Here is a 57,671-nt window from a genome sequence, read left to right as displayed (position 1 = left end):
AGCCGCGCTCACCCGGTGACGCACCGTCCTTGAACCAGCCGACGAGATTTCGGTCTCCCGCGGGCGGCGCATTGAGCTGGCCGGTCGGGCCGAGGGTCAGCGTGGTGAAGGGCGCGTCGACGGCGATGTCCGGAATCGACACCCGCCTCGGCGCGGAACGGGGCAGGGCCAGATCGGGGACCCGCGGGGAGGCGGCCGTACGGCTTCCCGGCGTGGCCGAGGAGGCCACGGCGGGGCGGGACAGCGGCTTGGGGTCTGCCGAGGTGTCCACGGAGTTGTAGACGAGGAGGGAACCCAGCAGAAACGTGCCCGCAGACCACAGCAGGCCGCGGCCGATGGGGCGGGACGCGGAGGCGATCCGGGGTGGACGGGAATTCGGCTGGGGCGACTGCGGGGCGGTCATGTGACGGAGCCTTTCATGAACGGGACGGCGCGAGGGCTGTGCAACGGCGGTAACGAATGCGCCGCGGCCACCGTCCACGAGGAGCGGTGGCCGCGACAGCAGAGCGGCCTCCGTAACGGAGCAGCCGGATCAGGCCACAGAGGCGCCGTTGCGACGGCGCAGCATGTAGGCGCCGGCGCCGAGACCACCCAGCATCAGCACGGAGCCGGCAGCCAGACCGCCACCGGTCGCCATGCCACCGCCACCGGTGTGGATGCCACCGTGCGGCCGCTGGTGGTCGCCACCGTCGTGGTCGCCGTAGCCACCACGGCCGTGGTCGCGGTCACGGTCGCCGTAGCCACCGCGGCCGTGGTCCCGGTCTCCGCCGCGACCATGGTCGCGGTCACGGCCGCCGTCACGGCCGCCGTCACGGCCGCCACGGCCGTGGTCGTCGCCGTAGCCGCTGCCCTGGTCCCAGTCAGCGACGATGACCTTGGCCATGGCGCCACCACCGGTGTGCACGCCACCGCTGGGCATGCGGTCACAGCGGCCGTCGTGGCCGCGGTCGCGGTCACGGTCGCCGCGGCCACGGTCCCGGTCGCGGTCACGGCCGTCGCGGCCGTCGCGGCCGTCGCGGCCGTCGCGGCCGTCGCGGCCACGGTCCCGGTCACGGTCGCCGCGGCCGTCACGGCCACGGTCCCGGTCACGGTCACCGCCACGGCCGCGGTCACGGTCGCCGCCGCGGCCGTCACGGCAGTGGTCACGGTCGCGGTCACCGCGGCCGCGGTCGCGGTCACGGTCGCCGCGGCCGCGGTCGCGGTCGCCGTTCCGGTCGTGGTCGTGGTTGCTGGAGGAAGAACCACTGTCCGCGGCAATGTCCTCCGTGATCATGGCGTTCGCAGCAGGGGCAGTGATTGCGAGCACCGCCGTAATGGCGGCTGAAGCGAACAGGGTGCGAGCAGTGCGCATGGGGACATGTTCCTTTCGGCGCAACTGCGAAGGCTGACTCTTTGTCGGCTCATCGGATCGCAGTGGCGACGTGATCACCGTCAGCCGGATTGCGGCCTCGCACCACCGGAGAACGTCGCATTCGAGGTACCCCCTGGGCTCTTCGGGTGGCGGAAGGCTGCGGATTCACCCGTTGGACGGCGCGCGTCGTCGGCGTGTCGCGTAACGAGTGGGCTAAAGGGGCTCGACGGGCCGTCAGAGCGGAGTCATTCGGTGCTGAACGAGCGTCGCGAGCGGGGTCGCCCGGGACACACCGACGCCCCTGACGGCCCTGCGATGGGTCGGGGCGGGGCGGCTCCGCACGAGGCTCCGTCAGATCCGGCGTACGCGGTGGGGCTGGCGTGCGGTGGGGAGCCGGCGGGGCTGGCGTGTCGTGGGGCCGGCAGGCCGGCCGGCGAGGGGCGCACCGCGGGCACAGCAATGACACAAAGGGCAATTCCGCAGCGTGATGGCGTAACACCCCTCCACGGGCGCGCCGTTCGGCGGACGGTCGACGACCCGATCCTCGTCATTCGGCGGGCACGCGATGAACCGCCACACGGTGCCGCGGGACTCGACACACAGGCGCGCGTCAGCAAGGCCGGCGGCCGTCTCTTCTGCCGTCCGTGCCGGGCTGATGCGGGGATGATGACCGGGCCACGAGTACACGAAAGGCCTGCCACGCTCACTCGGATGGAGGGATTCCTACACCCGAAGGGCCGCTCCGACAGGCGGTTCTGTGTTTCACATGAAACATCGGCGGACGGTCGCGCCGGCTCAGGTGGCGTTGTCCCGGAGGGCCTTTTCGACGATCGCTTCCAGCCGGGAGTGGTGCGCCCCTCGCCAGTAGACGCGCCCGCATGCCGTGCACTGGGCGAAGACGTCGTACGTCCGCTGCGTGCCGTGTTCAAGGTGCTCACGGACCGAGTCCTTGTCGGCGTCCGTGAGCGGGCCGTTGCATGCGGTGCAGCGCGTCCAGGGTGCGAGCTCGGGCGCGAACCGGCCCAGTACGTCCCGGAGTTGGTCATCGGGCCGGTCGCTGTAGATGAACGCGCCCGCCCAGATCTCGCGCCGTTGCAGCAGTCCCCGGTCCCGTGAGAGCAGTACGCGTTGCTCCTTCGCCGAGAGCGCCGCCAGTGCGGCGTCGCCGGGGTCCTCATTCGTGTACGCCGCGTCGACGCCGAGCAGCCGCAGCCTGCGCGCCAGGGTGCCGAGGTGAACGTCGAGCAGGAACCGCAGCGGCGCACCGGGGATCCGCTGGGGGCGCTCGACGGCGTACACCTCGACGCTCTCGCCCGCCCGCGGGACATGGGATACGGGAACCTCGGCACCGTTCACGACCAGCCGTCCGACTTCGGTGAGCGGGACGCCGAGCGATTCGACGACATGGCCGAGCGTCGAGGAACCGTCGGTCACCACGGGCGCACCGGCGGCGGTGGAGTGCGCCGCTCCAACGAAAAGGTGCAGCTCAGGGGCGAAGACGAAGGGGATCTCAGGACCGTTCACGCCGGACAGCATGTCATCGGCCGGGCCGGCCCGGCCAGCGGATTCCCGGCGGTCGGAGCCTGGAGGAGCGACCCGCCGGCACTCCGGCTCGACGGCTCGATCGCAGCCGCGACGGATCTGGCTACGGACGGACCGTAGCGGTCCGCGCCCCGGATTGTGCGCGGTGGAGCAGGACCCGATCCCCCGCCGCCCCTAGCCTCGCTGCCACCACATCACCACCATCACCAATGAGGGGCGGTACCGGTGAACTGGCTCATCCACGACTACCGCGAGAACGATCTCGCCGAGGTGGTCCATCTGATCGACTCCACGGCCGGCCTCGGCCAGGAGTCCGTCTTCTCCCTCGCGGAGTGCATCGGTGCGCTGACCTCTCGGCAGCCCGCCGTGGTGGCCGTCCACCAGGGCGCTCCCATCGGGGCGGCGCTCGCGTGTGTGGCGGGTGAGCGGGGCTGGGTGATGCGGATCGCGATCTCCTCGTCCTGGCGCGGCCGGGGACTGGCGAGTGCGCTGCTGGTGGAGCTGGAGCGGCGGCTGATCGCCGCCCGGGTGAGCCGGATCGCCTATGTGCTCCCGGAGGAAGACCTCCTCGGGGAGGGACTGCTCAATGCGGGCTACACCCGGCAGCCCGCGGTGGCCTACTTCGAGAAGGTGGAGCCGCATCACGGGCCCGCGGCCGGCCTCCTGGAGGACCTCGGCGGGCGGTTTCTGCCCGCCGACCTGTGGGCCAAGGTGGCCGGCATGGAAGCGGAGAAGGATCTCATCGAGCGACGGGTCGTGCTGCCGCTGGCGGAGCCGGAGCGAGCTGCCCGGCACGGCGTATGGCCGCCGCGGGCGATCGCCCTCTTCGGCCCGCCGGGCACCGGGAAGACCACCTTCGCCCGGGGCATCGCCGCCCGGCTCGGCTGGCCGTTCGTCGAGCTGCTTCCGTCCCGGCTGGCCGATGGGGGAAATCTGGCGGCGGCCCTGCGCAGCGCCTTCGCAGGGATCGCGGAGCTGGAGCGGGTCCTCGTCTTCATCGACGAGGTCGAGGAGATCGCCCCGGTCCGCGGCGAACCCGCGCAGCCGGGCGGGCTGCACGGCGTGACCAATGAGCTGCTCAAGCTGATACCCGGATTCCGGGAGCGGGACGAGCGGCTACTGGTGTGCGCGACCAATTCCCTTCGGTCGCTCGACCCGGCGTTCCTGCGCCCCGGCCGGTTCGACTACGTGATCCCGATCGGCACGCCCGACCCGGCGGCACGGTCGGCGATCTGGTCCCGGTACACGGACGGCCGGGCCGATGTGGACATCGCGGCGCTGGTGGCGGCCAGCGAGCTGTTCACCCCGGCCGATATCGAGCACGCCGCCCGGGTGGCCGCGCAGGCTTCCTTCGAGCGGGACCTGGAGGCGATCGGGGTGGGCGCGGGGGCGCGTGGGCGGCTCGGGGCAAGCACCGAGGACTATCTCGCCGCCCTCGCCCGGTGCCGGCCCACGGTCACCCCCGCGATGCTCGACGAATTCGGTGCGGACATCACGGCCCATGCGCGCTGCTGATGGCGGGTGCGCTGGGGTGGGGCGGTGGTGGGCACTCGTACCCGGGCAGTGGTCCGGCTCGTACGGGGCGGCGGTCGGCACTCGTACGCGACCGCGGTCGGCGCTCGTACGGGGCGACCGTCCGCGCTCGTACGGAAGCGACGGTCGGGGCTCAGGGCAGCGGTTAGCACACGTACGCGACGGTGCTCGGCACGCGTACGGAGCGGCGGTCCGCACCGGAGTGACCGACGCCGCGTCCCCCGCGCCGCGCAACGGACGTAAACCCCTTGCCGTGACCGTCCAGCGGTCATGAGGATGACGCCATGCCTGCCTTCTCCGCACTCGACGGGACCGAGCTCGCCTTTCACGTCATAGGTGAGGGCGAGCCGCTCCTCTGCCTGCCCGGCGGTCCCATGCGCGCCTCCGCCTACCTCGGTGACCTCGGTGGACTGTCGGCACACCGGCAGTTGGTCCTGCTCGATCTGCGGGGCACCGGCGACTCCGGCATACCCGCGGACCCGGCCGGCTACCGCTGCGACCGGCAGGTCGCCGATGTCGAAGCGCTGCGCCGGCACCTCGGCAGGGACCGCATCGACGTGCTCGCTCACTCCGCGGCCGGCGATCTCGCCCTCCTCTATGCGGCCCGACATCCCGAGCACATACGGACGCTCACCCTGGTCGCTTCCCGGGCCCGCGCCCTCGGTCTCGACTACACCCATGAGCACCGCATGGAGGCGGCCGCCCTGCGCGCGGCCGAGCCATGGTTCGACTCCGCACACCAGGCCTACCAAGCCATCTGGGCCGGCACCGCGACCGACGCCGAGTGGGACGCCGGCACCCCGTTCTTCTACGGCCGTTGGGACGCGACCGCGCAAGCGCACGCCGCATCCGAAGTGGAGCAGACCAACGAGGAGGCCGCAGAGATCTATGCGGCTTCCGGCGCTTTCGACCCTGCCGCCACCCGCTCCGCGCTCGCCTCCCTGAGCGCGCCGGTGCTGGTGCTGGCGGGCGAACTGGACGGCGGTCCGCGTCCCCACGTTGCCGCTGCCACGGCGCAGCTGCTCCCCGGGGCCGAACTGTGCGTCCAGGCAGGCGGCGGCCACTACCCATGGCTCGACGACCCCGTGCAGTTCGCCCGGACCGTCGGCTCGTTCCTCGACCGCTCCGTTCCGCACGCACACCGTGTCAGCAGCTCAAGTTGCCGCCAGGTGCGGTCCCCAGGATCTGCACAAAGCTCTGATAGCTGTTGATCCGGCTCTGCACCTGGCCGGGGTTGCCGCCGTTGCATTCGAGCGAGCCGTTGATGCTGCGGATGGTCTCACCGAATCCGGCGCCACTGACCATCGCTTGGTGCGGCGTCATGGTGCCCGGTCCGGTTTGCGTGTTCCAGTACCAGAGGGCGGTCTTCCAGGCGACGGCGGCGTCCTGCTCCACCAGAGAGGGGTTGTGCAGCAGATCGATGCCGAGCGCCTCGCCCGCCGCCTGGTAGTTGAAGTTCCAGCTGAGCTGCAGCGGCCCCCGCCCGTAGTACGCGGCCTGACCTGCCGGGCACCCATAGGGTTGGGTGGCGTCGCAGTAGTGGGGATAGTTCGCGGTGTTCTGCTCCACCACGTACACCAGGCCACCGGTCTCATGGCTGACGTTCGCGAGGAAGGCCGCGGCTTCCTGGCGCCGTACGGTGTCGCTCCCGGTGTTCGCAAACTCGGGATACGCGCTGAGTGCCGCCGTCAGACCGCTGTAGGTGTAGAACGAATTCCGGTTCGGGAACATCTGGTTGAACTGCGCCTCGCTGACTACGAACCCCTCGGCTCGCGCGTCGGCGCGCGCCGGATCCACGGCGCAATGAGAGCAGCGCACCGCGGCGGCCGCGGTCGATGTCGGTACGGCGAGTGCCATGCCCAGGGTGACCGTGGCGGCGCTCAGCAGGGCGGCGATACGTGATCGCATGGCGATGTCTCCTTCACGCGATGCTCCTCGGGTGGGAGGGCCCGCGGTGTGTGTGTGGGGCGCGCCGCCGAACTCGATGGGGCGACGCGTTACGGGGCGGGGAGGCCGGAGGGACGGAGCAACGCGCTTGCAGGTACCGGCACTTGGAGCGGCGTTACGGGTAGTCGCAGCACCTGCTGTTGTACGCACGGAGCGGGATCACTGCGCCAACGAGGTTGGAGCGCAGGTTGATCAGGCGGCACAGCCACGGGCAACTGCGGTAGGGGCGGCGATCCGACCCGCGGTCTAGACCAACTCCAGGCTATGGGGCGCCACTTGAGCATGTCCATACCAATGCATCGATTCAGCGATTCACCGGCGCCCGCTCCGGTGAGGACCACCGCGTCCACCACCCTTGACACCGGGCCGTTGTCAGACCCCCGCGGCGGCAGCACGTCGTCGAGGCATCCTTCAGACCCGCCTCGCCCCGACGCACTTCTGGTGCAGCGATCCGGGGTCAACCGCCTGCCCTCCAGCTCTTCACCCAATCGACTACCGGGGCCGCTACCGCCGTCCAGCCGACCCCCTTCGACAACGTCCGGCGGACCTTCCCAGCCATAGCCGGACCGACCGGGCAGAACCGGGAGCGGGACGCGGCATAGCAGCCCCAGCAAGCCCCGGCTTCGCCTCCGACCCCGTGCCATAGTGCCCGCATGAAGACGATCGGGCTGCTCGGAGGCATGAGCTGGGAGTCGACGGCGGAGTACTACCGGCTGCTCAACGAATTGACGCGGGAGCGTCTGGGCGGCCTGCACTCCTCGCGCTGTGTGCTCTACTCCGTGGACTTCGCGGAGATCGAACGACTACAGACCGAAGGGCGCTGGGAGCAGGCAGCCGAGGTACTCGCCGAAGCCGCCAGGGCACTGGAAGCAGCCGGCGCCGACATACTGCTGCTCTGCACCAACACCATGCACAAGGTCGCCGGCCAGGTGGCCGCCGCCGTCACCGTCCCGCTACTACACCTCGCCGACACCACCGCGGATGCCGTACGTGACAGCGGCCTGCGCCGCATCGGGCTGCTGGGCACCGCCTTCACCATGGAGCAGGACTTCTACCGCAACCGGCTCGAAAGTCATGGGCTGGAGGTGCGGGTCCCGGATGCCGCCGGACGAAGCATCGTCCATCGCACGATCTACGAGGAGCTGTGCCAGGGCATCGTCCGTGAAGAGTCCCGGCAGTCATTGATGGCCATCATCAGGGACCTGGTCACCGCCGGGGTCGAGGGCATCGTGCTGGGCTGCACCGAGATCGAGCTGCTCATCAAGCCGGAACACAGCCCGGTCCCGGTATTTCCGACCACACGACTGCATGCCGAAGCTGCCGTCGCCCGCGCGCTCGCCGACTCCCCGTAGTTGCGAGTCCGGTAAGTCCGATAGGTCCAGCAGTCCGCCACCCGACCAAGTGGAAGGGTGCCACGACCATCAACTCCCCTCTGCACACAGATTCTTGGGCTGTGAGCAGGTTTGAAGGCGCGACAGGTACGCTGACGTGGTGTCGAGTACCGAGTTAGAACGACTGGCCAGGATCCGGATGCAAGTCACCGGTGAGACGCTGGAACGCGCCATGGCCGTACTCGAAGGACACGCCGCCACCCCCGAGCCGAATTCCGAGCCTGACGCCGCGACCGAAGACACCGGAAACAGCGAGGTCAATGAGGCTGACGCGCCCAACGAGGCCAACGACGGCAGCGACGGCAGCGACGGCAGCGACGGCAGCGACGGCAGCGACGGCAGCGAGAACGCCCCGCGGCGGGACGAGGGGCGGACGCCCAAGCGGCGAGGTCATCTCCGCAGCCTCTGAGGGGGGGCCGGCGCGACGGCAAGTAGCGCCCCTCAAGAGAAGCGATGACCCATGAGAGAGAAGCACCGACCCACGAAGAGTCGCGGGCGTCATACAGAGAGTCATGGACGCCAGGCGACCTCCACCGCCGAGCATCGCCACGGGCCGGGCAGGCCGGGCACCTCAGCGTCATGCGGCTCCACACTCGGAACATGCCGCTATCGACCATCCACGCAGCGTGAAGGGTCGACGGAGGTCGTACAGCAGCTGAGAAGCCCGCGGCTCACGGAGTGAGTGGCCGCGCCAGCATCGGTGTCTTGAGCATCTGGTGTCCGCCGCTGGCCAGCATGCGGACCTCGCCCCGGTCGCTGATCTCTGCGCGTACGATCCCTGATTCATCCTCGTAGACCGGATACCCGCCGGCTCCTGCCCGCTCGGTACGACGGACGATCACCACGTCGTCCTCCACAGCGGGAGCTTGAAATACCAGCTCATAGCTTTCCGGGTAATCCATCGTGGCCTCCCGAATACGACTCGGCAGGTGCTGTGGGCGGCGCTCCCCACGCCGCTGTACGCCCGCCGCTGCACCTCGGCCCTTCCATCCTCACCCACTCCCGCCCGCCTCGCCTCATGAGGGAGGAGAGGAGGCGGGCACATCGACATCCACATCCACATCCACATCCACATCCATTGTGGCTTCGAAGGTGTGCCCCGCCGTCGCTTCGGAGGTGTGCCCCGCCCCCGTGCGCTGTCACGGGAGCGGGGCGGGTCCGAGAAGCGCCAGCAGCTCGGATAGTTACGAGAGCCACGGTACGGGGCACCACTGACAACGGCGGACCGGCGGACCGGCGGACCTGGCCGGCGCGGTCATCGCGCTCCTCGCGCCCCGGGCGGGCAGACGAGAGGCCTCACATGCTGCGGATGCAGCGACGAGGGAAGGATCTGTCGGCACGACATCGCGGCGAGAGGAGTGAAGGTGGCCGGGAGACCTCGGTTTTCGCTAGCGACGGTGGTCCTGGACTGCCCGGATGCGCATGCGCTCGCGGACTTCTACCGGCGGCTGCTCGGGTGGAAGGTGACCTACAGCGAGCCGGACTGGGTACTCGTCAGACACCCGGACGGGGGCACCGGGCTCTCGTTCCAGTCCGAGCCGGGCTATCAGGCCCCGGTGTGGCCGGAACGACCCGGGGAACAGCAGAAGATGCTGCATCTCGACATCCGGGTCGATGACCTTGATGAGGCCGAGGCGTATGCGGTCGCGGCGGGGGCGACACGCGCCGATTTCCAGCCTCAGGACGATGTCCGGGTGTTGCTCGATCCGGCGGGACACCCGTTGTGCCTCTTTCTCCATTGAGGGGTGGGGTGTTGAGGGCGCGGCGTTGACTGCTGGGGCAGGAGCTGAGGGCGGGGCGTCGGCGGTCGGGCCTTGATGGGCGGCAGCTGCCGTCGCCGGGACCCGCCCTGCGCCCTCGATGATCGCGGAGCGTGTGGGAATGGACACATGCAGGTAGCGAGGGCGTATCGAGCGGCCGACGATCCTGGCTGGTCAGGAAGTTGAGGCGGCGTAAGGGCGGGGGTGCGGGCGGCGAATGCGGGCGGAGGGCCGATGCGCGTGGGATCGCGTTGTCAGTGTCTGCCCCTAGCATGGCTTATATGTCCCCAACTCCTTCTGCCCACACGGATGTCCCCGTTCCCGCCGCCGAGGCGAACGAATCGATTCGCCGATTCGTCCGCGCCCGGCGCGGACTGGCGTGGTCGGCGCAGGACATGGCGGAGTATGCGGTGTTGCTGGAGATCTGGACGATGGCGGTGCGCGCGGAGGTCGTCGAGGCGGCGTAGCCCAAGGTCAGCGTGAATGGGTGTACGTGGCAGGCGCGTTAGTGGTGCGTTAGTGGATCGGCAGCCATCGGCACCAAGCTGATGCAGTCCCGCTCACCGAAGCGGTACGAACGCCGACGACCATCGGCACAGCCAACGCCGAAGCCAGCGCAGCGACGCCACGATTCCACCGGAATCCTGAATGCGGAGCGGCAGCGTGCACGCAAGGGGGATTCTCATGTCCTGGAAGAAGGACCCCGAGACCGACATCGACTCCACCGCAACCGCAACCGCCACCGGCGCCACCAGCACCAGCACCAGCACCAGCACCAGCACCGCCTTACCTCCCGCCCTCCGCCGTGGACGCACGATCGTTGCCGCTTCGCTGATCGCCGTCGCCGCCGTCTCGTTGACCGCCTGCGGCACCGGCCAGAACAGTCCCAAGCCCAGCACCAAGGTCTCGACGAGCCCCGACCCCGTGAACCGGTCCAAGGAGGCGGCCGCCCTCGGCAATGCCGCAGCCAACGAAGACGCGGACACGGGACGGAAGTCGCACGAGACCGAGAAAAGCGGCGGGCAAAGCGCCGGGGCAAACGGCGACAAGACAGGTGGCGGCAGCCCCACGAGCGGGGCCGGTACGGACACCGGATCGACGGCGGGTTCCGGTGCTGCGGACGGTTCCGGATCGGCGTCCCGCGGCAAAGGAGGAAACGGCACCTGGACCGGCGTCCTCAAGTATCTGGCTTCCGGCAAGCTCACCGTGACGCCGGCGTCCGGGACCGAGCAAGCGTTCTTCGTCGGCTCCGATACCAAGACCCTTGGCGCAGCGACGATCTGCGCGTCAAACGGCAACGTCACCGTGGACAGCAGCGGTTACGGCACCTCCCCGTGCACCGAGGAGCAGTTGGAGAAGGCGGCCCATATGGGCTCCGTCGAGGTTCGGGTCACCGCTGAGGGCGGCGTGGCAACCCGGATCGCCGAGCACTACCACCCCTGAGACCCGAGCAGGGTGTCGCGCCCAGCCGGCAGCCCTGCGCGCTCACGACGTGACCGAAATCCACCTGTCAATAGCGTCCGTCAGTTTTAGACCTAGGCGGTGTCTCTTCGATCTTGGGAGTCGAAGGCAGCCGCTCTCGGCGGCCGCCTAGGATCGGCTCATGATCGCTGACCTGCAGTGTGTGGTGCTGGACTGTTCCGATCCGCTGGAACTTGCCGAGTTTTACCAGTCGCTGCTCGGTGGGGCCTTGAATCAGCAAGATCGGCGATGGTCACTCGATGACAGCTGGACGACGTTGCACACGCCGTCCGGCCTCGTCCTCGCCTTCCAACGGGCAGCGGACTACTCCCCGCCCGTGTGGCCCGACCCGTCCCGGCCCCAGCAGTTCCATCTGGACTTCGGTGTAACGGACTTGGACCGGGCCCAGGAGCAGGTGCTGGCCCTGGGGGCGACGGTGTTGGAAGGCGGTTCCGGCGAGCGGGGCTGGCGTATCTATGCCGACCCTGCAGGGCATCCGTTCTGCCTGGTCCGGCACTGAAAGCGGATAGCCCGATCCACAGCTCCCGTACGCGATCACGACCGGAGCCAGATGAGGAGGGCAGCAGCGGTGACGGTGCCGAGGTAGACGTATCCACGCTTGTCATAGCGGGTGGCAACGGCCCGGAACTGCTTCAGCTTGTTGATCGCCCGCTCGACGGTGTTGCGTTGCATGTACCGGGCGGAGTCGAATCCCGGAGGCCGGCCACCGAACGAACTTCGGCGTCGGCGCCCGACCTGCTGGTCCCTCTTCTCCGGGATCACATGCCGTATGCTCCGTCGGCGCAGGTAAGCGCGGATTCCGCGGTTGCTGTACGCCTTGTCGGCGCCCACGCTGTCGGGCGTGCAACGCGGGCGCCCCGATCTGGTGCGAGGCACCCGGATCTTGTCCAGTACCTTCTCGAACTGGGTGCAGTCCGCCCGCTGGCCTGGCGTGATGACCAGCGACAGCGGACGGCACTTGCCCTCTGCGGCGAGGTGGAGCTTGGTCGTCAGCCCGCCGCGGGAGCGGCCGAGCCCTTCGCCTGCCGCACCGCCTCCGCCAGCAGGGCGCGCAATTGCGCGCGCACGTGAACTGATCTTTCCGCCACCCTTTTTGAGGCGGTGGGCGGTGCAGGTGGGGCCTTCTTCGGGGCCCCGGCAGCATGCTGGTGCGCACGCACCGAGGTGGAATCCACGTTGACGTCCCAGCGATGTCTCCGGCGGCGTCGGCCAGAGCCTGGACGTACTGGAGCAACCGTTCCCAGGTGCCGTCGGCCGACCAGAGCTGGTGCCGCTTGTGGACGGTCTGCCAAGGACCGAAGTGTGCTGGCAGCTTGCGCCACTGGCAGCCAGTGCTGAGCCGGTGAGTGATCCCGTTGATCACCTGCCGGTGGTCCCGCCACCGGCCGCACCGATGGTTGCTCGTGGGCAGCAGCGGCTCCAGCACCGCCCACTCATCGTCGGTCAGATCCCCTCTGCTGAGCATGACCAGAGCAACGAGCTACTGATCGAAGAGGCACCGCCTAGCGGGACTACACGCACTCCGATCACCGCACCCCGGCCGGGCAACCGGCCAACGGCCCACCAGACCAAGCCGTCCGATTTCCGCCAGCCGAAGCGGTGCCCGTACCCGCAGACTCGAAGCGTGAGAGCAACGCACACGACCGAGGACGGACGCGCCATGACCACTCCCGGGACGAATACCACCGCCACCACGAGCGACATCGCTTCCGGCGGCGCCGCTGGTGGGCTGCTGGTCAGCCGATGACCTCTCCCCTTCTCTCCCGGGCGGAGGCGGCCGCGTACGGGCCCCTCCCCTCCCCCGCTGCGCACACCGACGCCGAACTCGCCGCTCTGCTGGACCTCATGGTCTCGCCCCGTGCCCGTATCTCCACCGTGGTGGTCGGGCACAGCCGGGACGCTGCGTCGCGTTCGGCCGCGGCGGCCTTCATCGAAGGGTGGCGGGCGCTCGGCCGGCTGCCGGTCGTGGCCGTGGTCGACTGGCCGGAGTCCGCCGCGTCCTGGCTCCGGGCGGCCGGCCGCTTCACCGCCGGGGAACCGGATGCCTGGGTGGTGGCGGCCGCGCCGCTCGGCTGGGCCCAGATGAGCCGCCGGCTGCGGCACAGCACCGGCTGGGACCCGGCACGCACGTACGGCTTCGCGGCGCTCGGCGACTCCCGCGTACCCGCCCTGGCAGGCCGGGCGACGCTCCAGGGCATGCGGGGCGCCGACGCGGACGGCGGCACCTGGGCCGTCGACCGCGGCTGGGTCGTCCAGCGGGCCACCGGCCCCTCGGGCGACGACGCACCGCCGTGGCACGCTGTAAGAAGTCAGCGATGAGGCAGGAGCACATGAGCAGCCCACTTCCCGGCTTCGAGGACGTCGGGGGCTTCGTGGAGACCGCCGCGGCCCGTGCACTCCGCCGAGAAGTCGCCCCCGGCGCCATCCACGTCCCCGGCTGGCTGCCCCTGGCCCAGCAGCGCGAGCTCGTCGCCGCCTGCCGGGGCTGGGCGCGTGGTCCGGCCCCGATCCGTCACACCAAGCTCCCGCGCGGGGGCGTGATGTCCGTCCAGACCGTGTGCATCGGCTGGCACTGGCAGCCGTACGCGTACACCCGCACCGCCGATGATGTGAACGGGGCCCGGGTGGCCCCGTTCCCCGACTGGATGGTCGAGTTGGGCCGTCGCGCACTGGTCGAGGCCCACCAGGACGCCACCGCCGGCAACGGCTACACACCGGACACCGCACTGATCAACTTCTATGACGGCCAGGCGAAGCTCGGCATGCATCAGGACAAGGAAGAGCGCTCCCCCGCCCCGGTCGTCTCGCTCAGCATCGGCGACACCTGTGTCTTCCGGTTCGGCAACACCGAGACGCGCACCAAGCCCTACACCGACATCGAGCTGGCCTCCGGTGATCTCTTCGTCTTCGGCGGGCCGTCCCGCTTCGCCTACCACGGAGTGACCAAGGTCCGGCCGGGCACCGGCGATCCGGCGTCCGGCCTGTCCAGCGGGCGCCTCAACATCACGATGCGGGTGACCGGCCTCGACGGATAGCACCCGGCCCTCGACGGCAGACCGGACCCGCCCCTCATCGCCGGGCTCACGCGGCAGACCGGCCCCGCCGGACCCACCGGATAGCGCCGGCCCACACGGCACACCGGACCCATCCCACACCCCCGGGATCACGCGGCACACTGGACACATGTGCCGCAGCATCAAGACGCTCCGTCCGCCCGCCACCCCCGAGGTCCATGACGAGGACATCCGGGCGGCGGCCTTGCAGTACGTCCGCAAGGTCTCCGGATTCCACGCCCCGGCCGCTCACAACCGGGAAGTGTTCGACCAGGCCGTGGACGCCGTGACGGCCGCGACCCGGGAACTCCTCGACGGCCTGCAGATCCGCGGCTCCGCGGCCCGCCGCAGTCCGCACTCGGACACCGCTTAGGGCAGGGCCGGCGTCCTCACCATTCGAGCAGCGCCTGAACCGGCAGGTGATCGCTCGGATACTGACCGTGCGCGGAATACGTATTGATCGTGGCGCGCCGGCAGCGCATTCCCGGCGAGGTGAGGATCCAGTCGACCCGGTCCCCGTCCGGTACCAGCGGCCGGTAGCCGTGAAAGGTGGCGTACTGCGGGCTGCGCTCATCGGCCGCGTCCCAGCTGTCGACGAGTGATCCGCCACCGAGCATCGCGTCGTACACGGAATTCTTGTGCGCGGCGACATTGAAATCGCCCGTGACGATCCGGGGCAGCGTGGGGTCCAGTCCAGCCAGCCGTTCGGTGATCAGAGCGGCGGACCGCTCTCGCGCGTACTGATGCGCGTGATCGAGATGCGTATTGAGCACATAGAATTCGCGCTCCGTCCGCAGCTCCCGGAATCGCACCCAGGTCGCCATCCGAATGACGGTATTTCCCCAGGTCGTCGACCCGATCAGATACGGAGTGCCGGACAGCCAGAAATGGTCGTATTCAACCGGCTCAAGCCTTCGCAGGTCATAAAAGACGGCCGCGAATTCGTCCTTGCTTCCGCCGGCCCGTCCCGTTCCCACCCAGGCGTAGTGCGGCCCGAGGTCCTGCGCGATATCCCGCACCTGCCCGTACAGCCCCTCCTGCGTCCCGAGCACGTGCGGGACCTCCCGGCGGAGCAAGGCCCGCATCACGGGGCGGCGCTCCGCCCAGGAGTGCGGCCGGGCGTCCGAGGCGTACCGCAGATTGAAGGTCATGACCCGCAGCGCCCGCCCGCCTCCGGCCGCATACGCAGGCGTCGGCTCGTACGCGGCGGCCGCCATCGCCCCGGCAACCGCAGTGGCGGCCACCGCCCGAACCGCACTCCGCCGGCTGACCTGCGAGGGCCCGGCCCCGGAGCCCGAGCCCGAACCGGAGGAATCAGGTGAAGCGTGGAACGACGCGGGAGGAAGAGCAGTCACAGCGACTCCAGTCATCCATTGCGCGGGCAGGCACCTACACCACTGACACCATTGCAACGACAACCATGACGGCCCAGTCCCGAACCCCGCCACATTCCCCAAGTGGCCGACGGACCAATTGACTTGAAACGCTGGGGAAGGGGGCGAGGGGCCAAGGGGGCAGACGATCGCCTGTCCTCCCTCGGCCGCTGTCCCCTGTCCCCTGTCCCCTGTCCCCTGTCCCCTGTCCCCTGCAGACCGTCCGCTCTCGACGCCCTCTACCGGTCGCCCGCCGGCCCCCGCCAGTCCGCATGCCGGATGCGGGAGATCTCGCGTACTCCGGAGACCGCGGCCCACTCGTCCTTCCCCAGCCGCGACAAGGGCTTCAGCCGGGAAATCTCGGGGTGCCCGTCGACCAGTACGTCTTCTGAGACGGCCGCATGCACCACGCGCCCGAAGACGACGGTGCCGTCGCCGATCCTCAGCGTGCTGTGCACCTCGCACTCCAACGCCACCGGCGAGGCCGCCACGCGCGGCGGCTTGACCCGCAGGCTCGGCTCGGTGGCGATCCCGGCCGCCTCGAACTCACTCACCCCGTGCGGAAAGTCGGTACCCGTGTCATTGATCTGCTCGAAGAGCCCCTCCGGCGCAAAGTTCACCACGAACTGACCGGTCGCCTCGACGTTGTGCAAGGTGTCCTTGCGCCCGACGGAGCTGAACTGCACGACGGGCGGTGCGACACTGGCGATCGTGAAGAAGGAGTGCGGGGCGAGGTTATGAACCCCGTCCGCCGAGACCGTGGACACCCAGGCGATCGGCCGCGGCACCACCGTCGCGGTCAGGAGCTTGTAGAACTCGTTGCGGGACATCTCAGCGGGATCGAAGTCAATGCGCATGGAGATCAGTATCCACACAGGCGGCCGCGGATCGTACAGCGGATCCACGGCACCACCAAACCCCTGAGTTCGGCGGAAAGTGCCCGGTATCGGGAGCCACCGAGCACCAGGAGCCGACACCGTGCCCACAGCAGCAACCACTGTCTGGGAGGACTCGAGGTCCCCGCCCATTCCTGCGGCGGCCAGGTCACCCTCAACCTCCATGACCACCTGGCGGCCTACGCCCTCAAACGCCCCGGCGCCTACCTGCGCATCTCCTCCGACCGGTTCGGCCTCGAAACCGGTGTCGACCGCCAGCTCGAAGACGCCGAAGACACCCGCGCCCGCCTGCGCTGGGGTTCCATCGCCAAGGTGTACCGGGAAAACGACACCTCGGCCTTCAAGAAGCGCAAGGTCATCAAGCCAGACGGCTCCATCGACTGGATCGTCCTGCGCCCCGAGTTCCGCCAGCTCCTGGCCGACCTGGCCAACGGTGTCATCGACGGCGTGATCTTCTACGACCTCGACCGGCTCGTACGCCAGCCTCGAGACCTCGAAGACCTCATCGACATCGTCGAGTACGTCAAGCGACCGGTCACCGGAGCCACCGGCGGCCGCATGAACCTCATCAACGACAGCGACCGCCACATGGCCCGCATGATGTGCGTGATGGCGCTCAAGTCCTCCGAAGACACCGCCCGCCGCGTCGCCCGCACTCCCTCGAGCCCGCGCTGATGGCCCCCTTACGGGTAACCAGCAGATGCATCCCGTCATACCGCTCTTCACTGACATAGTTGTGATGGCAGCTGATCACGCCAGGACGGTACTCGACGGTCCTCATCTGACCTTCGGCATCTTCCTGCTGGCAGGCCCGTCAGGTGAGTGCGCATGGTGCCGCGCTACCGGGCCCAGCACGGCATCTCCGCTCCCTGGGAAACGCGGGAGCGCATCCTGGTGGGCCTGAGCGGCGGGCCCGAGGGGGAGACACTGATCCGCCGCGCGGCACGGATCAGCGCCCGCACACCCGGGACGGAGCTGCTGGGCCTCCATGCCGTACCGGAGGACGGGCTGACCGACGTCGACCCGGCCGCGCTGGACGCCCAGCGCACCCTCCTGGAGTCCTTGGGCGGCAGCTATCACCAGACGTCCGGCGAGGACGTCGTCGAAGCGCTGCTCCAGTTCGCCGAGGCGGAGAACGTCACCCAGATCGTGCTGGGGGCGAGCCGGCACGGTCGTCTGGCCGCCGCGCTGCGAGCGGGTACGGGAGAACGGACGATCAAGGGGTCCGGCCCCATCGACGTGCACATCGTCACCCACGAGGAGGCCGCCGGGGCCGTGGCGCCGAGACTCCCGCACCCCAGCCGTGGCACGGGTCCGCGACGGTACTGGTCCGCGCTGGCCGGCACGGTGCTGCTGCTTCCGCTGCTGACGCTCCTGCTGACGGCGCTGCGCAGTCAACTCGATCTCTGCAGCGACCTGGTGATCTATCTCCTGGCTGTGGTCGTGGTGGCCCTCATCGGCGGGCTCTACCCCGCGCTGTTCGCCGCCGTCGCCTCGGCGCTGCTCGCCGATTACTACTTCACGATGCCTGTGCACTCACTGGCCATGGAGCGACCCAACGAGATCATCGCGCTCGTTGTCTTCATCACCACTGCCGCTCTCGTCGGCACGGCTGCGGGAGAGGCCGCGCAACGTACACATCAGGCGATCCGTGCCACATCGGAGGCCCGTGCTCTGAGCCGCCTGGCCACGGCCATGATGGGCGGCCAGGAATTGGCGGCGTTGATCGAGCAGATCCGGGAGAACTTCGGCCTGACGGCGGTCAGCCTGCTGGAGAGGGACCCCGAGGCATCCCCCGAGCCTCGGTGGTACGTCGTCGCCAGCGCCGGGGAACGGCCGCCCGAGAAGCCCTATGAGGCGGATGTGGAAAGCGTTGTGGATGAGAATCTCACGCTGGCCGCGCGCGGTTCCGGGCTGAGTACGGAGGACCGGCGTGTGCTTGCCGCGTGTGCGGCCGAGCTGGGGCTGGCGCATTCCCGGGGGCGGATCACCGGAGGTGCCGCGGGGGCGGACACCCTCGCCGCCGCCGAACTCGATGACGGTCTCCGCGAACCGCCACCGACCCTCGTTACCGAAAGCCTCGGCCTGCAGTCCCTCTCTCCCCCCGCAGTACGGGCCGCGCGGGCGCGGGAGATGCTGTCGAAGGCCTCGGGGTCCACGTTGAGGTATCCGTCATCCCCACTCATTGCGGTAGCCGGTGCGCAGTAGATCTCGCAGGGCCACCTCCTGGGCCCGTTCAACGGTCGCGTAGCCCAATTCGGGGGCAGGTGGGTCGATTCATGCCCTGCGCCGCCGGCCGATGACAGCCAGCACCACGACGCTCACCATGGACAGCAGCGACAAGGCGCAGAACACAACGGTTCGCACGGTTTCGTCAACATCCGCCGGGGAGACGGGGCGCGACTCGCCCGGGGTCCGCCACAACAGTGATCGTGTCCGCGGCCGAGGGCGCCGCCCATGTCGTACGCCTCTGCGACCCGGCCACCGAGATCGTCAACGGCGCCTACTACGACCGCGACCAGCGCGTCGAGCCCGCCCAGGCCGCGACGGAGGAACGCACCGTCAGGCGCCTCAACAAACTCGCCGACCAACTCGTCGGCCACAGCGTCTGAAGAACGCCGCCGCCTGACGAGCGCCCCGGACAACCACCCCAGATCGAAAGGCCCGTACGCCCATGTCCAAGCGCGCCCGCCGACGGCTCCACAAGGAGGACGAGAAAGAGCTGTACAAGTACAAAGCGGTGATCGAGTGCCCAGCCCACGCGGGCCGCCTGCGCGGCGTGGAAGTAGCCGCCAACGACCCCGATGCCGTGCCCTACGGGGATACTCTGCTCATCGCCCACGGGGTCAACGGCTACACCAGGCATGCCCGGAGCTCGGGCCCAACGGACGCACCTCACCAGTGCCCGCAGCGGATCACGGCCGCAGGCTCCGTCTCCGCCGGGCGACGCGGAGCCGAGCGGGTGACGATGGACGTGTATGACCTGACCACGCTGCTCAACAGAAGGAGGCAGCGTCATGACATCCCCTTCCGGGGCCCCAGGCCCCGCTTCCTCGGGTAGCACCACGCCGCAGAACGCGCGCCCGGCCGAAGGCATGGCCTTCCTGGCGAACGTGGGCTGGCAGATCCTGCTCACCATGGGCCTGGCCACCACAGCCCTGGGCGTCATCGCTCTGGTCTGGCCAGACGCAACACTGCGCGTCCTCGGCGTGCTGTTCGGTGTCTATCTGCTGGCAACCGGCGTCTTCGAGCTGGCCGGCGCCTTCGGTACGCACGTGCCCCGGCATCTTCGGGTGCTGCATTTCCTCACAGGCGCGCTCGCCATCCTGCTGGGGTTGATCTGCTTCCGAAGCGCCCTGGAGTCGATCCTGCTGCTTGCCCTGTGGATCGGCTTCAGCTGGCTGCTGCGCGGCACCATGGAGACGGCTGCGGCTGTCTCTGCCCAGGACATGCCGGCGCGAGGCTGGCACGTGGCCTTCGGCCTCATCAGCGCTTTGGCGGGCATCGTGCTGATCGTCTCGCCGTTCGCCTCGATCGCGGCACTCACCCTGGTGGTGGGCGTCATGGCCATCGTCCTGGGGCTGACCGAGGTGGCCCGGGCCATCATGTTCCGTGTCGAAGTCGGCCGTCTCGCTCCGGCCCCCGCCGCCCAGCGGCGCCCCCTGTTCCACCGTCCGCACCCGCAGCACTGATCACCGGAGCCGGATCAGCCGGCCGGCCGCCCGTTCGGTCGGCTGGTCACCTGTGAACAGCCGACCGCCCAGACGGGCAGACATCCCTACGCGGTGCCGCCGCCGCACGGCCGCGGACGACCGCGAAGCGAACGCGCTGCGACGTGGGGCAACGCTCGCTCGGACGTCCGTCGGCCGCTCGGCACCATTCCCAGATCACCGTCGTCCACCATGATCGCGACTGATCGCGCAGCTGTCCGTTGCGTCTGAAACTTGCAGCGCAGCGCGTCGCCAGCCAGAGCCGCGCGCTGGGTGCACACGTGGTGACCCGGGAAGTCCGCGCTGTGCCCGGTTCGGTTCCGGTCAGCCGGGGTGACGGCCGTGAACAGCTCGCCCGACAGCCGAGGCCACCCGCCGGATGGCGCCCCGGTCTGGCGGTCGCCCGGCGGGCGCGGCGACCGGCCGATGGCGGGGAACCCGTACCCGTAGCGTTCCGGGGCTGATCCGGCATCGCACAGGAGTCGGCAGGGTGACGGCTTCACCGTCCAGCCCGACGGGGACGACCGGGACGTCGGCATCGACGACAACCTCTTCAGAGGTGGCCAGATTGGTCAGGCCGTGCGCCTGCCACCCCGCAGCCGGGCCGCCGTCTCAGCTGGCGTCTCCGCCCTGGCGGCCAATACCCCGAGGAGCCCGGAGTCCAGTTGCGCACGCCTGCCAAGTCCGGCCGGGTCATCGACCCGGTAGGCGTTGTTGCTCACCAGCACGGCATCAGGCCGGTCCACAGTGAGCAGCCCGGCCCGTACCACCAGCTCCGGGCCCTCGTGACGGGCAAGGAATTCCGGGAGGATCCGCACCACGGTGCCGATCTTGTCGTCCCGATAGGCCGGGTCCTGCACCAGGGCGGCGTACGCACCGAACGACACGTTGTTGACGAACACCCGCTCGCCTGCGAACCCGAGGTCCACGCGCAGTTCGACACCGTCTGTGAGGGCCTCCAGCGCGGTCGAAGGGTCCTCACGGTCCAGCCCGAGGTCTATCGCGAAGTGGTTGCGGGTACCGGCCGGGACGACCAGGAAGGGAAGACCGCTCTTCGCGGCCACCCCGGCGACCAGTGCCTGCGTGCCGTCTCCGCCGGCCACCCCCAGCAGGTCCGCGCCGTCGTCCACCGCGCGTCGGGCGACAGCCGCCAGATCCTGGGGCCGGGAAGGATCGAGCAGGAGAACCTGAGCCCCCAACTCTCGGGCCTTTTCCGCGATGCGGAACCGGCTCGCCTTTCCTCCTCCCGAACGGGGATTCCGTGCCTGCTTCCTCCGCACCGACCGCGATCCTCTCCCGCATGACCGCCGACGCCCTTGCCCTGTAACTGCAGTTGGGGCAGTTCGCGCCTGTACCTCGTTCGCGTGGAAAACCGAAGCCTGGAAGGCCACCGCCGCGCCGGGAACAGCCGGGCCGGTCGGCAGGTTGCATCGACCGAGGGACCGGCGCCGCACGGGCGGGGAACACGGAGACCACAAGGTCGTCCGCCCCACCAGGATCCGGACCACAGGATCACGGTGTGCCCGCCGCGCACTCGGAACACGACGTATTTCTGCAGGAGGACAGTTTTCATGACTGACCGGCCCTTGACGCTCATGGCAGTGCACGCCCACCCCGACGACGAGGCCACCGGAACCGGAGGGGTCCTGGCGCGGTACGCGGCGGAGGGCATCCGCACGGTTCTCGTGACGTGCACCGACGGCGGTTGCGGTGACGGACCAGGGGGTGTCAAGCCGGGCGATCCCGGGCACGATCCGGCGGCCGTCGCCCTGATGCGCCGTCAAGAACTCCAGGCGAGCTGTGAAGCCCTGAAGATCAGCGATCTGGAAATGCTGGACTACGCCGACTCCGGGATGATCGGCTGGCCGAGCAACGACGCCCCCGGATCCTTCTGGCAGACCCCCGTGGAGGAAGGCGCCGCCCGACTCGCGGAACTCATGCGGCACTACCGACCCGATGTGGTCGTCACCTACGACGAGAACGGCTTCTACGGCCACCCCGACCACATCCAGGCCCACCGCATCACGATGGCGGCGCTGGAGATGACCGCACTGACGCCGAAGGTGTACTGGACGACGATGCCCCGCTCGATGATGCAGCGGTTCTCGGAGACCATGCGCGAGTTTCAGGAGGACATGCCGGAGCCGGATCCTGCCGAAGCCGCCGCGATAGCCGAAATCGGCCTCCCCGACGATGAGATCACCACGTGGGTGGACACCACCGCATTCAGCGGTCAGAAGTTCGACGCACTGGCCGCGCACGCCAGTCAGGGCGAGAACATCTTCTTCCTCAAGATGGGCAAGGAGCGGTTCGGCGAATTGATGGGCATGGAGACCTTCGTACGCGTCAAGGACGCCACCGGCACGGCCGTACCCGAGAACGATCTCTTCGCCGGACTGCGCTAATCCGCCCGTCCGACCGAGGCCCGGAAAAGCTCATCGGCCGCACGGCGCGATCCAGCAGCCCGCTTCCAGGCACTCGCCCGCCGCCTCGAAGCGTGCCCGCGCCCGCGGGGTTGACCTCTGGGCCCCGGCCGACGAGCGACCCCGCCGGTGGAGCCCGCCCCGTCCCCCTGGCGACCAACGCGACGGCCCCGCGGCATCGTCAATAGCCGTAGTGAAGTGGCGAGTTCGTCGATGCCTATGGCCAGGCCGTGCCATATCAGAGATGGTTGACGCAGCGCTCGACCTTGAAAGTACCTTGCAGAGCAAGACCCTAGTAGTGCTGTGACCGGGAAGGTTCACCAGGTTGGGCTGCGCTGATGACTCCCTCCGGCTCAGGTGGGATCCGGGGGCGCAGCCCATGATGGCGATTCTTGGAAAACCGACCAACGGTGCCCCTCACCTCACTTGATCTGGTTATCAACGGCTCGGGACGATTGGCATGCGTGATGCTGACCGCCATCCGGTGTTGCCTGGTCGATCAGGCACGAGGGTGCGTCCCGGCCCAGCTCACGGCTGTTCGGTGCCGGCTTGGGGCAGCCCTATCGCCTCCGCGAGGGTGGTCGGTCGGGTCGCGTATCGGTGGCGCATGGCGTCGCTGGCTGCGGGACCTGCGGTGAAGACGTAGGTGTCGCTGTCGTCGAGCCGGCGGCCGGTCTTGGCGTCAACGACGACAGGCTCGACTTCCTCGCCGCTGTGCGCGTCGATGAGGATCATGCTGCGTTCGGCCGGTGTGAGGCGGGAGTTACCCCACGCGGCCAGGGCGACGACCACGGGTCGGAGGGAGCGCCCGAGTTCGGTGAGGACGTACTCGTGGCGTACGGGGTTGGTCTGGTAGGGCCGGCGCTCCAGTAGTCCGTCGGCGACGAGGGTTTTCAGCCGGGTGGTGAGCATGCTGGAAGAGATGCCCAGACTCTCCTGGAACTGGTCGAAGCGCGTGTAGCCGTCGAAAGCGTCGTGGAGGATCAGCAGCGTCCACCACTCGCCTACGTGTTCCACCGTCGTGGACAGTGGGCACTCCCGGTCCTCCAGCCTGATCCGGCTTGCCATGGCAGCCATCCCCTCGGTTACTGCTAAAGTCGAAGTTAGTAGCTTCTACTTTAGCAGTAATGGCGGGAGCGGTGCCTTCTGCGCCCGCACCCGGAACGGAGCACACCGTGACCACACCCCTCAGCGAATCCCTTGAAGGCCGACGCGCCCTGGTCACCGGCGGCACCAAGGGCACCGGAGCTGCCATCGCCCGACGTCTCGCCCAGGCCGGCGCAACCGTGCTGGTCACGGCCCGCAGCCGCCCCGAAGACGTCGAGGAGAAGGCGTTCATCACCGCCGACCTGTCCACGGCCCAGGGCGCAGCCCACGTAGCCGCCGAGGCGGACGCCCGCCTGGGAGGCGTCGACATCCTGGTCAACACCCTCGGCGGGTCCGAGTCGCCGGCTGGAGGGTTCGCCACGCTCGGCGAGGACGACTGGGCCAGGGAGTTGAACACGAACCTGCTGGCCGCCGTCCGCCTGGACCGCGCACTCCTGCCGCACATGATCGCCACAGGTAAGGGCGTAATCGTGCATGTCACCTCTATCCAGCGCCGCATGCCGCTGTGGAACGGAACCCTGGCCTACGCAGCCGCCAAGGCTGCCCTGACCACCTACAGCAAGGGCCTGGCCAACGAGGTCGCCCCGCACGGTGTCCGCGTCAACACCGTCTCGCCCGGTTTCGTGCAGACCTCGGCCGCCGACAACCTCGTCGCCCGGATCGCACACGACGCAGACATCACGCAGGAAGCGGCGCTGAGTCGGCTCATGGACTCCCTGGGCGGCATCCCGCTGGGCCGTCCCAACCGGCCCGAGGAAGTCGCCGAGCTCGTCGCCTTCCTCGTCTCCGACCGCGCCTCGGCCATCGTCGGCGCCGAACACGTCATCGACGGCGGCACCACCCCCACCGTCTGAACCCGCCACCACCCCAAGGAGCGTCATGCACGACAACCAGCCCCGAACCAGCACCTCGGACACCCTGCCCGAGGTGATCACCCGCTACCTGACAGCGCACCGAGCCCACGACACCGCCAGCGCAATCACGGCGTTCACCCGCGAAGCCACAGTGATCGACGACGCAATACCTACGAGGGCACTGAGGAGATCGGGGAGTGGCTCGACCGATCGGCCACCGAATTCACCTACACCATCCACCTCACCGGCGCCCAGCAGACCGACGCAACCCGCTACATCGCCACCCACCACCTGGAGGGCAACTTCCCCGGCGGGAGCATCGATCTGCGTTACCAGTTCACACTCCGCGACGGCCTCATCGAACGCCTCGTCATCGAACCCTGAGTCCCTGCCGGCGCCACCCGTTGCCGCCTCAGGCTAGAAGCCCCGCTCGCCCCGCGATCTCGGTGACTCACCTTCCTGCCAGGTCAGGCCGCCACTCGCAGGGCCGTCCGCCCCAGCGGATGCCTTTCTCACTGCGGATGCGGGCGCGTTCCTTGCGTTCGGCGGCCAGGACGCCGCGGTGGCGAGCGTTGGCGTCGCGCCACCGGAGGTAGGCATGCAGGGCCCGGGTCCGCACGGTGTGGTTGGGTGATCGGAGTTGGCGATGGTGAACTGCCGCAGTGGTCCGAAGTGGGCCTCGATCGGGTTGGCTCACGAGGTGTAGGTCGGGGTGAAGCACAGCTCGACCTTGTGCTTCTTCGCCCAGCGGCGGATGGCGGCGCCTTGTGGACGGACAGGTTGTCCAGGATGACGCAGATCGGGGTGCCGTCGGGCCGGGCGGCACCGATCGACTTCAGCGCGGCCAGCGTATCGGTGGCGCCCTTCCTGCGGCGGTTGACGCCCCTCGCTGAGCTCGAAGAGCTCGTCGCTGAAGACGTTCGTGTTCACGGAGCGGGCTTTCATGGGCAAGGGCAGCACTACCCCGAGGGAGCGGTGCTCACGCCGGGGCTGTCCAACTGTCGCGTCCAAGTGGACGACCTCTTCGCAGCCGATGACCGGGTCACCGTGGCCTTCACCCTCACCTACACCCACGACCGCAGCGGCCGGGACCTCACCATGACGGGCATCAAGTCCTACCGGCTCCGAGACGGACGGATCATCGAGTTCTGGGGCGAGACCGACCTATACGGCCTCCTCCGCCAGGCGGGACTCGTACCCGAGCAGGTACCACCTCTCAAATCGGACCGCACCGGAGCCTCGCGACCAAGACAGTCACGGGTCAGGGCGAACGTTGCCCGATGCGGCACTAGGGCGCGTATCGAAAGTGGATCTTGGCCGTGGCCCCGATGCGGAGGCAGCGAAACGCCCCGGCCCCAGCCGTCGTCGGACAGCCGCAGGATCGGGGCGTCAGCAATTCCCTACGGAACCTTCACGTTGACGACAGGCGTCGTGGCATCGCCAATTTCGATGCGGCTATCCGGACTGGTGCAGTGCGTCGAGCCCTGGAAGCTGCCCGACCAGTTCACCTTCTTGCCACCCACCTCAGGCGTATAGAAGGTCGTCTTCGTGCCGTCCGTCTTGACCGACTGCGTTTCACTCGACGTCGCGGCCATCGAAGGAGCCCCGCCGGTGGAATACATCAACTGGCCATTGCAATGGACCTCGATGGTCGGCATGCTGCCGGCGCACTCGACGCGGGTCTTGTAGATGACACTCTTGGCGCCCTTGGAGTAGTGCGGCCTGTCAGCCGACGCCTTGCAGGCGTACGGGGGTCCGTCAGCCCCATGGTGACTGTCGGCTATCGCGGGACCGGTGGTCAGACCGCCAGCCATGATGAGGCTCATAGCTGAAATGGCAAGCGCCCTACGTGGGTTACGCACACTTCCCCCTGTTTCGCATAACGATGGGCCAGGTCACGGCCCTGCATGGATGTTCGAAACGGAGATTATCCAGGGGGTGGCAAGCGATCAAGAGTCGTCCCGTTCCAGGCAAACTTCGAACGACACCTGCCACCACTGTGGGTAGCGGGGGTATGGGCCGTCGCGTCTCAGTTCGCCCGAGCGGTGCCCGACATTCGGTGATCCCGGGGTGCGATTCTGTCGCATTGAGTCAACCCATGAGATGCGAAAGGCCCTATTTTGCCCAGCAGCTGATATTCCGGAATGGCCCGACATGAAGGTCGCGGAAAGTAAGAACAGCCGCGTCCAGCATGTGACATGGCGCGTCGGCGCACAGGACGTCACACTGATTACAGCGCCATGGAGGCTCAAAACGTCACTGGGCCGCGATCGACCGGGGCGTCGCATCAATAAACGATCGTGCCCCCCCCTTTCGTGGCGTAGCCGACCAACTGGTGGGATCTTCTGTGGTGTTGGGCAGCGCGGGGGCGCTTTCGGGGAGTTCGGGGTAGAGCTCGTCCATGCGGCCTTCGGGGAGGTGACGGCGGGGGCGCTCCCAGGCCGCCGACCCACGTCGACGGAAAGCCCGCGGGCCGGGCCATTACGGTTACCCCATGCACGTACGAGGAGTGGATCCGCAAGACACCACCTGGGAGCAGGACGACGCCACCTATCGGGCGTACTTCTGGGACAGGTCGGAGAGGGTGTCGGACGAGTACGAGGTGACTGGCGCCGACGTCGAGGACGTCCTGGCCTGGGCCCGTGCCAAGGCGGAGGAGACGGGCTCGGCCTACACGCTGTACGTGCGCGTCACCGACGAGGGCAGGCCCGGGCTGGTCCGCCTCAGCGGGGTGGCGGGCGACCCGTTCGCCTGAAATCCTCGCCCACCTAAGGGCTGTCCCGTAACCCCTGGCGGGCGCACGACGACAGCTACGGCACTCCCCCAGCTAACGCTGGGAGGTACCCCCACGCCGCGTTGTCGGAACATCCGGATACGCCCAGTATCCGGACGTCCCTCCGCCTTGCGATGCACCGCATCTGACGCCGCGCGCTGATCCACCAGGGATTACGGGGCAGCCCTTAGTGCCGCATCAGTGAACCTTCGCCCCGTCGGAGCGCGACGAACGTTCGGATACTGGTCCGTGTGCCTTCCGGCTCCAAAACCGTGTGCGAGCCATCCCGAGGGGTCTTTACCCTCCGGGCATGGATCTTCGCGAAGAGCTTCCGAGCGACAGACAGGCTGTGCGGGACATTCATCTGCAGGCATTCGGTGACCACGGCCTTGTCGTGGCCGACCTGATCGATAGCCTGCGGGACGCCATCACGCCCGAGGACGTTCTCTCGCTGGTCGCCGAGCATAACGGGCAGATCGTCGGACATGTCATGTTCACTCGCAGCCTGCTCGATGCCCCTCGGCGGCTGGTTGAGGTGCAAGTGCTCAGCCCGTTGGCAGTGATGCCCGAGCTTCAGGGGCGCGGTATCGGCTCGGCCCTGGTCCGACACGGACTGGGGACGCTCACCGAGCGGGCGGTTCCCCTCGTCTTCCTGGAGGGCGATCCGGGTTATTACTCACGTTTCGGCTTCGCACCCGGTGGCGGCCTGGGCTTCCGAAAGCCATCCCTGCGCATCCCGGACGGTGCCTTCCAGGCCATCAGGCTCGCGAGGTATGAGCCGTGGATGACGGGGACGCTGGTTTATGCAGAGCCGTTCTGGCGGCATGACGCAGTCGGCCTGCGTGAACCCAACGCATAGGCCATGAGGGCCGATACCCCTGTTGTGACATGACGCGCCGTTTGCAGCCGCGGCGCCATCCTGGTGGCCGCGGGCACCCAGTAGGGACTCCAGCCGGGCCATTCGCCCTCCGAGCGGAGTCCGCCGCTTGGGTAACGGCCCCGCGAGCGGCTACCGCAGCGCCCTCAAGCCTCCGAGCAGCAGTCCGAGACCGAACTCAAAGTGGGGTGTGAAATCCAGGCTGGCGAGGGCGGGCAGGGTGGCTGAGAGGTGTGGGTAGGTGCCTGCCGTGACCGCGTCGCCCAGGACACCTGGGTCTGCCGGTCCGCCGCCCCCCGGACGCAGGGCGGCCTGTTCCTCGAGGGTGTGCCCCACGGTGAAGTTGACCGCCGCCATCAGCGCCCGTGCCGCGTCCTCGTCGGCGAATCCCGCGTCGCGCAGGATGCCGATGCCGGTGTCGGCGAAGCCGAGGGTGTTCGGCCCCGTGGAGTGCGTACCGGCGAAGACCCGCGCCCCGTCGCGGTGGGCGAGCAGGGCCTGCCGCAGCGATCTGGCCAGGCCCGACAGGCGCTCGCTCCAGTCCGGATCGCCCGCGGGGGCGGCCGACACGTCCGCCACCATCCGCTCCGCCATCGCCGTCAGCAGGTCATCCTTGGTCGCGAAGTACCGGTAGAGCGCCCCGGCCTGCACCCCCATCGCGTCCGCCAGCCGCCGCATGGTCAGCGCTTCGAGTCCGACCTCGTTCAGCAGCGCCAGGGCGGTCTCAATCGTGCGTGCCTGGTCGAGGCGGGGCGGACGGCCGCGTCCCGTACGACGGGGCGCGGCGTCGGCTTCGGCGCCGGATGGGGTTGACGGGCCACTCATGCGGCTCATTATAGTGAACGACGTTCACGTGAACATCGTTCACTAAATTCTGACGTGGGAGGCACCCCCATGAGCACTGAAGTGATCGTCGTCGGAGCGGGCCCGACCGGGCTGATGCTCGGCTGCGAGCTGGCGCTCGCGGGCGTACGGACCCTGATCGTCGAACGCCGCCACGCGCCGCAGCCGAATTCCCGGGCGTTGACCCTCCACCCGCGCAGCATCGAGTTGATGGACCTGCGGGGGCTGGCCCCCCGGTTCCTCGGCCACGGCAGAACCGCGCACGGCTGGCACTTCGCCGGCCTGGACACCCAGTTGGACTTCACCGCGCTGGACACCCGCCACGGCTACACCCTCTTCATCCCCCAGGCCCGCACCGAGACCCTGCTGGAGGAACGGGCCCGTGAGCTCGGTGTCGAGATCCTGCGAGGCCACGAGGTCGTCGGGGTACACCAGGACGCCGAGGGTGTGGAGGTGGACGTCCGCGGCCCCGAAGGCGAGCAGACCGTACGCGCGCGGTACGTGGTCGGCTGCGACGGCGGGCGGAGTTCCGCCCGCGAGGCCGCCGGGGTCGGGTTTCCCGGCACCGACGAGACGATGACCGGTATCCTCGGCGACTTCGCGATCGTCGACCGCAACGATCCGGCGCTGCAGCGGGCGCGGGCCCGCGGTGTCCTGATCGTGCCGCTGGACGGCAACATCACCCTGTTCGTCTGCATCGACCCCGCGCGGATGCGGGTCTCCGCCCACGAGCCCGTCACCCTTGACGAGTTCCGCTCCTCGTTGAGGAGCCTGTGCGGCTCCGACTGCGGCATCGACGAACCGCGGTGGCTGTCGCGCTTCGGCAACGCCACCCGCCTCGCCGAGCGCTACCGCGCGGGCCGGATCCTGCTGGCGGGCGACGCCGCCCACATCCACTTCCCCGCGGGCGGACAGGGCCTCAACACCGGACTGCAGGACGCCATGAACCTGGGCTGGAAGCTGGCCGCCGAGGTACACGGCTGGGCGCCGCCCGGGCTACTCGACAGCTACGACACCGAGCGCCGTCCCGTCGGACAGGCCGTCACCGAGAACACCGAGGTCCAGACCCTGCTGGCGGAACTGACGCTCGTGGACCAGTACGCGAGGCCCGCAGCCGCCCTGCGCGAGCTCATCGACGAACTCCTGGGCATGGAGGTGGTCAACCGATGCCTCGCCGGCCGGGTCTCCGCACTCGACACCGGCTACCCGCCCGCCGGCGCCAACGCCGACGCGCTCATCGGCCGGCGGATGCCGGACATCGGCCTGACCGCAGCCGCCTCGAACGCAACACGGGCGAATGAGCTGCTGCTCCACGGCCGCTTCGCCCTGCTCGACTTCGCCGGCGACGAGGCACTGCGACCGGCGGTCGAGACCGGGTGGGCCGAACGCGTCAATACCGTCACCGTGACCCAGCACGACGACCACCCTGAACTGGAAGGCGTGACGGAGGTACTGGTGCGCCCTGATGGCCACGTCGCATGGGCCAGCCGCAGCAGCGATACGGATGCGCGCCGGACCGAGCGCACTGCGGCGCTGGCCGACTGGGCGGGCCTGTCCAAGGATGCACTCCCCACACCGAGGAGCGGCGCATGACCGTGTTCGCTGCGCCTGGCCGCTCAAGTTTCCTCCCTCCGGCCCCGGGCGGGTCCGCCCCTCCCTCATATGTACTGCAGAGATGGAGGAGTTGAGATGCGCCTCTTCGTCGTCGGCGCCAATGGCGGACTCGGCCGGCAGGTCATCATCCGTGCACTGGCGAACGGTCATCAGGTGACCGCCTTCGTCCGCAGGGCGGACGGCCTGCGTCCGCACCGTAACCTCTCGGTGATCAAGGGGGCGGTGGCGGACGAGCCCGCTGACGTCCGAAGGGCCATCGCCGGGCACCAAGCGGTGATCTCAGGGCTCGGCAACCCGCTGTGGCTCAAGGGCAGACAGGGCCCGGCGATCGTCGCGCGCGCGGCCGCGAACCTGGTGGCGGCCATGCACGAGGGTGGTGTGGAGCGCATCGTGATGCCGCTGGCCTGGGGCGCGGGAGCGAGCGCCCATCAAGCTTCGCCGCTGCTTCGAGCCGCGACCCGCACCTCATACGGCGGGACTACCGCGACTTCGACGCCGCCGAACACACCCTCACCACATCGGGCCTCAGCTGGACCGTCGCATATTTCGGGGCCCTGACCGACGCCCCACCCGGGAGCCACTGGTCCGTGTACGGGGAACTCCGCACTCCACACAACCTCGCGATAGCGCGCTCGGACGTGGCCCAGTTCCTGCTCGACGCGGCGGAGAAGAACCGCTTCGCCGGGGCACGCGCGGTCCTGAACGGGCCCTGCCGCAAGAGCCCCCGCCCCCCGCCGAAGGAGCCGCACCACGATGGGACGAACGAGCCGGCGAGCGGTCCCGAGCCGCTGGGCGAGGGGAGGCCCCGGCAGTGAGCGTTGTGGACATGACCGTGGTGATCACAGGGGCCAGTTCCGGCGTGGGTGCGGAGGCTGCACGCCAGCTCCATGACGCAGGCGCGCGGGTGATCGCCGTCGGCCGCGATCCCCGCAAGACGAAGGCTCTGACGGACGAGCTGGGCATCGAGGGAGCCACCGTGGACTTCACCGCCCTCGCCGATGTACGGCGGCTGGCCGACCATCTGCGCCGCAGGCTCACCCGCATCGATGTCCTCGCGGCCAATGCTGGAGGCATCCCTCGCGACACCCTGCGGACTCCAGCCGGCATAGAAGCGACCTTCCAGGTCAACGCGCTCGCTCCCTGGCTGCTGACCACCCTGCTCGCGCCGCTTCTGGGCGGCGGACGTGTGATCGCCACCTCGTCCCGCTCCCACACGGCAGCCACCCTCACCACCGACGAACTCGACGCGGTGGCCGCCGGCCTGTCCCGCCCCCTCGCGCACCACGTCTACGCCCGCGCCAAATTGGCCGGTGCCATCCTGCTGCGCGAATTCGGCCACCGCCACCCGGAAATCACCGTCGCCGACTTCCACCCGGGCGTCATCGCCTCCGACTTCGGCCGCTACATGGGCACTACCGGGGCCGTACTGAAAACAGTGGCCAGGCCGTTCCTCGACAGCCCGGCGGACGGCGCGCGCCGTCTGGCCTTCCTTGCGAGCGCGGACGCCGCCGACATCAACGGGCGGTACTTCGTACGGAACCGCCCGGCAGCAGGGTCCCCGCATCTCGACGACCGGGAGCTGGCGACACGACTTTGGCAGCTGGCGGAACGCCTGACCCGACCATGACGGGCGAGTCGGGCCAGCGGGCCGGTCACGCCCGCTCGCGGACATCCGCACGTCGAGAGACTTGTCGCGGAGGCGGTCGCAACGCCTGTGCGATGCTGACGCCGGGTCGCTCAAGCCGCCCGCTCCCGAACCGATCACCGCCGACCCGATCGGTTCCACCGAGAACCCTCTGCTCACACAGTCGTGGCTCGACCTGGCTTTCCTGCACTGGGCCGTTGACCCGTCACAGGTGGCCCACCTGCTGCCGACCGGAACAGTTCCGGACACGTTCGACGGGGCCACTCATGCCGGCCTCGTCCCCTGCCGTATGCACCGGGCCGAGCTGGTCACATGCGACGAGGGCCGCACCAGGGCGGCAGGGCTCCGGACAGCGCTCGACGCCCCCATAAGCGTCCTGTACTCCCCCGGAGCCACCGTCCGGTTCGGACGTCCCGCACGCTCCTCACACGCCGGCGGCATCCCCGCACCCTGAACAACCGCGCCCGCCACTGCTGAACTCGCCCCACCACGCCGCTGGGTAGCGGCACTGGACGTCCCCGAGCACCTGGTCGAGATCGAAGCCACCGCCGTCATCGACTGAACGCCCGTTCTTCGCGCTGGGACTGTCTGATGCCATTCCGCGGCCGTTCATGGATGTCCGCGCTCGACAGGGCCGGGCCTGCGGTGGCCGAGGACGGAGGCCAAGCCGCGGCGGCCCTGGGCGACCGGCCGGCCGCCCATCAGCCACTGAGGTCAGCCCCCGCAGGGGCGAGCGCCCAGGACCTTGGCGGTGAAGCTCGCCAGTTGCTCCCTCAACTCTTCGCGGGGTACGCGCCCTTGTCCGGCAAGGTGCTCGACGAGGTCCGCTCGGACGGAGGCGAGCAGGGCGTGTGCGGTGAACGCGCTGCCGGTGAGGCCCGGGATCTGCTCCAGCATGACGTGGAGCAGGGTGTGCCATCGCTCGTAGTGCTCCGCCCGGTAGGGGCTGTCGCTGCCGTTTCCCTCCAGGGCGAGCGCGAGGTGGCGGTTGTCGAGCTTGAAGCACAGCAGCGCGTCGAGCAGGGCGGGTACCCGCTGAAGCGGCGGGGTGGCAGGGCCCAGTGGCGGCGGACCCTCCTCGACGGCCTCCCTGACCGGCTCGAGTCGCGCTTCGTACAGCGCGCGGATCAGCCCGGTGCGGTCACCGAAGGCGCGGAAGAGCGTCCCCTTGCCCACGCCGGCCGCTGTCGCGATGTCGGCCATGGTGACGTCCGCGGGGCTTTCACAGCGGGTGAAGAGCGTGTCGGCGGCTGCGAGGACGGCCGCCCGGTTACGGGCTGCGTCCTTGCGTGGCTTGCGCTCGGTCATGAGACTCCCTCTGCTTGCGATGCGGACCGGCGGTCCGTATCGTGCAGTGAAACGGACCTCGGGTCCGCATCGTACGGGACGGAGAAACCCATGCCCGAGAACACCCCACCCGCAGAGCTGTATCGACACGGCCTACAACTGCTGCTGGACAAGAACATTCCCGCCTGGGTCGACCTGTGGGCCGAGGACGGCATCCTGGAATTCCCCTTCGCCCCCCAGGGCTGGCCCGGGCGGCTGGAGGGGAAGGACGCCATCGCGGCCTACATGTGCCACTACCCCGACCACATAGACCTGCACGACTTCCCCGACGTGCGGATCCATCGGACCACCGCCCCCAAGACCATCGTGGTCGAGATGCGCGGCATGGGCCGCCTGGTGGAGACCGGCGCTCCCTTCGATATGACCTACATCGCCGTCGTGACGGTTCAGGACGGGCGCTTCACCTCCTACCGCGACTACTGGAACCCCCTCGCCGTCCAGGAGCCCGGCGTCGACTTCGCCGGGAGCACCCGATGACCGCCACCGACACCACTTTGGTCATCGGGGCCACCGGCACCACCGGAAGCCGGACCGCCGCACAACTGATCGCGGCCGGCCACCGGGTGAAGGCCGCCAGCCGTCACGCCACCCCTGTCCCGGGCGCGGAATCGGTCCGCTTCGACTGGAACGACCCCGCCTCCCACGCAGCGGCCCTCGGCGGAGCCGACCGCGTCTACCTCATCCCACCCCTGGGCGACGCCGACCCGGCCTCGGTCATGCTGCCCTTTCTCCGACAGGCCCGCACCGTCGGCGTACACCGCGCGGTGCTGCTCAGCTCCTCGGCCATCCCCGAGGGCGGCCCGGCGGTGGGAGCGGTACACCAGGCCCTGCCCGGCCTGTTCGACGAATGGGCCGTGCTGCGGCCCTCCTGGTTCATGCAGAACTTCACCGGCAATCACGCACACGCCCAGAACATCCGCGCAAACGGCACGATCCAGACCGCCGCCGGGACCGGCCGGGTCGGCTTCGTCGACGCCGACGACATCGCCGCCGTCGCCGTACGTGCCCTGACCGGCGATCAGGCGCCCAACACCGACCTGCTCCTGACCGGACCAGAGGCGCTCAGCCACGACGACATCGCCACGATCATCACGGACGTTACGGGCCGGCCTGTGGTCCACCACCGCCTGGCCTTTGAACAGATGCGGGACCGTCTCACGGCGCTGATGCCGCTGGAGTTCGCCGAGATGCTGGCAGGCATGGACCGCGCCATCGCCGAGGGAGCCGAGGACCGCACCACCGACACCGTCCAGCGCCTCACCGGCCGCCCGTCGCAAAGCTTCCGCGCAGTCGCCGAACGGGAGATGGCGCGAAACGGATGAAGCTCGGCCCCGGGTTCGGCCTCCCGGGCTGCCGTCTGACCTGCTCGCTGTCGGGTACGGCTGCCAGTTACCCCCGCGGCCCCTCGCGTGCCCGCCGATCACCGCCGGGCCGTTCCACCGGCTGCGTCGTCTCGCCGCATGGTCGACAGAAGCAACCCTTCCGGGCGTGCGGCGGTTTTACCAGGCGTCGTGCTCAGAGGGGCAACCTCTGTCGAGAGGTACTGGTAAACCGACTGGAAAGGGCGTACTCCATGGTGCTCGATCCCAACTTCAGCTTGGACGTTCCGGAGGGTTTCGACGATTCGGATGCTGAGACCGGGGTGCATCCCATGGCAAGGAAGCTATTCCTTGGCACAACTGCCGCGGAAGCCTTCAGGAAAGCCCATGAGTGGCTGCGGGAACAAAAAGTCCGCCTGGTAGACGTGTCGTGGACTGTCTCGGACGGCGAGGACGAGCCCTACACGCTGAGCATCTATTTCACGTTCGAGCCGGATCCCGAAGACACCTGACCACGACTATGCAGTTTCGTTTGGGTCAGCCGGCAGGTTGTTGGCCGGGGGGATGCTAGATACGACGACGCTCTCGTCGTCCGGGGGGGGCAGAGCGGGCGAAGGACTCATCGGACAGGGCCTAGCGGTTCGGGCGGTTGGTGGCGTGGGCGTCGGCGAAGTCCCGTACCACGGTGAGAAGTTGCTCGGGGGTCTCCATCTGGGACATGTGCCCGGTGCAGTGGAGGAGCTCGAACCGGGCCCCGGGGATGGCTGCCGCGTAGGCGCGTCCGTACTCGGCGTCCACGACCTGGTCGCTCTCTCCCCACACGACGAGGGCCGGGTGCGTGACCTTGGCGAGGTGCTCACGAAGGGCGGGGTCGGCCATGGCCTGCGGCCCGGAGTAGACCTCCAGGGCGGCGAGGTTGGCGGCCATGACCGCGCGGGCGGCCTCGGGGAGGGCGGCGGGGTCGACGGCGAACTTCGCAGGGGCGTGGAGTTCGTCGAGCAGCCGCGCATAGGCCCGGGCGAGGGTGGGGACGTCGGTGAGCCAGGCGGGCCGGTCGGTGCCACCGAAGCCCGGGTGGACAGAGGTGATGACCCTGGCCTGCCGTTGGTCGGCGAGCAGGCCGGCGAAGGGCGCGACCGTCGACGGACCCACCGCCACCGTGCAGCAACAGGACCCACGATGCGCGGAAGCCAGTGGGGTTCGCGTCGTGCTTGCAGGTTTCCAGACGGGAAATCCAGACGGAAATTACGCCGCTTGGCGTGACCTGCCACCCCCAATGGAAGTCAGGGTGCTCGTCAAAATGCCCCGAGAATGCCAACAAACAGCGCAATATAAGACACTAGCGGCCATAGGCGCCGGTGCGGACGGTGCGCCGGGACGGGATCGGGTCCGCTCGCAGGGTGGGCGTTCCTGCTGGCCGGAAGCGGTCAGTCAGGGTGCTCGTGGCATCTGCTCGGCTGACGGACGAGAATTCCGCGGCCGTCCGGACAGACCGGGTGTCCCACAGGGACGGGCGAACAGACCATCCGGAGGGAGAGGGCGCTACGTGAGCGTGCAACGGGTGGGCATCGTCGTCCACGGAGGACGTCCCCGTGCCCTGGCAGCTGCCGACATCGTCCGACGATGGTGCGAACGCCAGGATGTCGGCTGCGTCGCCATCGACGTGTGGAGTCAGGACGAACAACGGCGGGACGCGCGGGAGGAGCTCGACGCTGCCGGCAGCCCCGACCTGATCGTCACGCTCGGAGGAGACGGCACCTTCCTCCGCGGAGCACGCCTGGCCGCACAGAACGACGCCCTTGTCCTAGGTGTCGACCTGGGCACCCTCGGCTTCCTGACCGAGGTCGCGGCCGACGACGTCGAGTGCGCGCTGGACACCATCCATCGCGGCCAAGTGGACATCGAGACCCGCCTGATGCTGACGATGCGGGCGTCCTGTCCGCTGAAGCTCCCCGAGGGGCTGGAGACCCTCCTGCGCTACGGCCGCGGTCCCGCGCTGCCGCCTCCGCCGGTGCGCCCCGAGTGTGCCGTCGCCCTGGACTGGGGGGTGGCTCTGAACGTGACCGCCCTCAACGACATCGTCCTGGAGAAACTGGCACGCGACCGGCAGGTCTCCCTCGGCGTGTCCCTCGCGGGCCGACTGCTCGCCTCCTACTCTGCCGACGCCGTCCTGGTCGCCACTCCCACCGGGTCCACGGCGTACAGCTTCGCCGCCGGCGGCCCCGTCATCTCCCCCGGAGCCGACGCCATCGTCTTCACCCCTGTAGCTCCGCACATGACCTTCAACCGCTCGGTGGTCGCCGCACCCGACGAGCCCGTCGCCCTACGCGTCCTGGGCCACTCCGGCCGGGCCGCGGTGAGCGTCGACGGCCAGTTGCGCGGTGTCCTGGATCCGGGGGACTGGATCGGTGTCTACGCGGCTCCCCAACGCCTGCGCGTCGCGCGGCTGGGACCGACCGACTTCTACGGCAGGCTGCGTGAGCGCATGCGCCTGACCGATGCCCCCGCGACAGCCGACGCCGATGTCACCCCGATGTGGCCCCACACCAGCCCGGTCCCCGACGACCTCGCACACCTGCGCCTTCCACCCGCGCCATCGGACATCGGCTGAACTGAATGGACGGGCCCTCCCCGGCTCGCTGCTCCTCCCCGTCTTGCGGCTGCCGCCACCACGGCCCGGGATGAGCCCCTGCCCGTCAACCGACGCCGAGGCGCTGGCCGAGTTGCGAACCGTGCTGCTTCGGGCGGATTTGGAGCGGCTCGGGCGGTACGACGAGCGGCGGGTACGACAGCGACTGCGGGACGGGTTCGCTCCGACGCACACCTGGGTGCTGGAGCGGTGCCACGACGCCCCCGGCGCGGTAGCGGACCGGGAGCTTGTCGAACCGTGTTGCGATCGCGCGGGGTGCCGCGCAGCTGACGGTTGGCGACTTGCGGCGTAGTGCAGGGCAAGCGCTGTCTGCTCCGTCGTACAGGGTGGTCTCCATGAGTGCTCTCTTCGATCTCCCTGAGCCCCGTCGGATCTTGCTGGGCGAGTACCCGCTGTGGGACGAGGCTCTTGCCCTTGTCAACCGGGACCTTGCGGTGACCTTGCCGGCCCAAGGACCCCTGCAATTGCTGGGACTTCCCTCGTACGACGAGGGCGTGGCCGAGTACGTCTGCGTGGCCCTGGCCAACGGCGAGTGGCACGGCAACGTCGTGGATCCGGACTCGGCGGACGCCCCTGTCCTCGCTCTGACGGCCATCACCGAGGCCGCACAGGAGACTGTCACGGAGTGTCTCTGGCAGACATGGCCTGTGTGCGACGAGCACGACCTCGGCATGCATCCGCGAGAGGCGGGCGGACAGCTCTCCTGGTGCTGTGCGGGCGGGGGCGTCCGGCGCGAGCGGGCTCACATACGGGCGGCCGTGGGCGACCTCGCCGGCCTCGTCCGCCCGCACCAGCCCCACCACAATCGGCGTGACGGCTGATTGCTTGCTTCACCACAGCCGCAGCAAGCCGCCGTGACATGAGAAGGGCCACGTCCGTCGGTGTTGTTGTGACGCAATACCTGGCCCGCACGGCCCAGCGCTTGCCGTCGACCGTGCCGATCCGGCGGAAGACGAGCCCCGCTACGGCCGCCTCCAGTCGTCGGACTCACCTGGCCAGGCATCCGGCGACCACCTCTTTGGGCGACAGCGACGCAGAGGATGCCGGCACTGTTCCACGCGACCACACGGCCGGCAGTCGTCAGCGGCCGCCGTCAGCGCTCAGCGTGCGGCGAGCATGCGCAACCCCTGCTGCAGTGAAGGGCCTCACCAAGTCAATCGAGAAACACGCCGCGCCCTTCTTCGGCGCTGGGGCCTGGCCGCGGTCCCCCAGAGCGGTACGGACAGCCCTTCCCCAGCATGGGGATGGTTGAGGGCAAGGTCCGGACCATGCACGAACCAATATGCTGCCGACAGCAGACACAGCCGCCATTGCAGCAGGTCAGCACAACTATGAGCGCTGTACCACCAATAGGCCAAGAACCTACTGGCGCTCCGGACACCTCACGTTCATGAAGTCACCAACCGCGACCGCTGGAGCTCACCGAACCGTTGCCCACACACGCTGGCCTGGGCTAACGCCAGCCCGGCCGATACCACTTTCCTCAGAACTTCGCAGGGGCTAGGTTATGCGTCCCGTCCGCCGAGGTGGTGGACACCCAAGCGATCGGCCGCGGCACCACCGTCGCGGTCAGCAGCTTGTAGAACTCGTTGCGGGACATGGCAGCGGGATCGAAGTCAGTGCGCATGGTGATCAGTATCCACGGAGGCGGCCGCAGATCCCACGGCGGATCCACGGCACGACCAAACCCCTGAGGTCGACGGAGAGTGCCCGGTATCGGAGCCGACAAGCACCAGGAGCCGACACCGTGTCCACGGCCCCAGCTCGCTACGACAAACGCGCCCGCCACTACGAAGCCCTGGTCACCCTCGCCTGCCCACGACTGTGACTGCCCTGACTTTGCGGACATGCCTAGCAATACGGCACGAGTACGTAGATGTCAGGAACTCATGGAGACTCCACGCTCGTCGGCGAGCGGGTGGCGCGGGCTGTCGAGCCGGTGCGGTCAGATCCTGCCGAACGGAAGGAAGTTTCCCTTTCAGGCATTCGCTGCCGAAGGGGTATCTAACGGCGACCATGGCACCCTACTCTGGAGCCGCCCCGGTCGCGTCGACGGACGTACGAACGTGGTGTACGGCATCGCGCCGGTGCGGGCGATCCGACCTGTCCGTCCGTCCCGGTCGTATGCCCAAGTCCCGGGCCCGGTGCAGCGCGTCACCCAGGGAGGCGAACGTGCCCAGTGGGGCTGGATCGACCGATTCCGCACCCATCGCGCCCTCCGGCGACACCGCCCCGGGCACTCCCAACGCGCCGGTGATCTCGCTGCCGAAGGGTGGCGGCGCCATCCGGGGGATCGGGGAGAAGTTCACGGCGAACCTGGTGACCGGCACCGGCGGGCTCTCGGTTCCCCTCGCGATCAGCCCGGGACGGTCCGGGTTCGGCCCGTCTTTGACACTCGGTTACGACTCCGCTGCCGGTAACGGCCCGTTCGGGATCGGCTGGGGCATCGGGCTACCGGCGATCACCCGCAAGACCGACAAGGGCATCCCGGGCTATGCCGACGAAGGCGAGGACTCCGAAGACACCTTCATCCTGTCCGGCACCGAGGACCTTGTCCCCGTCCTGGTGGAGCGCGGTGGAGAGTGGATCCGGAATCGCCGGTCGTGCAGGGTGGACGGCTCGGATTATGCGGTGTGCCGATATCGGCCGCGCGTGGAAGGCCTTTATGCGCGCATCGAGCGGTGGACTGACGTACGGTCCGGCGACGTCCATTGGCGCTCGATCAGCCGGGACAATGTCACCACCGTCTATGGACGTGATGCCGCCAGCCGCATCGCCGACCCGAACGACGCGCGCCGGGTGTTCAGTTGGCTGATCTGTGAAAGCCATGACGATGCCGGAAACGCGGTCCGCTATGAGTACAAGACCGAGGACGGCAGCGGCGTCGATCTCACTGCCGGCTGCGAACGCAACCGCACCGCGGCCGGTCGCGCCGCGAACCGATATCTGAAGCGAATCCGCTACGGAAACACGGTTTCCCGGCTGGTCTCCGATGATTCGGACCACATGTTCGAGATCGTGTTCGACTACGGCGAGCACGACGAGAGTACGGCCGAAGTCCGGCCGTGGGCCTGTCGGCTGGACCCGTTCTCCTCCTACCGGGCCGGATTCGAGATTCGCGGCTACCGGCTCTGCCGCCGGGTGCTGATGTTCCATCATTTCCCGGACGAGCCCGATGTCGGTCGTGACTGCCTGGTGCGCTCCACCGATCTGGTATATCGCGGCGATGCCGAGCGGGGCGGGGTGACGGGCGCGTTTTTGGAGTCGGTGTCACACAGCGGCTGGCGGCGGGCTTCCGGTGGATATCTCACCAGGTCGATGCCGCCACTGGAATTCTCCTATTCCCAGGCCGAGATCGACACCGAGGTACGCACACTCGACGCGGCTGACCTGGAGAACGCGCCGATCGGCGTGGACGGATCGGCCTACCGATGGACGGACTTGGAGGGCGACGGGCTGGCCGGGCTACTCACCGAGCAGGCCGGGACCTGGTTCTACAAGCCCAACCTCGGCGGTGGCCACCTCGGACCGATGCGCGTGGTACGCAGCCGCCCGACCGGCGGCCGGACCGAGCTGCTGGACCTGGACGGCGACGGCCGCCCGGCCGTGGTGGATTTCGGTGGCACCACACCGGGGTTCACCGAACGGTCCGACCAGGACTGGGAGGTGTTCCGGCCGTTCCGGTCCCGACCGAACCTGGCCTGGGACGACCCGAACCTGCGCTTCGTGGACCTCAGCGGCGACGGCCGGGCCGACGTGCTTGTCACCGGCGAGCCGGGCTGGACCTGGTATCGATCGCTGGGCGAGGAGGGATTCGACGCCGGCCGCCGGACCTGGCCGGCACGGGACGAGGAATCCGGGCCGCAACTGGTCTTCGCCGACCGCACCTCGTCGATCCACTTGGCGGACCTGTCCGGCGACGGGCTCGCCGACCTCGTCCGGATCCGCAACGGCGAGATCTGCTACTGGCCGAACCTGGGCCACGGCCGGTTCGGCGCCAAGGTCGGCATGGACTGCGCTCCCCGGCTCGACAGTCCGGACCAGTTCGACCCGGCCAGGATCCGGCTGGCCGATGTCGATGGTTCCGGCCCGGCGGACCTGATCTACCTGCACCGCGACGGGGTCCGGCTCTACCTGAACCGTTCGGGCAACGCGTGGAGCGCTCCGCACGCCCTGCCCGTGGCCTTTCCCCGGATCGAGAACGTGTCCAAGGTCGCCGCGATCGACCTGCTCGGCTCCGGCACCGGCTGCCTGGTGTGGTCCTCGCCACTGCCCGCCGAATCCGGCCGGCAGCTGCGCTATCTGGATCTGATGCGCGGCGGCAAACCCCATCTGCTCACCGGGGTACGCAACAACCTGGGCGCCGAAACCCATATCCGCTACGCCCCCTCGACCCGCTTCTACGCCGAGGACGCCGCCGCCGGGCGCCCCTGGCTGACCCGGTTGCCGTTCGTCGTGCACCTGGTCGAGCGCGTGGAGACGGTGGACGCGATCGGTCGTCACCGATTCGTCAGCCGGTACGCCTACCACCATGGCCATTTCGACGGGCCGGAGCGTGAGTTCCGGGGTTTCGGCATGGTCGAGCAGACCGATACCGAAGCGTTGGAGGCGTTGGCCGAGGCCGGCAATGTGGACGAGGCCACGTACCGGCCGCCCACGCTCACCCGGACCTGGTTCCACACGGGTGCCTTTCTCCCCGGACAGCGGATCTCGCGGCAGTTCGAACGCGAATACCACAACGATGACCTGTTACTCCCCGACACGGTGCTGCCGGACGGCCTGACCGCCGACGAGGCCCGGCAGGCATGTCGTTCCCTGAAGGGATCGGTGCTCCGCACCGAGGTGTACGCGCTCGACAACAGTGACGCCGAAAGCCGCCCGTACCGCGTCACCGAGCACAACCATCTGATCCGGATGCTCCAACCGGCCGTCGGCCACGCCGACTCGACCGGCAGGCCGCATGCGGTTTTCGACGTACACCCCAGGGAAACCCTGACCGGGCACTACGAGCGCACCGTGGACCCGCGGGTCGGCCATGAGCTGACCCTCGCCGTCGACGCATACGGCAATGTGCTGCGGTCGGTGACCGTCGGCTACGGCCGTACCCGCCCCTCCCCCGATCTCGATGAGCGGGACGCGGGACCGCAGCGGCGCACGCATATGGTGCTCACCGACCACGACTACACCAACGCCGTCGAGGAACCCGACAGCTACCGTGCGCCCCTGCCCTGCCGGACACGCGCCTTCGAGGTGCTGGCGCTCCGCCCCGCCGGGGACCGGTTCACCCACGCCGAGCTGACCCGCGCGCTGACCGGCATCGATCAGACCATTCCCTACCAGGACTGGGACGCACTGCCGGCGAAACCGGCACTCCGGCTCACCGAGCACGTACGCACCCTGTACCGGAGCGACGACCTCTCAGGGCCACTGCCCCTCGGCACGCTCCAGTCCCGCGCGCTGCCCTACCAGGAGTACCGACTCGCCTTCCCCGACGGACTGGTCACTGCGCTGTATGGGGACCGGGTCGACGAACCGATGCTGCGGGCCGCCGGATATCTGCGGCACGAGGGGGGATGGTGGATTCCCTCGGCGCGGACCGCGTACGCGCCACCGGACACGAGCGAACTGGACTACGCCGAACGTCACTTCTTCCTGCCCTGCCGGTTCACCGATCCGCTCGGTGACACCTCGACGGTCTCCTACGACGACTACGACCTGCTCCTCGTCGACAGCACCGACCAGCTCGGCAACCGCTACACGGTGGGTGAACGCGACGCCGACGGCAGGACGCTCTCCCAGGGCAACGACTACCGCGTCCTGCGGCCGGCCCTCGTCACCGACCCCAACCGCAACCGGGTCCAAATGGCCTACGACGTGCACGCCAGGGTCGCCGGGACCGCGACCATGGCCAAGCGCGAGGAATCCCTCGGCGACTCTCTGGACGGCTTCGACCCCGACCCGTCACCCGCGCTGGTGGCCCGGTACCTCGCCGATCCGCTCGCGGCCGGACCTGCGTTGCTCGGGTCGGCGGGGAGCAGGTTCTGCTACGACGAGTCGGCATTCTGGCTGCGCGGGAAACCGGCCGTGGTCGCGACCCTCGCCCGGCACACCCACCAGTCCGACCTCGCCCCTGGCGAGCAGAGCAGGATCACCCACACGATCGCCTACAGCGACGGTTTTGGACGCGAGGTCCAGTCCAAGGTCCAGGCCGAACCCGGTCCGCTGTCCGAGGGCGGCCCGGTCGTCGAGCCCCGCTGGGCCGGCACCGGATGGACGATCTTCAACAACAAGGGCAACCCGGTTCGTACCTTCGAGCCGTTCTTCACCGGGACCCACGCTTTCGAGTTCGCGGTCATCGCCGGGGTGAGCACGGTGCTCCTCTACGACCCGCTGGAGCGGGTGGTCGGCAGCCTGCATCCCGACCACACCTATGCGAAAACGGTGTTCGACCCGTGGCGGCAGCGGGTGTGGGACGGCAACGACACCGTGCTGACCGATCCCCGGCAGGATCCGGACATCGGCGGCCAGGTCCGCCAACTGCTGGCCACGGAGCCCGGGTGGACCACATGGCATGCCGCGAGGGCCGAGGGGGCCCTCGGCCCCGAGCAGCGGCGCGCCGCCGAGAAGGCCGCACTCCACGCGCACACGCCCACCGACACCCATCTCGACTCCCTCGCCCGCCCGTTCCGCACCGTTGCGCACAACCGGCACGCCAAGGACGGGACGCTCGTCGAGGAGCGTCTGGTGACCCGGACGAGCACGGATGTCGAGGGCAACGTCCGCGAGGTGCGCGACCCGCTCGGCCGCGCCGCGATCCGCCACGACTACTCGATGGTGGGCATGCAGGTGAGCCGGGCAGGCATCGACTACGGGGCCGGGGCACTGCTGCCGGACGTGCTCGGCAACCCGCGCTGCACCTGGAACAGCAGGGGCTTCCGGTTCCGCACCGAGTACGACGCCGGCCACCGCCCGGTACGCGCCTACGTCAGCGGTCCGGGTCTCGCCGGTGAGGTTCTGCACCAGAGGACCGAATACGGCGAGGATCCGGCCCGCAACCTGCGGACCCGGGTGTTCCGGCGGCACGACGGCTCCGGGGTCAGCACCCACGAGGCGTACGACTTCCGCGGCAACCTGCTGGAGGCGACGCGCCGGTTCCCGGTGGATTACCGGCGAGCGCCCGACTGGCGGGAGGAGGTCGCGCTGGAGGAGGAGGTCTACACCGGCCGCACCCGATTCGACGCGCTGGACCGCCCCATCAGCATCACCAGCCCGGACGGCACCATGGTCCGGCCGTACTACAACGAGGCGAACCTGCTGGAGCGTCTCGTGGCCACCTCCGACGGCAGGGACACCGTGCTGATCGCGGGGGTGGAGTACAACGCCCGCGGGCAGCGCACCGGGATCGACTACGGCAACGGCGCGCGGACCCGCTACACCTACGACCCGCTGACCTTCCGGCTCACCGCGCTGCGGACCCGCCGTGAGCGGCCGCGTTCCCGCCGCGAGCGCAGGACGGTGCAGCACCTGGCCCACTGCCACGACCCGGTCGGCAACATCGTCTCGATCCGGGACACCGCGCAGCAGAGGACGTTCTTCCGCAACCGGGTCGTCGAGCCCGGCGCGGACTACACCTACGACGCGGTGTACCGGCTCATCGAGGCGACCGGCCGGGAACACCTCGGCCAGACCGATCCCGGTGACACGGGCGACGCGCCCAGGGTGGGGCTCACCCACCCCGGTGACGGTGCCGCGATGGGGCGTTACCTACAGCGGTATGTCTATGACCCGGTCGGCAACATGCTGTCCCTGGAACACCGCGCATCCACCTCTCCCGGCTGGACCCGACGGTTCCGGTACGCCGAGCCCAGTGCGCTGGAACCGGAGGTGACCGGCAACCGGCTGAGCGGTGTGGGCGACGGCGAATTCGCTTACGACGCCAGGGGGAACACCACCGCGATGCCCGGCCTGCCGGTGCTGCGCTGGGATCCCGAGGACCAGCTGGAGACCACCGCCCGGCAGGTCCGCGGCGCCGGAACTCCGCAGACGACGTACTACTCCTACGACGCCACCGGACAACGCGTCCGCAAGGTCACCGACTCGTCCTGTGGCGAGGGTGGCACGGCGAGGAGAAGCAGCGAACGCCGTTACATCGGCCCGTTCGAGGTCTACCGGGAGTACGGCGCGGACGGCGCGGTGACTCTGGAACGCCAGACGGTGCACGCGATGGACGACACACGGCGCGTCGCGTTGCTGGAGCGTCGGACCCGCGGCGCGGATTCCGGTCCGGAACACCAGGTCCGCTATCAGCTGGCGGACCATCTCGGCTCCGCCACGCTGGAACTGGACCAGCGGGCCCGGATCCTCACGTACGAGGAGTACTACCCCTACGGCGGCACGGCCTACCAGGCGGTACGTGCCAAGACCGAGACGCCCAAGCGCTACCGCTTCACCGGGCGGGAGCGCGACACCGAGACCGGCCTGTACTTCCACGGCGCCCGCTACTACGCCCCGTGGCTGTGCCGCTGGACCAGCTGCGACCCGATCGACACACCTCAGGCCAGCTCGTACGAGTACGCCCATGGCAATCCGGTCGCGCTGGTCGACCTGGACGGCAGGAATCCGACGCCTCCCACGCACACCATCGACGACATCCTGGAGTTCGTTCGGAATCAGGCGGGATTCGAGGCCGGCGCCAGTACCAGCCCCGGCGCCATCAACCGGACGCCGCTGAACTTCAGCAGCAAGGCAGCGAGCCCGTTCGGCACCGCGGCGCACGGTCGCGTCGGCGGCGTACTGCGGGAGTTGCAGCAGCTGGGTGTGCAGGGCGCCGAGCGGATCTACGCCGATGTGCGGGTGATCGGCGGCACGATCACCGAAATCGGCGTCCCACCGGGGGGTCCGAAAGGGGCGCACAACCTCGATGTGGTGGTCGCCAAGGTCGGTCAGACGCTGGCGAAGGGGCAGAGCCTGCTCGGTGGCGTCGCCGAGGCGATCGGCGATTTCAAGTACGGCGGGGGCCGGATCGCCCAGAAGTACGCCGTCTATGCCTCCAAGCTGCTGACGCTGAACGCCCGTCCTCTGGCGGCCGCGGACTTCATCGAAGACGTTGCGTCCACCACGGCCAACGTCGAGCAGGCCGCCGCGAGCACCCAGCAGGCGGTGACGGCCACGGTCTCCGCGGCCGCGACCGAGACCGCGTCCGTCGCCAAGACCGTTTCGACAACCGCCCAGGTGGCCTCCGAGACCGGCGTCGCGGCCAAGGCGGTGGGTACGGGAGCGCGGGCCCTGCAGGCGGCCGCGCCGGTGCTCAAGGTGGTCGGGAAGGTGGCGGCCCCGCTGGCCGTGGCCGCCACCGCCCTCCAAGTGGCCACCGCGAAGACCACGGCCGACAAGGTCGACGCGGGAATCGGCGTCGTGTCCACAGCGGTCGGTTTCGCGGGCCCGCCGGGGGCGGTCGCCGCGGTCGGCATTCAGGGGACCGCGTACGTCAGCGGCAAGGTGGGCGAAATCGTCACCGAGAAGACCGGCAGCGAGACCGCCGGGGTGGCCGCGGCCACGTTGACCGGGGCGGCGGCGGGGGCAGGGGTCGGCGCCGTCGTCGGAAGCATCGTGCCCGGAGTGGGTACCGCGGTCGGCGCCGGGGTGGGCGCGGTCGTCGGCGCCGGCATCGGATTCGTCAAGTCGTACTGGAAATAGTCGTGTTGGAACAGCTGGAACAGCTGGAATCGGGGCGGAAGGGCGAAGATTGAGATGCCGGAGTTGATCATCGTTCGGTTGCATCCGACGAAGCCGATGTCCGCGGCGGATTTCCGGGCAGCCCTGGACAAGCTGACCGTGACGGCCTTCGACCTGACCTTCGCCGAGCCCAGGAAGGGCGTACAGATCGGCTCGGCGAAGGGGCTTGCCGTCACGCCCGTCGATGTCACCAAGCACGACGTGAACGTGACCAACACGGGGATCATCCAGCACTACCAGGACATCGCCGGCGGCGGTCTGCCGCCCGTGACCACACGGTTCCAGGAGGCGGTCGCCACCGCGGTGATCGTGGTGACACCGCCGTCGGGCCATCCGGAGTACCCGACCGGCTCCTCGTACGACCTCCGGCTGGAGCTGACCCGCGACGGCGTCCCCGTCGGCGGCGGGGAGCTGGACTTCAACATCAAGGTCACCAGCGTGGGCACGCTGCCGGTGCTCCAGCCGGCGTACTTCGCGATGCCCGCGAGCGCCTACGCGGCGGTGCCGACGATGTCGCCCGGAGGGGACCAGATCGAGCTGCCCAGAGACGGCACCCCGCCGAACTTCGCCGACCTGGTCGCGAAGATCGACAAGGTGCTGGCGAAGGATCCCGGCACCGGTGGCTCCCTCCGGCAGCGTCCGCCGCTCAGCCCGGCGCAGAGCCGGTACGTGGCAGCCGAACTGACCTGGGACCGGCTGGTGTATCCGCCCCCGGACCTGCCGCGCCCGCTCGGCGAGATGTACACCAAGCCGCCCGTGGACCCCGGTCTCGACAAGCAGCAGGCGGAGAACGACCGGCAGCGGTTCGAGGCGGAACTGGCCGGCTATCACGCCACCGTCGACGCGAAGGCGTCACTGCTGGCCACCTTCGTCTTCGCCGCCTCGGCGGCCGTGCAGGGCGAACGGCTGGCCGCGGACGCCGCCCGGGCGAGGCTCACCTTCCCGATCCTGACCGGCGCGGAGACCGGGCACGCCGCGGTGACCTTCGTTCCCCAGGGTGGCTCGACCGCACTGGACCCGACGATCGCCGTTCCGGCGGCGTACCTGTACGCGCTCGGCGCGACACTGCCGATGACGGTCGATCCCGAACACCGCTACGACGCGGCCCGTTTCGGCGTCGAGACGCAGTCCCTGGCGCAACTGCGCATCGCGATCGAGAACGGCGTGGTCGCCGCGTCCGAACCGCTGCTCACCAGGCCCGCCGAACCGGCGATCGGCCCGCAGGCCGCGGCTCGCCGACTGCGCGCGCTGGGCTCGGTCACCACGTCGGAGCCGACCGTCGCGCTGGCACCGCCGGTCTCCACGGTGGTGCGGTCGTGGAGCACGCATTCCGGGGCCACGGAGGCCATCGACGCGGGGTTCTGGGCCCCGGCCGCGGCCGCGTCCCCCGGACCGTACCTGGAGCTGGTGCTGCGAGCAGTCACCGGAAACCACGATCCGCTGGTGGTCGCGGTGGGGCAGCCGCCGCTCTCGGTCGCCACGGTGGCCGGGCTGGTGGCGGTCACCGATGAGCAGTGGCGCACCCTCCTGCGGGACAATCCCGCGCTGCTGCCGCCGTTCACCGAGCCGGGCACGGTTTCGGAGCGGGCACAGGCCTTCGTCCGGCACCTGCGCAAGTTCTTCACCGTCCCCGTCCAGCCCCCGACCGCGGAGGGGCCCGCCGCCGGTGGCCTTCCGACGCTTGGTGTGTCCGCCTCGGACGTGTTCGCCCGCATGATCGCGGCATACGGCGACCACGGCGGTGGCGCCTTCGTCTTCGGAGCACCCCGGGACGAGGCCGCGTTCACGGCCGCGCTGGCCGACACCTTCGGCGCGGACATCACGGCGCAGCGGTGGCTGGAGCAGGCGGTCGCGGTGCTCGACGCGCTGCACGAACTGACCGCGTTCGCGGCCGGTGACGAACTGCGGTTCTCGCTGATGGAAGCGCTGTACTCGGTCGGCTTCACCAGCACGTCGCAGCCCGCCGCGCTGCCGGCGGCCGATTTCGCCGCGGCGCTCGCCGGCACCGTCGCGCACCCGTTCGCCGCACAGATCCAACAGGCCGCGGGGGGACCCGCCGATCCGGCCGGCCCGCCGGACGAGAGCTTCGCGCCGGTCAACCCGGACGGCACACTGACCGACTGTGTGCCGCCGGATCACCTCTCACCGTTCGGCCCGCCGCAGTACCTGCACGACCTGCTGAGGATCTCGTCCGCGTCGACCTGCGAGCACCCCACCACACCTGCCAACGTGGCGTCGGTCGGCGAACTGCTCCTCGACCGCCGTGGCCCGCTCGGCGATCTGCAGGTGACGGCCGCCAACCTCGGCACTTCCCTGCCGGTGATCGACCTGGTGAACGAGAGCCTGGAGAAGCTGGCCGGCGGCGGCGCGCAGGGCGCGATCCACGACACCGCTGCGGATCGGCTTGCCGGGCACGTTCTGGGGCAGCCGCACGATCCGGCGACCCTGTTCGCCGCGGTGCCGGAGCACTCCTCCCCGGCCACCGAGGCCCTGCCCCAGGCTCACCTCGACGCGTACGCCCTGCTGCGCAAGGATTTCACCGCACCCGCCCTGCCGTACCACCAGCCCCTGGACGTGAACAGGTCCTACCTGCGCTTCCTGAGCACCAGCCGGTACGCCGCGATGCGCCGGTTCCGCAAGGAGATCACGGAGCTGGTGCTGGACCCGGTGCACGAGCCCGCCGGGTTCCAGAGCCACCGGTGGCGCTACCCGGTCCGGCTGGAGATCGCCTGCGAGTACCTGGGCATCTCCGCCGAGGAGTACGACCTGCTCTACGCCCACGACATCGCTTTCCGGAAGGCGCGGGGCCGACTGACCCTGTACGAGGTGTACGGGTTCACCAAGGAGTCCGCCGACGGACCGTCCTGGACCGGCACCGTGTTGCGGGTGCCCGAGTTCCTGGACCGTACCGGCCTGGGCTACTGCGAGTTCCTCGACCTGTGGCACAGCGGCTTCGTCGCCTTCCAGCGCGCCGTGCCGGAGGGTGCGGCCCCGGACTTTCCCGACTGCGAGCCGTGCTGTCCCGACGATCTGCGGATCAGGTTCACCGATCCCGCCGACGAGCAGGACCCGCGCGCCGCGCTGCGCAAGCTGATCGTTTTCGTCCGGCTGTGGCGGCGGCTGGGCGAGGGCGCGGCGCCGGGGATCACCTTCGCGATGCTGCGTGATGTGTGCGAGGCGCTGAGGCTGTTCAGCGGTTCCACGATCAACGCGGACTTCTGCCGCCAGCTCGCGGCGCTGCTCATCCTGCACGCGGAGCTGGGTCTCTCGCTCGTGGACACCTATCGGGCCGACGCGGCGTCGCCGGCCGAGAGAGCGCCGCTGCTGGGGCTGTGGGCCACCGAGCCCCCGGCCGCCGGAGCCGTCGAGCTCGTGCTGGACCGGATCGGCGATCTGGCACGGGCCCACTACTCCTGCGGGGACCGGGAACCGCGCTTCGCCAAGGCGCTCGCCGGGAACCTGACGGTGTTGTCCCGGCTGGCCGGGTTCGACCCCGGCACCGCGAGCGATGCCTGGCACGCGCTGCCCACACACACGCTGCGGTTCGTGGAGGTCCTCGGCAAGATCTACGCCTCCGACTTCACCGTCGGCGAGATCACGTGGCTCTTCACCGTCGAAGAGCACCGCGATGGTGACGACCCGTTCGCTCTCCAGGACCGCAACGAGTCGGCCGACGATCCCCTGTCACTGCCCGAGCCGGCGGGATCGACCGGGTGCGACGAGGCGCAGACGCTGTGGGCGCTGCGGCGGTCCCTGCTGTCCGTGCGCGTTTCCGAGGAGGACGCCGAAGCCTGGACATGGCCCCGGATGACCGCGACCTTGCGGGACGAGTTCGGCTACGTCCCGGCTTCGAGCGGACCCGACGCCTGGCGGGTGCTCGGGGAACACTTCTTCCCGACCGTGCTGGAGCGGTGCGGCTGCCCGGTCGATGTGCTGGGGCGCCAGTACCGTACGCCGCTGGCAGCAGCGGACACCTCTCCCCTGATGTGGCTGCGACCGGAGGAAGGGCCGTTCGGCTACGACAGCGCCGCGCAGGAACTGTGGACCTCGCTGCCGGTTTCCGACACCGAGGTGATCGAGGAGCTGAGCCGCATGCGGCCGCTGCGGGAGGCCGAGCGGGTCGCCGTACGCAACCTGTACTTCGCGCCCCGGGCCGCGCTCGCCCCGTTCGCAGCTCTCTTCGACAATGCCGAGCTCGCCATCGACACCCTGGTCTCCGAACCCGACGAGCAAGCAAGATTCGCCTTCTTCCAGGGCCAGTTCGCCAGATTCCGGGCGCGCTGCACGGTGATCGTCGATCACCTGGCGGCACACGTGGCCGCGGTGACCGGATGCCCGCCCGACGCGGACGCGGCGGCCACGGTGCTGCGCAGTTTGTGGGCGGACGAGAATGTCGCGGCGACACCGTGGGAGGCCGATGACGGCAAGACCCCCGAGGTGACCTGGGCGCCACCGCCCAGCGGTGGCGCGTTCGCCGCGCTGCTGGGCCTCGTCGGCACCGGTCTGCTCGGCGAACTGCACGACGGGGCGGGAGAGTTGGTCTGGAGGGAGACCCGCGGCCCGGCCACCGCGTTCGGTCCTGTGCGCGACCGCTACAACGCTCCAGTGCCCACCGTGTTGCCGGCGATGGACCTGGCGCTGAGCCCGGCCCGGTCCCGCTTGGTCGGCGTGCGCAACGGCTTCGCCATCAGGGAGGGTGACGCCGAGCCGCTCGGTGGCGCGAGTCCCTTCACCGTGTGCTGGAGCGGTGTGCTTCTGGTGGACGAGGCCGGGGAGTACCACTTCCACGCCGGCGCGCCCACCGAGGGCGACCTCGCACCGGACTTCTCCCGCGCCCACGAGCACCGCTGGCGGGTCACCCTGGGACGCGGCCAGAAGACCTGGATCATGCTGGACCACCACTGGACCTCCGACGACGCGCCGGCGGCCGCGTCACGGGGCGTGCGGCTGCGCCGGGGCGCCTACCGGATCACGATCGAGTACGCCCAGTCCGATCCGACCTTCGAGCGGGCCGAGGAGGTCTGTCCGGAGCACACCGGATTCCAGCTGAAGTATCGCGGCCCCGACAGCGACGGCGTGCTGACGGAGATCGGCTTCGACCGGCTGTTCCGGGACGCCAAGAACGGCACCCTGGGCGACGGCCTCGTGGGGTCCGCGGGCCGGTACGCCTCGGGCGAGGCCGCCGCGCAGTACCTGGAACGGCGCTACGGCGCCACCCTGCGCGACATTCGCCGCACCTACCAGCGGGCGGTGAAGGCGGCGCTGCTCGCCCGCCGGTTCGCGCTCTCGGCGACGATCGTGCCCGGTTACCGGCAGTCCGAACTGGGCCACCTGATCACGCATCCGCAATCCTTCGCCGGCACGTCCTACCCCAGGACCGGACCTTCGGCGTTCGGGGTGCACCACGCCTGGTTCGACTTCGACCTCCTGCCGGTGTCCGACCCGTACCCGCCGCAACCGGTGGGGGATCAGCGCACTGCACCGAGCCCACGCCGTCAGGCGGCACTCTTCGACTGGTGGGAACGGCTCTTCGACTACTGCCTGCTGCGGGCGGAGACCGAGTCCGCCCGGGAGCGACCGGCCTGGCTGCTCTTCGCCGACGTTCTCGAACAACAGCCCGACGACCCGGCGCAGCTGCTGCGACATCTGGGCGTCGATCTGGCGCACTCGCCCCTTCTGCACACCTACTTCGCGACGCCCCCGTATTCGCTCGACGCCGACGATCTCACCGATGAGCGGTGGGCGCTGCGGGTCTGGCAGGGTGAGAAATGGCTGACCCGGCTGCGCAGCCACTTCGCGTGCCGCTGGATCGGCGATGCCGTGCCGTGGAAGTGGGTCGCCGACGACCCCGGGGCGCAACCCGACTCGGGCAACACGAACCTCACCCGGTTTGTACGGGACGGCTGTTTCGAGAACGGCGAGCCGCTGCGCTACGAGGACCTGCGCGGGCTCAACGACGGCCTGCGGGAGCGCGCGAGGACGGCCCTGCTCGCGTACCTGTGCGGGATGGGCCGGGTACCGCTGCCGTGGGCGCCGGGCACCTTCGCGACCGCGCCGAAGGATCTCTCGGACCTCCTGGTCCAAGATGTCGAGGCGGGCATCTGCCAGCGGATGACCCGGATCGAGGAGGCCATCCGGAGCGTGCAGGCATTCGTCCAGCGGGCCCGGCTCGGGCTCGAACCCACACTGAGGCCGGGGCCGGAGTTCGTCCGGCTGTGGGAGCGGCGGCTCGCCACCTACCGGGTGTGGGAGGCATGCCGGCGCCGCGAGGTCTACGGGGAGAACTGGATCGAGTGGGAGGAGCTGAGCAGCGCCCGGGAGTCGGAGGCGTTCGCGTTCCTGGAGTCCGAGCTGCGCCGGTCGACGCTGACCGTGCCGGTACCCGGTGGACTGGAATGGTGGCCGGGGCAGCGGCCGCCGGAGCACCCGTCGCTGACCCTGCTCCAGGCCCGCGAACCGTCCGGAATCCAGCTGCGGCAACCGGCCCCGGAGGGTCTGGGGTTGCTGGGCACGCCCGAGCGGGCCGCCCGTAACTCCTGGCTCGCGCCGGTGCTCGGCCTCACCCCCGCCCGCCGGGACCCGGGGAACGACCGCCCCCGGCTTGAGCGCGACCCGCGCGATCACCAGCAGGGGACCGAGGACGACCCCACCGGACTTCCGCTGTGGCTGACCGCCGCGGTCCGCCTGGGCACCCGGTTCGTCCGGGTCGCCGCCGCCGGGCTCCCGCCCGCCGGGACGGAATTCGAAGCCTGGCACGAGGACACCGGCTGCTGCGCCCAGTGCGGCGAGGAACGGCACCACGTCGACGAGTACTACTTCTGGCTCGCCGATTCCGCGTGCTACTCGGCACGGGACCAGCACGCGGACGTCGGTGCTCAGCCGGACCGAACGCACCGCGACACCTCCGACTGGCACCGGCCGGAGAAGCTGCCCGCCCTGCTGGACTGGGACGCGCAACCCGTGGTGCATCTGTGTTGGAGCCGGGTGCGGCACGGCGAGTTCGACCCGCCGCGCCGGTCCGGCCAGGGCATCGCGGTCACCGGAGACACGGCCACCCTGAAGTTCTCCGGACGCACGGCGGATTCTCTGCGCTTCGAGGTGGTGGGCGCGGTCACGCCGGTGATCGGCCACGCCGACCCGACGCCACCGGGGTTCCGCTACGACCTGGCCCAGGACCACGCCGTACCGCTTCCGTTGGTCGAGCCGCCGGACCCGGCGCCGAGCTACCTCGGCGGGCTGGCCGCCTACCCCTACTTCGTCTACGTCGCCCCGGGGGCTCCCCTGCTGCCGCCCTCGCCGTTCAGCGTGGCGATGACCGTGGCGGGCGCGCTGCGCACCCACTGCCAGTACGAGTCCGCGCTGAAGTGGTACGAGCTGGCGTACCAGCCTCAGGCCCGCGACAACACCTGGGCCGCGTGCGCCACGGACAATCAGCGACGCCGACGACGGCAGGACGTTCCGTGCTGCCCGAGTTCGCCCGTCCGCGAGGACCGGGCCAGGAACCGGGCGGTGCTGCTGGCCCACCTGGAGACCATGGTGCAGTGGGCCGATTCCCACGCCTGCCGCAACACCGTGGAGGGCGCGCAGCAAGCGGGTGTCCTCCTCGCCGCCGTCCAGCGGATCTTGGGCGATCGCCCCACCGGGGTGCGGGCCGGGGAGCACGTCGGCGAGTCCATGACGGTGAGCGGCCTCGTCACCCGTCCTGCGCCGCTGAACCCGCGGCTGATCGCCCTGTACGACGACACCGCGGACCGTATCGCCCTGAATCACCACTGTCTCAACCGCTACCGGCTTCCCCAGCGTGGTGCCTTCGGTGAGACCGGGTTGCGGGAAGGGTGGCAGGAGACCGTCGAGCCGTGCGCCGGTGACTGCGCGGAGGACTGCAAGTGCGGCGGCAGCCCGTACCGGTTCACCTTCCTGGTGGCCAAGGCCAACGAACTCTGCGCGGAGGTACGCCAACTGGGCGCGGCGCTGCTCGCGGCCTACGAGAAGGGCGATGGCGAAGCCCTGGCCGCGCTGCGCAACAACCACGAGCGGCAACTGCTGGAACTGGCCCTGGACATCAGGAAGAACCAGTGGCGGGAGGCCGACTGGCAGGTGCAGGCGCTGGACAAGACCAAGGAGGGCGCGCTCGCCCGGCTGCGGTACTACCAGGAGCTGATCGCCGGTGGGCTCAACACCGGCGAGACCGGCTACGAGGCGCTGACCGGCGTGTCGATCGCGTCCCGGATCGCCGGCAACGTGCTGGAGGGCGTCGCGCAGGGAATCGGGATCAGCCCGGACATGTGGATCGGCATCGCGGGCATCATGGGCACCCCGCTGGAGTTCAACCAGCTTCCGGTCGGCAACAAACTCGCGTCCGGCTTCTCCACCGCGGCGCGGATCATGATGGCGATCGCCGACAATGCCAACACCGGCGCGGGTCTGAGCCTCACCGAGGGCGGCTGGGGTCGCAGAGAACGGGAATGGCACCATCAGGTCGAGGTCATCGGCATCGAGATCGAGCAGATCGAACGGCAGATCCTGGCCGCCCACCGGCGACGTGACGTTGCGCTGCGCGAGCTGAACAACCACCAGCAGCAGATCGACAACAGCGCCGAGGTCTCCGACTTCCTGCGGGACAAGTTCACCGGTACGCAGCTGTACCTGCATCTGCAGCGCGAGACCGCCGCGCTCTATCGCGGCCTGTACGAGGTGGCGATGCACACTGGCCGCCGGGCCCAACGCGCCTTCAACTACGAACGCGGCCACACCGCCCGTGCCTTCCTGCCCGAGGCCGGATGGGACGGTCTGCATGAGGGGCTACTGGCGGGCGAACGACTGCAGTTGGCGCTGCGGCAGATGGAAGGGGCCTACCTGGACGCCAACTGCCGCGAGTACGAGCTGACCAGGCACATCTCGATGCGCCAGGATTTCCCGCTCGCCTTCCTGCATCTGCAACACGCCGGCTGGGCCGAGATCGACATCCCCGAGTGGCTCTTCGACCTCGATCACCCCGGGCACTACCTGCGCCGCATCAAGAGCGTGACGTTGACGATCCCCTGCGTGGTGGGTCCCTACACCGGCGTGCACGCCCGGTTGACCCTGCTCGGCAGCAGCACCCGCGTCGATCCCGCGCTCGCCGAACCACCGGCCGGATGCTGCTCGGGCCCCGAGTTCGACGGCTATCAGGCCGGCAGCGACGACCGGCGCGTGGTCCGCGCCTACGGCGCGACCGAGGCGATCGCCACCTCCAGCGGCCAGAACGACGCAGGCCTCTTCGAGCTGCGCTTCGCCGACGAGCGCTATCTGCCCTTCGAGTTCGCCGGAGCCGTGAGCCGCTGGCGGATCGAGCTACCGCAGGAGAACAACCGGTTCGACTTCGACACGCTCGGGGATGTCGTCCTGCACCTCAACTACACGGCCAGGGAAGGCGGCGACGTACTGCGCGGGGCCGCCGGCGCCGCCGCACGGCGACACCTGCCGGGCGCGGGCCTGCAGTTGTTCGACGTGCGGCACGACTTCCCCGACGACTGGCACCGCCTGACCACCGCCACGGGCCCGGGGCGCTTGCCGCTGCGCTTGACACGCGCGCACTTCCCGTACCTGCCCGGTGATCAGGACCTGCGGGTCAACCGGCTCGGATTGTTCGTCGAGACCGCGGGCTGCGATGGCATCGGCCACGTCACGGTGCGGTTCAGGACTGAGCACGAGGCGCCCCACGGCCCCGACGAGAACTGCGGGTGCGTCGGGCACGACATCATCTGTGTGGCCAGTGCCGAATACCCGGGTCTGTTCCACGGGGAGCTGAGCCTGCCGTTGGCGCCGCTGCGTCGCGCCCGGGACCGCGAGCTGGGTGGCTTCACGATCCCCACCGATGTCGGCCCGGTCACCCGGATGTACATCCTGTGCGGCTACGAACTGGTCCCGTGACCTGCTCCGTGGGGTTTCGGGTGGGAGCGCCGACGCTGACGACGCTCCTCCCTCCCCAGCTGGCTGCCGCCGCATCGTCGCGACCTCGTCCCGCTCCCACACCGGAGCGACGCTCAGCCCCGAGACTGCCACCGCAGCCGCTACCCGCCCCGGCGGACCAGGACCGCACAAGCTCGGCGCCCGCGCCGAACTCGCGGCCGGGATCCACCCGAGGCGGGCAAGGTTGTCGGCGGCCAGGACGGCAGCGTGCAGCGGATGTCCCGGCTGATCAGCCCTCTTCGGTCGTGGCGATCCGGCCGGCGTACCGCTGCGTCCAGGTGGTGTCGGTGTCGACGGTGAGGACCACGTCGTAGTAGCCCTGCTGGGTCGGCCACCTGACGACGTTCGTCTTGCCGCCGGCCACCGTGACGTTCGTGGTGCTGCCGAGGTAGTCGTGGGCGGTGAGTGTGTAGCGCACCGGCTTGGTGCCGTCGTTGTGCAGCATGAGCTTCACCTGAGCCGCCTGATGGGTCTCCTCGCTCTTCAGCAGGGCGA

General features: G+C 69.5%; 43 protein-coding genes and 10 pseudogenes (2 of these 53 running past the window's edge). 35 read left to right on the top strand and 18 right to left on the bottom strand.

What is annotated here, in order from left to right:
- Nucleotides 1-403, bottom strand: partial view of a class F sortase gene (locus CPH93_RS33555; protein ID WP_093481569.1) — the 5' portion only. 302 nt of this gene lie to the left of the window's left edge; 403 of the gene's 705 nt are visible here — the first part of the coding sequence; its start codon is at nucleotides 401-403; its stop codon lies beyond the left edge, outside the window.
- A 15-nt stretch (nucleotides 404-418) separates the two neighbouring features.
- On the opposite strand from CPH93_RS33555, the gene CPH93_RS35975 reads away from it, so the two are divergent.
- Complete coding sequence (locus CPH93_RS35975) at nucleotides 419-1,324, top strand: hypothetical protein (protein WP_159395102.1); 906 nt, start codon at nucleotides 419-421, stop codon at nucleotides 1,322-1,324.
- Nucleotides 1,325-2,146: 822 nt separating this feature from the next.
- Here the strand turns inward: CPH93_RS35975 and CPH93_RS33535 are convergent.
- The gene (locus CPH93_RS33535) at nucleotides 2,147-2,875 is read right to left on the bottom strand and encodes a Mut7-C RNAse domain-containing protein (RefSeq protein ID WP_096215696.1); all 729 of its coding nucleotides are present in this window, start codon (nucleotides 2,873-2,875) and stop codon (nucleotides 2,147-2,149) included.
- A gap of 243 nt (nucleotides 2,876-3,118) precedes the next feature.
- On the opposite strand from CPH93_RS33535, the gene CPH93_RS33530 reads away from it, so the two are divergent.
- Both CPH93_RS33530 and CPH93_RS33525 read left to right on the top strand, forming a co-directional pair.
- Nucleotides 3,119-4,408, top strand: coding sequence for an ATP-binding protein (locus CPH93_RS33530; protein ID WP_096215011.1), 1,290 nt, complete (start codon nucleotides 3,119-3,121; stop codon nucleotides 4,406-4,408).
- 302 nt (nucleotides 4,409-4,710) lie between these two features.
- Nucleotides 4,711-5,637: an alpha/beta fold hydrolase gene (locus CPH93_RS33525; protein WP_093481574.1), complete on the top strand. Its 927-nt coding sequence runs from the start codon at nucleotides 4,711-4,713 to the stop codon at nucleotides 5,635-5,637.
- Here CPH93_RS33525 and CPH93_RS33520 read toward each other — a convergent pair.
- Complete coding sequence (locus CPH93_RS33520) at nucleotides 5,573-6,334, bottom strand: chitinase (protein WP_096215010.1); 762 nt, start codon at nucleotides 6,332-6,334, stop codon at nucleotides 5,573-5,575. The two genes, CPH93_RS33525 and CPH93_RS33520, sit on opposite strands and share 65 nt — an antisense overlap.
- Nucleotides 6,335-7,026: 692 nt before the next feature.
- Between CPH93_RS33520 and CPH93_RS33515 the strand changes: the two genes are divergently transcribed.
- Both CPH93_RS33515 and CPH93_RS33510 read left to right on the top strand, forming a co-directional pair.
- Nucleotides 7,027-7,725, top strand: coding sequence for an aspartate/glutamate racemase family protein (locus tag CPH93_RS33515; RefSeq protein ID WP_096215009.1), 699 nt, complete (start codon nucleotides 7,027-7,029; stop codon nucleotides 7,723-7,725).
- A 139-nt stretch (nucleotides 7,726-7,864) separates the two neighbouring features.
- Nucleotides 7,865-8,173, top strand: a complete 309-nt coding sequence (locus CPH93_RS33510) for a hypothetical protein (RefSeq protein ID WP_159395101.1) — start codon at nucleotides 7,865-7,867, stop codon at nucleotides 8,171-8,173.
- A gap of 262 nt (nucleotides 8,174-8,435) precedes the next feature.
- Here the strand turns inward: CPH93_RS33510 and CPH93_RS33505 are convergent, their stop codons facing one another.
- Entirely contained in the window at nucleotides 8,436-8,666 is a 231-nt protein-coding gene (locus tag CPH93_RS33505; protein WP_093481578.1) for a DUF6296 family protein, read from the bottom strand.
- 462 nt (nucleotides 8,667-9,128) lie between these two features.
- Between CPH93_RS33505 and CPH93_RS33500 the strand changes: the two genes are divergently transcribed.
- Together CPH93_RS33500 and CPH93_RS33495 are read left to right on the top strand one after the other, a co-directional pair.
- Nucleotides 9,129-9,506 (top strand): VOC family protein, encoded by a 378-nt coding sequence (locus CPH93_RS33500; RefSeq protein WP_096215007.1) that lies wholly within the window; start codon nucleotides 9,129-9,131, stop codon nucleotides 9,504-9,506.
- Between the two features lie 299 nt (nucleotides 9,507-9,805).
- On the top strand, nucleotides 9,806-9,991 hold the full coding sequence (locus tag CPH93_RS33495) for a hypothetical protein (RefSeq protein WP_100315555.1): 186 nt from the start codon (nucleotides 9,806-9,808) through the stop codon (nucleotides 9,989-9,991).
- A 93-nt stretch (nucleotides 9,992-10,084) separates the two neighbouring features.
- Here the strand turns inward: CPH93_RS33495 and CPH93_RS35970 are convergent, their stop codons facing one another.
- A complete protein-coding gene (locus CPH93_RS35970) occupies nucleotides 10,085-10,462 on the bottom strand; it encodes a hypothetical protein (protein WP_159395100.1) in 378 nt (125 codons plus the stop codon).
- Here CPH93_RS35970 and CPH93_RS33490 point away from each other — a divergent pair.
- Together CPH93_RS33490 and CPH93_RS33485 are read left to right on the top strand one after the other, a co-directional pair.
- Nucleotides 10,449-10,967: a hypothetical protein gene (locus tag CPH93_RS33490; RefSeq protein WP_159395099.1), complete on the top strand. Its 519-nt coding sequence runs from the start codon at nucleotides 10,449-10,451 to the stop codon at nucleotides 10,965-10,967. The two genes, CPH93_RS35970 and CPH93_RS33490, sit on opposite strands and share 14 nt — an antisense overlap.
- Before the next feature lie 160 nt (nucleotides 10,968-11,127).
- On the top strand, nucleotides 11,128-11,505 hold the full coding sequence (locus CPH93_RS33485) for a VOC family protein (protein WP_096215004.1): 378 nt from the start codon (nucleotides 11,128-11,130) through the stop codon (nucleotides 11,503-11,505).
- A 35-nt stretch (nucleotides 11,506-11,540) separates the two neighbouring features.
- Here the strand turns inward: CPH93_RS33485 and CPH93_RS33480 are convergent.
- Nucleotides 11,541-12,471 (bottom strand): annotated as a pseudogene (locus tag CPH93_RS33480) (IS5 family transposase).
- Nucleotides 12,472-12,630: 159 nt separating this feature from the next.
- On the opposite strand from CPH93_RS33480, the gene CPH93_RS37375 reads away from it, so the two are divergent.
- The 4 genes from CPH93_RS37375 (at nucleotide 12,631) to CPH93_RS33465 (ending at nucleotide 14,432) form a co-directional block, all read left to right on the top strand.
- Nucleotides 12,631-12,753, top strand: coding sequence for a hypothetical protein (locus CPH93_RS37375; RefSeq protein ID WP_256331917.1), 123 nt, complete (start codon nucleotides 12,631-12,633; stop codon nucleotides 12,751-12,753).
- A complete protein-coding gene (locus CPH93_RS33475) occupies nucleotides 12,750-13,325 on the top strand; it encodes a hypothetical protein (protein WP_096215003.1) in 576 nt (191 codons plus the stop codon). The genes CPH93_RS37375 and CPH93_RS33475 overlap by 4 nt, the downstream gene beginning before the upstream one ends.
- 11 nt (nucleotides 13,326-13,336) lie before the next feature.
- Entirely contained in the window at nucleotides 13,337-14,041 is a 705-nt protein-coding gene (locus CPH93_RS33470) for an alpha-ketoglutarate-dependent dioxygenase AlkB family protein (protein WP_231977052.1), read from the top strand.
- A 148-nt stretch (nucleotides 14,042-14,189) separates the two neighbouring features.
- The gene (locus tag CPH93_RS33465) at nucleotides 14,190-14,432 is read left to right on the top strand and encodes a DUF2277 domain-containing protein (protein ID WP_093481583.1); all 243 of its coding nucleotides are present in this window, start codon (nucleotides 14,190-14,192) and stop codon (nucleotides 14,430-14,432) included.
- Between the two features lie 16 nt (nucleotides 14,433-14,448).
- On the opposite strand, the gene CPH93_RS33460 is transcribed toward CPH93_RS33465, so the two are convergent.
- Both CPH93_RS33460 and CPH93_RS33455 read right to left on the bottom strand, forming a co-directional pair.
- A complete protein-coding gene (locus CPH93_RS33460) occupies nucleotides 14,449-15,276 on the bottom strand; it encodes an endonuclease/exonuclease/phosphatase family protein (RefSeq protein WP_231977505.1) in 828 nt (275 codons plus the stop codon).
- 395 nt (nucleotides 15,277-15,671) lie between these two features.
- Entirely contained in the window at nucleotides 15,672-16,289 is a 618-nt protein-coding gene (locus CPH93_RS33455) for a flavin reductase family protein (RefSeq protein ID WP_096215695.1), read from the bottom strand.
- Between CPH93_RS33455 and CPH93_RS33450 the strand changes: the two genes are divergently transcribed.
- Nucleotides 16,170-17,003, top strand: coding sequence for a recombinase family protein (locus CPH93_RS33450; protein ID WP_159395098.1), 834 nt, complete (start codon nucleotides 16,170-16,172; stop codon nucleotides 17,001-17,003). The two genes, CPH93_RS33455 and CPH93_RS33450, sit on opposite strands and share 120 nt — an antisense overlap.
- Here the strand turns inward: CPH93_RS33450 and CPH93_RS33445 are convergent.
- Nucleotides 16,978-17,100: pseudogene (locus tag CPH93_RS33445) on the bottom strand (RtcB family protein); the annotation flags it as partial. The gene CPH93_RS33450 and the pseudogene CPH93_RS33445 overlap by 26 nt on opposite strands.
- Nucleotides 17,101-17,156: 56 nt before the next feature.
- Between CPH93_RS33445 and CPH93_RS33440 the strand changes: the two are divergent.
- From CPH93_RS33440 to CPH93_RS33425, 4 genes and pseudogenes are all read left to right on the top strand, one after another.
- Nucleotides 17,157-18,536 (top strand): DUF4118 domain-containing protein, encoded by a 1,380-nt coding sequence (locus tag CPH93_RS33440; protein WP_096215001.1) that lies wholly within the window; start codon nucleotides 17,157-17,159, stop codon nucleotides 18,534-18,536.
- A gap of 227 nt (nucleotides 18,537-18,763) precedes the next feature.
- Nucleotides 18,764-18,940, top strand: a pseudogene (locus CPH93_RS33435) (SDR family NAD(P)-dependent oxidoreductase); the annotation flags it as partial.
- 62 nt (nucleotides 18,941-19,002) lie between these two features.
- Nucleotides 19,003-19,389 (top strand): hypothetical protein, encoded by a 387-nt coding sequence (locus CPH93_RS33430; RefSeq protein WP_096215000.1) that lies wholly within the window; start codon nucleotides 19,003-19,005, stop codon nucleotides 19,387-19,389.
- Nucleotides 19,346-20,020: an HdeD family acid-resistance protein gene (locus CPH93_RS33425; RefSeq protein ID WP_096214999.1), complete on the top strand. Its 675-nt coding sequence runs from the start codon at nucleotides 19,346-19,348 to the stop codon at nucleotides 20,018-20,020. The genes CPH93_RS33430 and CPH93_RS33425 overlap by 44 nt, the downstream gene beginning before the upstream one ends.
- Before the next feature lie 342 nt (nucleotides 20,021-20,362).
- Here CPH93_RS33425 and CPH93_RS33420 read toward each other — a convergent pair.
- Nucleotides 20,363-21,297: pseudogene (locus tag CPH93_RS33420) on the bottom strand (diacylglycerol/lipid kinase family protein); the annotation flags it as partial.
- Nucleotides 21,298-21,609: 312 nt separating this feature from the next.
- Between CPH93_RS33420 and CPH93_RS33415 the strand changes: the two are divergent.
- Nucleotides 21,610-22,443: a PIG-L family deacetylase gene (locus tag CPH93_RS33415; protein WP_096214998.1), complete on the top strand. Its 834-nt coding sequence runs from the start codon at nucleotides 21,610-21,612 to the stop codon at nucleotides 22,441-22,443.
- A 546-nt stretch (nucleotides 22,444-22,989) separates the two neighbouring features.
- Here the strand turns inward: CPH93_RS33415 and CPH93_RS33410 are convergent.
- Nucleotides 22,990-23,529 (bottom strand): winged helix-turn-helix transcriptional regulator, encoded by a 540-nt coding sequence (locus tag CPH93_RS33410; protein WP_173909931.1) that lies wholly within the window; start codon nucleotides 23,527-23,529, stop codon nucleotides 22,990-22,992.
- A gap of 59 nt (nucleotides 23,530-23,588) precedes the next feature.
- Between CPH93_RS33410 and CPH93_RS33405 the strand changes: the two genes are divergently transcribed.
- Nucleotides 23,589-24,422 (top strand): SDR family oxidoreductase, encoded by an 834-nt coding sequence (locus tag CPH93_RS33405; protein WP_096214997.1) that lies wholly within the window; start codon nucleotides 23,589-23,591, stop codon nucleotides 24,420-24,422.
- A gap of 451 nt (nucleotides 24,423-24,873) precedes the next feature.
- Here CPH93_RS33405 and CPH93_RS33395 read toward each other — a convergent pair.
- Nucleotides 24,874-25,306 (bottom strand): annotated as a pseudogene (locus CPH93_RS33395) (transposase); the annotation flags it as partial.
- Here CPH93_RS33395 and CPH93_RS37685 point away from each other — a divergent pair.
- Nucleotides 25,212-25,547 (top strand): annotated as a pseudogene (locus tag CPH93_RS37685) (nuclear transport factor 2 family protein); the annotation flags it as partial. The pseudogenes CPH93_RS33395 and CPH93_RS37685 overlap by 95 nt on opposite strands.
- A 275-nt stretch (nucleotides 25,548-25,822) precedes the next feature.
- Here the strand turns inward: CPH93_RS37685 and CPH93_RS37100 are convergent.
- Entirely contained in the window at nucleotides 25,823-26,248 is a 426-nt protein-coding gene (locus CPH93_RS37100) for a hypothetical protein (protein ID WP_231977051.1), read from the bottom strand.
- A 668-nt stretch (nucleotides 26,249-26,916) separates the two neighbouring features.
- Between CPH93_RS37100 and CPH93_RS33385 the strand changes: the two genes are divergently transcribed.
- Both CPH93_RS33385 and CPH93_RS33380 read left to right on the top strand, forming a co-directional pair.
- Entirely contained in the window at nucleotides 26,917-27,177 is a 261-nt protein-coding gene (locus CPH93_RS33385; protein WP_159395097.1) for a hypothetical protein, read from the top strand.
- 328 nt (nucleotides 27,178-27,505) lie between these two features.
- Nucleotides 27,506-28,054 (top strand): GNAT family N-acetyltransferase, encoded by a 549-nt coding sequence (locus CPH93_RS33380; protein ID WP_096214995.1) that lies wholly within the window; start codon nucleotides 27,506-27,508, stop codon nucleotides 28,052-28,054.
- 150 nt (nucleotides 28,055-28,204) lie between these two features.
- Here the strand turns inward: CPH93_RS33380 and CPH93_RS33375 are convergent, their stop codons facing one another.
- Entirely contained in the window at nucleotides 28,205-28,897 is a 693-nt protein-coding gene (locus tag CPH93_RS33375; RefSeq protein ID WP_096214994.1) for a TetR/AcrR family transcriptional regulator, read from the bottom strand.
- Between the two features lie 69 nt (nucleotides 28,898-28,966).
- Between CPH93_RS33375 and CPH93_RS33370 the strand changes: the two genes are divergently transcribed.
- The 4 genes and pseudogenes from CPH93_RS33370 to CPH93_RS37675 all read left to right on the top strand — a co-directional run.
- Nucleotides 28,967-30,508: a monooxygenase gene (locus CPH93_RS33370; RefSeq protein ID WP_096214993.1), complete on the top strand. Its 1,542-nt coding sequence runs from the start codon at nucleotides 28,967-28,969 to the stop codon at nucleotides 30,506-30,508.
- A gap of 69 nt (nucleotides 30,509-30,577) precedes the next feature.
- Nucleotides 30,578-31,344: pseudogene (locus CPH93_RS37680) on the top strand (NAD(P)-dependent oxidoreductase).
- Nucleotides 31,341-32,156, top strand: coding sequence for an SDR family NAD(P)-dependent oxidoreductase (locus CPH93_RS33355; RefSeq protein WP_159395095.1), 816 nt, complete (start codon nucleotides 31,341-31,343; stop codon nucleotides 32,154-32,156). The pseudogene CPH93_RS37680 and the gene CPH93_RS33355 overlap by 4 nt, the downstream one beginning before the upstream one ends.
- A gap of 85 nt (nucleotides 32,157-32,241) precedes the next feature.
- Nucleotides 32,242-32,472, top strand: a pseudogene (locus tag CPH93_RS37675) (DUF2071 domain-containing protein); the annotation flags it as partial.
- A gap of 416 nt (nucleotides 32,473-32,888) precedes the next feature.
- On the opposite strand, the gene CPH93_RS33345 reads toward CPH93_RS37675, so the two are convergent.
- Nucleotides 32,889-33,482: a TetR/AcrR family transcriptional regulator gene (locus CPH93_RS33345; protein WP_096214990.1), complete on the bottom strand. Its 594-nt coding sequence runs from the start codon at nucleotides 33,480-33,482 to the stop codon at nucleotides 32,889-32,891.
- Nucleotides 33,483-33,572: 90 nt separating this feature from the next.
- On the opposite strand from CPH93_RS33345, the gene CPH93_RS33340 reads away from it, so the two are divergent.
- From CPH93_RS33340 to CPH93_RS33330, 3 genes are all read left to right on the top strand, one after another.
- Complete coding sequence (locus CPH93_RS33340) at nucleotides 33,573-33,998, top strand: nuclear transport factor 2 family protein (RefSeq protein ID WP_096214989.1); 426 nt, start codon at nucleotides 33,573-33,575, stop codon at nucleotides 33,996-33,998.
- Nucleotides 33,995-34,843, top strand: coding sequence for an NmrA family NAD(P)-binding protein (locus CPH93_RS33335; protein ID WP_096214988.1), 849 nt, complete (start codon nucleotides 33,995-33,997; stop codon nucleotides 34,841-34,843). Before CPH93_RS33340 ends, CPH93_RS33335 begins: the two co-directional genes overlap by 4 nt.
- Before the next feature lie 251 nt (nucleotides 34,844-35,094).
- Complete coding sequence (locus CPH93_RS33330) at nucleotides 35,095-35,352, top strand: hypothetical protein (protein WP_096214987.1); 258 nt, start codon at nucleotides 35,095-35,097, stop codon at nucleotides 35,350-35,352.
- 121 nt (nucleotides 35,353-35,473) lie between these two features.
- On the opposite strand, the gene CPH93_RS33325 is transcribed toward CPH93_RS33330, so the two are convergent.
- Entirely contained in the window at nucleotides 35,474-35,992 is a 519-nt protein-coding gene (locus tag CPH93_RS33325) for an alpha/beta fold hydrolase (RefSeq protein ID WP_231977050.1), read from the bottom strand.
- A 394-nt stretch (nucleotides 35,993-36,386) separates the two neighbouring features.
- Here CPH93_RS33325 and CPH93_RS33320 point away from each other — a divergent pair, with 394 nt between their 5' ends.
- From CPH93_RS33320 to CPH93_RS33310, 3 genes and pseudogenes are all read left to right on the top strand, one after another.
- On the top strand, nucleotides 36,387-37,451 hold the full coding sequence (locus CPH93_RS33320; RefSeq protein WP_096214986.1) for an NAD(+)/NADH kinase: 1,065 nt from the start codon (nucleotides 36,387-36,389) through the stop codon (nucleotides 37,449-37,451).
- A gap of 70 nt (nucleotides 37,452-37,521) precedes the next feature.
- Nucleotides 37,522-37,713 (top strand): annotated as a pseudogene (locus CPH93_RS37095) (GNAT family N-acetyltransferase); the annotation flags it as partial.
- Nucleotides 37,714-37,825: 112 nt separating this feature from the next.
- On the top strand, nucleotides 37,826-38,311 hold the full coding sequence (locus CPH93_RS33310) for a hypothetical protein (protein WP_096214985.1): 486 nt from the start codon (nucleotides 37,826-37,828) through the stop codon (nucleotides 38,309-38,311).
- Nucleotides 38,312-38,976: 665 nt separating this feature from the next.
- Here the strand turns inward: CPH93_RS33310 and CPH93_RS33305 are convergent.
- A pseudogene (locus tag CPH93_RS33305) lies at nucleotides 38,977-39,117 on the bottom strand (flavin reductase family protein); the annotation flags it as partial.
- A 545-nt stretch (nucleotides 39,118-39,662) separates the two neighbouring features.
- Here CPH93_RS33305 and CPH93_RS33300 point away from each other — a divergent pair.
- Nucleotides 39,663-47,186: a SpvB/TcaC N-terminal domain-containing protein gene (locus CPH93_RS33300; protein ID WP_231977049.1), complete on the top strand. Its 7,524-nt coding sequence runs from the start codon at nucleotides 39,663-39,665 to the stop codon at nucleotides 47,184-47,186.
- A 78-nt stretch (nucleotides 47,187-47,264) separates the two neighbouring features.
- Entirely contained in the window at nucleotides 47,265-57,137 is a 9,873-nt protein-coding gene (locus CPH93_RS33295; RefSeq protein ID WP_231977048.1) for a neuraminidase-like domain-containing protein, read from the top strand.
- 268 nt (nucleotides 57,138-57,405) lie between these two features.
- On the opposite strand, the gene CPH93_RS33290 is transcribed toward CPH93_RS33295, so the two are convergent.
- A protein-coding gene (locus CPH93_RS33290; RefSeq protein ID WP_096214983.1) for an alkaline phosphatase family protein crosses the window boundary here: on the bottom strand, nucleotides 57,406-57,671 show its 3' end. The gene runs 1,816 nt beyond the window's last position; only the last 266 of its 2,082 coding nucleotides appear in the window; its start codon lies off the right edge, out of view; it ends in the stop codon at nucleotides 57,406-57,408.

Origin of the sequence: Streptomyces sp. 2323.1 (assembly GCF_900221035.1) — a bacterium.
Taxonomy (GTDB): domain Bacteria; phylum Actinomycetota; class Actinomycetes; order Streptomycetales; family Streptomycetaceae; genus Streptomyces; species Streptomyces sioyaensis.
Note: the sequence above shows the minus strand (reverse complement) of the source record. Positions and strands in the feature narration are given on the sequence as shown.

Excerpts from the sequence above, each read along its gene's own strand:
- CPH93_RS33370 (WP_096214993.1), top strand. The coding sequence starts at position 28,967 with ATGAGCACTGAAGTGATCGTCGTCGGAGCGGGCCCGACCGGGCTGATG.
- CPH93_RS33335 (WP_096214988.1), top strand. The coding sequence starts at position 33,995 with ATGACCGCCACCGACACCACTTTGGTCATCGGGGCCACCGGCACCACC.
- CPH93_RS33340 (WP_096214989.1), top strand. The coding sequence starts at position 33,573 with ATGCCCGAGAACACCCCACCCGCAGAGCTGTATCGACACGGCCTACAA.
- CPH93_RS37100 (WP_231977051.1), bottom strand. The coding sequence starts at position 26,248 with ATGAGCCTCATCATGGCTGGCGGTCTGACCACCGGTCCCGCGATAGCC.
- CPH93_RS33425 (WP_096214999.1), top strand. The coding sequence starts at position 19,346 with ATGACATCCCCTTCCGGGGCCCCAGGCCCCGCTTCCTCGGGTAGCACC.
- CPH93_RS33520 (WP_096215010.1), bottom strand. The coding sequence starts at position 6,334 with ATGCGATCACGTATCGCCGCCCTGCTGAGCGCCGCCACGGTCACCCTG.
- CPH93_RS33495 (WP_100315555.1), top strand. The coding sequence starts at position 9,806 with ATGTCCCCAACTCCTTCTGCCCACACGGATGTCCCCGTTCCCGCCGCC.
- CPH93_RS33450 (WP_159395098.1), top strand. The coding sequence starts at position 16,170 with ATGAACCCCGTCCGCCGAGACCGTGGACACCCAGGCGATCGGCCGCGG.
- CPH93_RS33415 (WP_096214998.1), top strand. The coding sequence starts at position 21,610 with ATGACTGACCGGCCCTTGACGCTCATGGCAGTGCACGCCCACCCCGAC.
- CPH93_RS33380 (WP_096214995.1), top strand. The coding sequence starts at position 27,506 with ATGGATCTTCGCGAAGAGCTTCCGAGCGACAGACAGGCTGTGCGGGAC.
- CPH93_RS33485 (WP_096215004.1), top strand. The coding sequence starts at position 11,128 with ATGATCGCTGACCTGCAGTGTGTGGTGCTGGACTGTTCCGATCCGCTG.
- CPH93_RS33345 (WP_096214990.1), bottom strand. The coding sequence starts at position 33,482 with ATGACCGAGCGCAAGCCACGCAAGGACGCAGCCCGTAACCGGGCGGCC.
- CPH93_RS33475 (WP_096215003.1), top strand. The coding sequence starts at position 12,750 with ATGACCTCTCCCCTTCTCTCCCGGGCGGAGGCGGCCGCGTACGGGCCC.
- CPH93_RS33440 (WP_096215001.1), top strand. The coding sequence starts at position 17,157 with ATGGTGCCGCGCTACCGGGCCCAGCACGGCATCTCCGCTCCCTGGGAA.
- CPH93_RS33505 (WP_093481578.1), bottom strand. The coding sequence starts at position 8,666 with ATGGATTACCCGGAAAGCTATGAGCTGGTATTTCAAGCTCCCGCTGTG.
- CPH93_RS33410 (WP_173909931.1), bottom strand. The coding sequence starts at position 23,529 with ATGGCAAGCCGGATCAGGCTGGAGGACCGGGAGTGCCCACTGTCCACG.
- CPH93_RS33375 (WP_096214994.1), bottom strand. The coding sequence starts at position 28,897 with ATGAGTGGCCCGTCAACCCCATCCGGCGCCGAAGCCGACGCCGCGCCC.
- CPH93_RS33430 (WP_096215000.1), top strand. The coding sequence starts at position 19,003 with ATGTCCAAGCGCGCCCGCCGACGGCTCCACAAGGAGGACGAGAAAGAG.
- CPH93_RS33525 (WP_093481574.1), top strand. The coding sequence starts at position 4,711 with ATGCCTGCCTTCTCCGCACTCGACGGGACCGAGCTCGCCTTTCACGTC.
- CPH93_RS33465 (WP_093481583.1), top strand. The coding sequence starts at position 14,190 with ATGTGCCGCAGCATCAAGACGCTCCGTCCGCCCGCCACCCCCGAGGTC.
- CPH93_RS33470 (WP_231977052.1), top strand. The coding sequence starts at position 13,337 with ATGAGCAGCCCACTTCCCGGCTTCGAGGACGTCGGGGGCTTCGTGGAG.
- CPH93_RS33405 (WP_096214997.1), top strand. The coding sequence starts at position 23,589 with ATGGCGGGAGCGGTGCCTTCTGCGCCCGCACCCGGAACGGAGCACACC.
- CPH93_RS35975 (WP_159395102.1), top strand. The coding sequence starts at position 419 with ATGAACGGGACGGCGCGAGGGCTGTGCAACGGCGGTAACGAATGCGCC.
- CPH93_RS33310 (WP_096214985.1), top strand. The coding sequence starts at position 37,826 with ATGAGTGCTCTCTTCGATCTCCCTGAGCCCCGTCGGATCTTGCTGGGC.
- CPH93_RS33385 (WP_159395097.1), top strand. The coding sequence starts at position 26,917 with ATGCACGTACGAGGAGTGGATCCGCAAGACACCACCTGGGAGCAGGAC.
- CPH93_RS33330 (WP_096214987.1), top strand. The coding sequence starts at position 35,095 with ATGGTGCTCGATCCCAACTTCAGCTTGGACGTTCCGGAGGGTTTCGAC.
- CPH93_RS33515 (WP_096215009.1), top strand. The coding sequence starts at position 7,027 with ATGAAGACGATCGGGCTGCTCGGAGGCATGAGCTGGGAGTCGACGGCG.
- CPH93_RS33460 (WP_231977505.1), bottom strand. The coding sequence starts at position 15,276 with ATGGCGGCCGCCGCGTACGAGCCGACGCCTGCGTATGCGGCCGGAGGC.
- CPH93_RS33455 (WP_096215695.1), bottom strand. The coding sequence starts at position 16,289 with ATGCGCATTGACTTCGATCCCGCTGAGATGTCCCGCAACGAGTTCTAC.